This window comes from Candidatus Pelagibacter sp. IMCC9063 (assembly GCF_000195085.1).
In the GTDB taxonomy this organism is placed as follows: domain Bacteria; phylum Pseudomonadota; class Alphaproteobacteria; order Pelagibacterales; family Pelagibacteraceae; genus IMCC9063.
Map to the genome: position 1 here is coordinate 57,672 of NC_015380.1, position 47,329 is coordinate 105,000.

Annotated in this window: 56 protein-coding genes and 2 pseudogenes (3 of these 58 cut by a window edge); 8 read left to right on the forward strand and 50 right to left on the reverse strand. The window is 26.0% G+C overall.

The features are described from left to right. Positions 1 to 26 carry the start of a polysaccharide biosynthesis protein gene (locus SAR11G3_RS00325; protein ID WP_081456259.1) on the reverse strand. 844 nt of this gene lie to the left of the window's left edge, so 26 of the gene's 870 nt are visible here — the first part of the coding sequence; its start codon is at positions 24 to 26; the stop codon falls past the left edge of the window. Next, a protein-coding gene (locus SAR11G3_RS07630; protein ID WP_013694712.1) for a nucleoside-diphosphate sugar epimerase/dehydratase crosses the window boundary here: on the reverse strand, positions 1 to 583 show its 5' portion. It extends 11 nt beyond the left edge of the window; 583 of the gene's 594 nt are visible here — the first part of the coding sequence; the start codon lies at positions 581 to 583; the stop codon falls past the left edge of the window. The genes SAR11G3_RS00325 and SAR11G3_RS07630 overlap by 37 nt, the downstream gene beginning before the upstream one ends. A gap of 86 nt (positions 584 to 669) precedes the next feature. Further along, positions 670 to 1,707, reverse strand: a complete 1,038-nt coding sequence (locus tag SAR11G3_RS00335) for a glycosyltransferase family 4 protein (RefSeq protein WP_013694713.1) — start codon at positions 1,705 to 1,707, stop codon at positions 670 to 672. A 20-nt stretch (positions 1,708 to 1,727) separates the two neighbouring features. After that, positions 1,728 to 2,138, reverse strand: a complete 411-nt coding sequence (locus SAR11G3_RS07830; protein WP_081456261.1) for a GNAT family N-acetyltransferase — start codon at positions 2,136 to 2,138, stop codon at positions 1,728 to 1,730. Continuing rightward, entirely contained in the window at positions 2,087 to 2,236 is a 150-nt protein-coding gene (locus SAR11G3_RS07250; RefSeq protein WP_013694715.1) for a hypothetical protein, read from the reverse strand. The genes SAR11G3_RS07830 and SAR11G3_RS07250 overlap by 52 nt, the downstream gene beginning before the upstream one ends. Further along, on the reverse strand, positions 2,237 to 2,626 hold the full coding sequence (locus tag SAR11G3_RS00345; RefSeq protein ID WP_013694716.1) for a WxcM-like domain-containing protein: 390 nt from the start codon (positions 2,624 to 2,626) through the stop codon (positions 2,237 to 2,239). Positions 2,627 to 2,637: 11 nt separating this feature from the next. Continuing rightward, a complete protein-coding gene (locus SAR11G3_RS06900) occupies positions 2,638 to 3,480 on the reverse strand; it encodes a class I SAM-dependent methyltransferase (RefSeq protein WP_013694717.1) in 843 nt (280 codons plus the stop codon). 3 nt (positions 3,481 to 3,483) lie between these two features. Further along, positions 3,484 to 4,764 carry a DUF4910 domain-containing protein gene (locus SAR11G3_RS00355; protein ID WP_013694718.1) on the reverse strand — a complete coding sequence of 427 codons (1,281 nt, stop codon included), beginning with the start codon at positions 4,762 to 4,764 and terminating at the stop codon, positions 3,484 to 3,486. A gap of 6 nt (positions 4,765 to 4,770) precedes the next feature. Continuing rightward, positions 4,771 to 5,427: an NAD-dependent epimerase/dehydratase family protein gene (locus SAR11G3_RS07085; protein ID WP_081456262.1), complete on the reverse strand. Its 657-nt coding sequence runs from the start codon at positions 5,425 to 5,427 to the stop codon at positions 4,771 to 4,773. Positions 5,428 to 5,580: 153 nt separating this feature from the next. Beyond that, positions 5,581 to 6,636, reverse strand: a complete 1,056-nt coding sequence (gene rfbG / locus SAR11G3_RS00365) for a CDP-glucose 4,6-dehydratase (protein ID WP_013694721.1) — start codon at positions 6,634 to 6,636, stop codon at positions 5,581 to 5,583. Beyond that, positions 6,624 to 7,331, reverse strand: a complete 708-nt coding sequence (locus SAR11G3_RS00370; protein WP_013694722.1) for a sugar phosphate nucleotidyltransferase — start codon at positions 7,329 to 7,331, stop codon at positions 6,624 to 6,626. Before SAR11G3_RS00370 ends, rfbG begins: the two co-directional genes overlap by 13 nt. Positions 7,332 to 7,451: 120 nt before the next feature. After that, positions 7,452 to 8,063 (reverse strand): cytidylyltransferase domain-containing protein, encoded by a 612-nt coding sequence (locus tag SAR11G3_RS00375; protein ID WP_013694724.1) that lies wholly within the window; start codon positions 8,061 to 8,063, stop codon positions 7,452 to 7,454. A gap of 5 nt (positions 8,064 to 8,068) precedes the next feature. After that, entirely contained in the window at positions 8,069 to 9,226 is a 1,158-nt protein-coding gene (locus SAR11G3_RS00380) for a 4-hydroxy-2-oxovalerate aldolase (RefSeq protein ID WP_013694725.1), read from the reverse strand. A 5-nt stretch (positions 9,227 to 9,231) separates the two neighbouring features. Then, positions 9,232 to 9,660, reverse strand: a complete 429-nt coding sequence (locus SAR11G3_RS00385; RefSeq protein ID WP_013694726.1) for a 4-hydroxy-2-oxovalerate aldolase — start codon at positions 9,658 to 9,660, stop codon at positions 9,232 to 9,234. Positions 9,661 to 9,671: 11 nt separating this feature from the next. After that, positions 9,672 to 10,064 carry a hypothetical protein gene (locus SAR11G3_RS00390; RefSeq protein ID WP_013694727.1) on the reverse strand — a complete coding sequence of 131 codons (393 nt, stop codon included), beginning with the start codon at positions 10,062 to 10,064 and terminating at the stop codon, positions 9,672 to 9,674. A gap of 198 nt (positions 10,065 to 10,262) precedes the next feature. Continuing rightward, positions 10,263 to 10,943 (reverse strand): hypothetical protein, encoded by a 681-nt coding sequence (locus SAR11G3_RS00395; protein WP_013694728.1) that lies wholly within the window; start codon positions 10,941 to 10,943, stop codon positions 10,263 to 10,265. Between the two features lie 11 nt (positions 10,944 to 10,954). Further along, positions 10,955 to 11,488 carry a DegT/DnrJ/EryC1/StrS family aminotransferase gene (locus SAR11G3_RS06905; protein ID WP_013694729.1) on the reverse strand — a complete coding sequence of 178 codons (534 nt, stop codon included), beginning with the start codon at positions 11,486 to 11,488 and terminating at the stop codon, positions 10,955 to 10,957. 19 nt (positions 11,489 to 11,507) lie between these two features. Continuing rightward, positions 11,508 to 12,202: pseudogene (locus SAR11G3_RS06910) on the reverse strand (DegT/DnrJ/EryC1/StrS family aminotransferase). Continuing rightward, positions 12,203 to 13,156: a Gfo/Idh/MocA family protein gene (locus tag SAR11G3_RS00405; RefSeq protein ID WP_013694732.1), complete on the reverse strand. Its 954-nt coding sequence runs from the start codon at positions 13,154 to 13,156 to the stop codon at positions 12,203 to 12,205. It lies immediately after the preceding pseudogene. Between the two features lie 93 nt (positions 13,157 to 13,249). After that, positions 13,250 to 14,482 (reverse strand): hypothetical protein, encoded by a 1,233-nt coding sequence (locus tag SAR11G3_RS00410; RefSeq protein WP_013694733.1) that lies wholly within the window; start codon positions 14,480 to 14,482, stop codon positions 13,250 to 13,252. Positions 14,483 to 14,631: 149 nt separating this feature from the next. Continuing rightward, on the reverse strand, positions 14,632 to 15,081 hold the full coding sequence (locus SAR11G3_RS00415; RefSeq protein ID WP_013694734.1) for a hypothetical protein: 450 nt from the start codon (positions 15,079 to 15,081) through the stop codon (positions 14,632 to 14,634). Between the two features lie 83 nt (positions 15,082 to 15,164). Beyond that, positions 15,165 to 16,283 (reverse strand): hypothetical protein, encoded by a 1,119-nt coding sequence (locus SAR11G3_RS00420; RefSeq protein ID WP_013694735.1) that lies wholly within the window; start codon positions 16,281 to 16,283, stop codon positions 15,165 to 15,167. Between the two features lie 3 nt (positions 16,284 to 16,286). Continuing rightward, positions 16,287 to 17,606, reverse strand: a complete 1,320-nt coding sequence (locus SAR11G3_RS00425) for an amidase family protein (protein WP_013694736.1) — start codon at positions 17,604 to 17,606, stop codon at positions 16,287 to 16,289. Next, complete coding sequence (locus tag SAR11G3_RS00430) at positions 17,603 to 18,766, reverse strand: N-acetyl sugar amidotransferase (RefSeq protein ID WP_081456264.1); 1,164 nt, start codon at positions 18,764 to 18,766, stop codon at positions 17,603 to 17,605. Before SAR11G3_RS00430 ends, SAR11G3_RS00425 begins: the two co-directional genes overlap by 4 nt. A 67-nt stretch (positions 18,767 to 18,833) precedes the next feature. Continuing rightward, positions 18,834 to 19,652, reverse strand: coding sequence for a hypothetical protein (locus tag SAR11G3_RS00435; protein ID WP_013694738.1), 819 nt, complete (start codon positions 19,650 to 19,652; stop codon positions 18,834 to 18,836). After that, the gene (locus SAR11G3_RS06915; protein WP_013694739.1) at positions 19,639 to 20,292 is read right to left on the reverse strand and encodes a glycosyltransferase family 2 protein; all 654 of its coding nucleotides are present in this window, start codon (positions 20,290 to 20,292) and stop codon (positions 19,639 to 19,641) included. Before SAR11G3_RS06915 ends, SAR11G3_RS00435 begins: the two co-directional genes overlap by 14 nt. After that, positions 20,274 to 20,573: an SAF domain-containing protein gene (locus SAR11G3_RS07835; protein ID WP_445082400.1), complete on the reverse strand. Its 300-nt coding sequence runs from the start codon at positions 20,571 to 20,573 to the stop codon at positions 20,274 to 20,276. Before SAR11G3_RS07835 ends, SAR11G3_RS06915 begins: the two co-directional genes overlap by 19 nt. Further along, positions 20,559 to 21,349, reverse strand: a pseudogene (locus SAR11G3_RS07840) (N-acetylneuraminate synthase family protein); the annotation flags it as partial. The gene SAR11G3_RS07835 and the pseudogene SAR11G3_RS07840, both read right to left, overlap by 15 nt. Continuing rightward, positions 21,339 to 22,022: a pseudaminic acid cytidylyltransferase gene (pseF, locus tag SAR11G3_RS00450; protein WP_013694742.1), complete on the reverse strand. Its 684-nt coding sequence runs from the start codon at positions 22,020 to 22,022 to the stop codon at positions 21,339 to 21,341. The pseudogene SAR11G3_RS07840 and the gene pseF, both read right to left, overlap by 11 nt. After that, positions 22,022 to 23,026 carry a UDP-N-acetylglucosamine 4,6-dehydratase (inverting) gene (gene pseB, locus SAR11G3_RS00455; protein WP_041862433.1) on the reverse strand — a complete coding sequence of 335 codons (1,005 nt, stop codon included), beginning with the start codon at positions 23,024 to 23,026 and terminating at the stop codon, positions 22,022 to 22,024. Before pseB ends, pseF begins: the two co-directional genes overlap by 1 nt. Before the next feature lie 13 nt (positions 23,027 to 23,039). Further along, positions 23,040 to 24,188 (reverse strand): LA_1612 family putative O-antigen biosynthesis protein, encoded by a 1,149-nt coding sequence (locus tag SAR11G3_RS00460; RefSeq protein WP_013694744.1) that lies wholly within the window; start codon positions 24,186 to 24,188, stop codon positions 23,040 to 23,042. 1 nt (position 24,189) lies between these two features. Further along, positions 24,190 to 25,149, reverse strand: a complete 960-nt coding sequence (locus SAR11G3_RS00465; RefSeq protein WP_013694745.1) for a sulfotransferase domain-containing protein — start codon at positions 25,147 to 25,149, stop codon at positions 24,190 to 24,192. A 2-nt stretch (positions 25,150 to 25,151) separates the two neighbouring features. Next, a complete protein-coding gene (locus tag SAR11G3_RS00470; RefSeq protein WP_013694746.1) occupies positions 25,152 to 25,955 on the reverse strand; it encodes an SDR family oxidoreductase in 804 nt (267 codons plus the stop codon). Further along, positions 25,939 to 26,652, reverse strand: a complete 714-nt coding sequence (locus SAR11G3_RS00475) for an acylneuraminate cytidylyltransferase family protein (RefSeq protein ID WP_013694747.1) — start codon at positions 26,650 to 26,652, stop codon at positions 25,939 to 25,941. The genes SAR11G3_RS00470 and SAR11G3_RS00475 overlap by 17 nt, the downstream gene beginning before the upstream one ends. Then, positions 26,649 to 27,608, reverse strand: a complete 960-nt coding sequence (locus tag SAR11G3_RS00480; RefSeq protein ID WP_013694748.1) for a Gfo/Idh/MocA family oxidoreductase — start codon at positions 27,606 to 27,608, stop codon at positions 26,649 to 26,651. The genes SAR11G3_RS00475 and SAR11G3_RS00480 overlap by 4 nt, the downstream gene beginning before the upstream one ends. Continuing rightward, positions 27,605 to 28,399 carry a HisA/HisF-related TIM barrel protein gene (locus SAR11G3_RS00485; RefSeq protein WP_049775399.1) on the reverse strand — a complete coding sequence of 265 codons (795 nt, stop codon included), beginning with the start codon at positions 28,397 to 28,399 and terminating at the stop codon, positions 27,605 to 27,607. The genes SAR11G3_RS00480 and SAR11G3_RS00485 overlap by 4 nt, the downstream gene beginning before the upstream one ends. Then, a complete protein-coding gene (locus SAR11G3_RS06920) occupies positions 28,396 to 28,764 on the reverse strand; it encodes a glutamine amidotransferase-related protein (RefSeq protein WP_013694750.1) in 369 nt (122 codons plus the stop codon). Before SAR11G3_RS06920 ends, SAR11G3_RS00485 begins: the two co-directional genes overlap by 4 nt. A gap of 2 nt (positions 28,765 to 28,766) precedes the next feature. Then, complete coding sequence (locus SAR11G3_RS06925) at positions 28,767 to 29,009, reverse strand: hypothetical protein (protein WP_049775400.1); 243 nt, start codon at positions 29,007 to 29,009, stop codon at positions 28,767 to 28,769. Further along, a complete protein-coding gene (locus SAR11G3_RS00495) occupies positions 29,010 to 30,083 on the reverse strand; it encodes an N-acetyl sugar amidotransferase (RefSeq protein ID WP_202794997.1) in 1,074 nt (357 codons plus the stop codon). It lies immediately after the preceding gene. A 58-nt stretch (positions 30,084 to 30,141) separates the two neighbouring features. Beyond that, complete coding sequence (locus tag SAR11G3_RS00500; RefSeq protein ID WP_013694753.1) at positions 30,142 to 30,831, reverse strand: sugar phosphate nucleotidyltransferase; 690 nt, start codon at positions 30,829 to 30,831, stop codon at positions 30,142 to 30,144. After that, entirely contained in the window at positions 30,806 to 31,165 is a 360-nt protein-coding gene (locus tag SAR11G3_RS00505; protein WP_013694754.1) for a D-glycero-D-manno-heptose 1-phosphate guanosyltransferase, read from the reverse strand. The genes SAR11G3_RS00500 and SAR11G3_RS00505 overlap by 26 nt, the downstream gene beginning before the upstream one ends. After that, entirely contained in the window at positions 31,162 to 31,818 is a 657-nt protein-coding gene (locus SAR11G3_RS00510) for a PIG-L deacetylase family protein (protein ID WP_013694755.1), read from the reverse strand. Before SAR11G3_RS00510 ends, SAR11G3_RS00505 begins: the two co-directional genes overlap by 4 nt. Beyond that, positions 31,815 to 32,723: a formyltransferase family protein gene (locus SAR11G3_RS00515; protein ID WP_013694756.1), complete on the reverse strand. Its 909-nt coding sequence runs from the start codon at positions 32,721 to 32,723 to the stop codon at positions 31,815 to 31,817. The genes SAR11G3_RS00510 and SAR11G3_RS00515 overlap by 4 nt, the downstream gene beginning before the upstream one ends. Continuing rightward, on the reverse strand, positions 32,710 to 33,855 hold the full coding sequence (neuC, locus tag SAR11G3_RS00520) for a UDP-N-acetylglucosamine 2-epimerase (protein ID WP_041862286.1): 1,146 nt from the start codon (positions 33,853 to 33,855) through the stop codon (positions 32,710 to 32,712). Before neuC ends, SAR11G3_RS00515 begins: the two co-directional genes overlap by 14 nt. Before the next feature lie 12 nt (positions 33,856 to 33,867). Then, complete coding sequence (gene neuB / locus SAR11G3_RS00525) at positions 33,868 to 34,863, reverse strand: N-acetylneuraminate synthase (protein ID WP_013694758.1); 996 nt, start codon at positions 34,861 to 34,863, stop codon at positions 33,868 to 33,870. Further along, positions 34,860 to 35,447, reverse strand: coding sequence for a PglD-related sugar-binding protein (locus SAR11G3_RS00530; RefSeq protein ID WP_013694759.1), 588 nt, complete (start codon positions 35,445 to 35,447; stop codon positions 34,860 to 34,862). The genes neuB and SAR11G3_RS00530 overlap by 4 nt, the downstream gene beginning before the upstream one ends. A 1-nt stretch (position 35,448) precedes the next feature. Continuing rightward, on the reverse strand, positions 35,449 to 36,603 hold the full coding sequence (locus SAR11G3_RS00535) for an aminotransferase class I/II-fold pyridoxal phosphate-dependent enzyme (protein WP_013694760.1): 1,155 nt from the start codon (positions 36,601 to 36,603) through the stop codon (positions 35,449 to 35,451). After that, on the reverse strand, positions 36,600 to 37,592 hold the full coding sequence (locus SAR11G3_RS00540) for a GDP-mannose 4,6-dehydratase (RefSeq protein ID WP_013694761.1): 993 nt from the start codon (positions 37,590 to 37,592) through the stop codon (positions 36,600 to 36,602). Before SAR11G3_RS00540 ends, SAR11G3_RS00535 begins: the two co-directional genes overlap by 4 nt. A gap of 12 nt (positions 37,593 to 37,604) precedes the next feature. After that, positions 37,605 to 39,338: an ATP-binding cassette domain-containing protein gene (locus tag SAR11G3_RS00545; RefSeq protein WP_013694762.1), complete on the reverse strand. Its 1,734-nt coding sequence runs from the start codon at positions 39,336 to 39,338 to the stop codon at positions 37,605 to 37,607. A 371-nt stretch (positions 39,339 to 39,709) separates the two neighbouring features. On the opposite strand from SAR11G3_RS00545, the gene SAR11G3_RS00550 reads away from it, so the two are divergent. The 6 genes from SAR11G3_RS00550 to SAR11G3_RS00575 all read left to right on the forward strand — a co-directional run bounded on the left by SAR11G3_RS00550 (position 39,710) and on the right by SAR11G3_RS00575 (position 44,607). Further along, positions 39,710 to 40,882 (forward strand): phosphoenolpyruvate synthase/pyruvate phosphate dikinase, encoded by a 1,173-nt coding sequence (locus tag SAR11G3_RS00550; RefSeq protein WP_013694764.1) that lies wholly within the window; start codon positions 39,710 to 39,712, stop codon positions 40,880 to 40,882. A gap of 143 nt (positions 40,883 to 41,025) precedes the next feature. Then, positions 41,026 to 41,682: a PEP-utilizing enzyme gene (locus tag SAR11G3_RS00555; protein ID WP_041862287.1), complete on the forward strand. Its 657-nt coding sequence runs from the start codon at positions 41,026 to 41,028 to the stop codon at positions 41,680 to 41,682. Then, positions 41,682 to 42,257 (forward strand): gamma-glutamyl-gamma-aminobutyrate hydrolase family protein, encoded by a 576-nt coding sequence (locus SAR11G3_RS00560; protein ID WP_041862288.1) that lies wholly within the window; start codon positions 41,682 to 41,684, stop codon positions 42,255 to 42,257. The genes SAR11G3_RS00555 and SAR11G3_RS00560 overlap by 1 nt, the downstream gene beginning before the upstream one ends. Further along, positions 42,248 to 42,979, forward strand: a complete 732-nt coding sequence (locus SAR11G3_RS00565) for a phosphocholine cytidylyltransferase family protein (protein WP_013694767.1) — start codon at positions 42,248 to 42,250, stop codon at positions 42,977 to 42,979. The genes SAR11G3_RS00560 and SAR11G3_RS00565 overlap by 10 nt, the downstream gene beginning before the upstream one ends. After that, positions 42,973 to 43,461, forward strand: coding sequence for an adenylyl-sulfate kinase (locus SAR11G3_RS00570; RefSeq protein WP_013694768.1), 489 nt, complete (start codon positions 42,973 to 42,975; stop codon positions 43,459 to 43,461). The genes SAR11G3_RS00565 and SAR11G3_RS00570 overlap by 7 nt, the downstream gene beginning before the upstream one ends. Positions 43,462 to 44,247: 786 nt before the next feature. Continuing rightward, positions 44,248 to 44,607: a hypothetical protein gene (locus SAR11G3_RS00575; protein ID WP_041862289.1), complete on the forward strand. Its 360-nt coding sequence runs from the start codon at positions 44,248 to 44,250 to the stop codon at positions 44,605 to 44,607. 290 nt (positions 44,608 to 44,897) lie between these two features. Here the strand turns inward: SAR11G3_RS00575 and SAR11G3_RS06930 are convergent, their stop codons facing one another. Beyond that, a complete protein-coding gene (locus SAR11G3_RS06930; protein WP_013694774.1) occupies positions 44,898 to 45,860 on the reverse strand; it encodes a methyltransferase domain-containing protein in 963 nt (320 codons plus the stop codon). A 228-nt stretch (positions 45,861 to 46,088) separates the two neighbouring features. Here SAR11G3_RS06930 and SAR11G3_RS00585 point away from each other — a divergent pair, with 228 nt between their 5' ends. Together SAR11G3_RS00585 and SAR11G3_RS00595 are read left to right on the forward strand one after the other, a co-directional pair. Beyond that, positions 46,089 to 46,850: a hypothetical protein gene (locus tag SAR11G3_RS00585; RefSeq protein ID WP_013694775.1), complete on the forward strand. Its 762-nt coding sequence runs from the start codon at positions 46,089 to 46,091 to the stop codon at positions 46,848 to 46,850. Between the two features lie 294 nt (positions 46,851 to 47,144). Next, positions 47,145 to 47,329, forward strand: partial view of a hypothetical protein gene (locus SAR11G3_RS00595; RefSeq protein ID WP_041862290.1) — the 5' portion only. 274 nt of this gene lie beyond the right edge of the window; 185 of the gene's 459 nt are visible here — the first part of the coding sequence; it begins with the start codon at positions 47,145 to 47,147; the stop codon falls past the right edge of the window.

Here is a 47,329-nt window from a genome sequence, read left to right on the forward strand (position 1 = left end):
TTTTTATAAAGTTGTGCATATTTAATTCGGAATTATCTAAAATACAAATTTTATTGCATTCTGATTTTATGAGCTGCATTGCAATTTCTGAACCAATACTACCTGCACCACCTGTTATCAAAATGTTCTTATTTCTAAAACTTTTAAGAGTTTTTTTATTAATTGCAAAACTTGTTTTGTTCAAAATTTGATCAATTGATATATTTTCTATGTCTATTAATTTTATATCTTTCCTTTTAAAAAAAAATTTTCTAGGCAACGAGGATATTGTTAAAGCGTAGGGGTATAGTTTTTTTACAAGTTTACTATTTTCGCTTTCTGATAAAGATGGAATAGCTACAATTATATTTGAAATAATATATTTTTTGGAAATAATCTTTAGCTGCTCATATGATATAACCTTTATTCCATTTATTTTAGAACCAATTTTAGATAGGTTGTCATCAATAAAACAATCTACATTTGTTTTGTTTAATTTTAATTGTGATGCAATTTTTTTCCCTGAGTACCCAGATCCATATATTGCTGTTTGAATAGAATTTTCGAAGTTCATTTTTTTAATTTTATTAAAATCACTAATCATTAGCGACTTTGTTTGAATTACTACCATCAAGAATAGAATTTAAAATTTCTAAATATGATAAAATAACTTTTGTTGTTATATTTAAATTAATTAGAAACATAATTCCAAATTTTTCTACAACTACTGTTTAGGTTAAATTTTTTAACATTTTTAAATGCATTGTTTCTAAAAAAACTATAATTTTTTGTTATTTTTAAAATTGAATTGACAATTTCAGTCATGTTTCTATTTTTTAAAATAAATCCGTCATAACCATTTTTGATTATTAATTTAACATCACCTTTACTGCAGCAAATAACAGGTATTCCATAACTTTTAGCTTCTAAAGCGACGTAAGGAAAATTATTTATATACGAAGTTATTATAACTATATCAGAATTCCTATAAACAATACTCTCAGGTTGCCACCCATGAAAAGTGACGTATTTTTTAAATGTTAAGAGTTTTTTCTTCATTGGACCTTCTCCAAATAAGTGAAATCTTATATTGTGTTTCTTAAAAAAATATTCTGCAAAATTGCAGAAAAAAGTAGGGTCGTTTTCACTATTTAGTCTTCCTACAAAACTAACATTAATTTTTTTCTTATTAAATTTTTTAAAAGCTTTTTTAATGAGAATGCCATTAAATAAAACTTTATTTCTTTTTAAATACATCCAAGGAAATATACCAATCCACCATTTTCTCGCTGAATACGATCCGAATATGACTTTGTTTGAAAAAAAAAATAAAAATGAAAAAATAAAACCTGCAAAATAATGGAAATTATTGTAATTCAGAATACCGCTATGAATCGTAATACATGTTTTAATTCCTTTTTTTTTAAGAAAAATTAATAAAAAAAAATACTTTATAAATATTATATAATTTGTGAGAAAAATTACGGTTTGCTTGTTGTTAATTTTTTTTAAAATGTCTTCTAAGCATTTTTTTGTACTAGAATAATTATACAATACATCTTTTTTATAAAACTCTATTTTTTTTAGAGTTTTTCTTTCAAAGTTTTTTTGTGGATTCGTGTCTATTAAAAACACTTTTTTTTTTAAATTAAAGTTTATGTGTTGTTCAAAATATTTATTGGCTCCACCTTTATATCCATTTGAAATAAAAATAATACTATCTGTCATAAAATAATTTGCCTTTATTGTTATATTTTTAAACTAAAGATTATTTTGTCGTCAAATTTATGTTTTGAAATATGAGAAATGCTAAATAATTTTCTGATTACACATTCTTTTTTAAATTTATTTTTCAATAACACCTTACGACTTGCATTATTTAATGAGTATATACCAGCATATATTTTTTTTAGTTTTAGTTTATTTTTTATAAATTGGATTACCAATTCTATGGAATTTGATCCTAAACCCTTTCCCCAAAATTTTTTTTCTCCAATAAAATACATAATTTCACATGTATTATGATTATAATCAATTTTTCCTATTTCAATAACTCCTACAAAAATATTATCTAGAAAAATTTTGAAGCAAATTGAATTTTTGTCTTTTAGTTTTTTTTTATAAATTTTTTTTGAGAACTTTCCGTATGTTTTGTGAATCTTTGTTCGCTAAATTTAGTTACATCCTTATCATTTAGCCATGAAACCCATTTTTTTATATGTGAATAACTTTTTAACTTTATAATTTTAACTTTCATTTAGAGTGGATGCTTTTCAACTTCATTTTTACTATGCACTTGATTGATAAAGTTAACAATAATTGAAAAATTTGTCATAGATTCAAATTTAAACCAAAGTTTTGGAGGTATACATAAAATTGAAGGATTAGACCTTGAAATTTTAAATACTTTTTTTTCCTTTTTACTTCTGTTCATTATTGTAAATTTAACTGTACCATGTGATACGTAAATAAGTGATTTGCACTCTTTGTGTAAATTCCAACCTTTTGTATATCCTTTTTTAATTTCGTTAAAGTACACCTCACCAAATCCCTTAAAAAAAGGTTTTTTATTATCTATATATTTTACAATACTCCCTGCAGAGCTTTTTATTTCTTTAAGTTTATAAATTTTAACCCTATTAATCATAAATATTCAATTTACGTTTTTTGACAATCAACTACAAATGCAGATGCAAGGAAATATCCCTTCCAATCTTCAGGCTTTTCAATTTTATATGATTTTTTTTTAAATTCAAAATTGTCAAAATTTTCAAATATTGGTGGTAAAATGTGATAATGGTAAAAATATATCCCATTTAACTTCAATCCCAACTTGTTCAAAACTTGCTTTTCAATCGTTAATGGGTTGTGGGACAATGAGTAGACTTTATAGTCATCAATATTTTTTTTAAAATTTTTATTTTTGTTAAAGCTTTTAAATATATTTAAAAAATTCTTTTTAATAGAACTATTAAATTTATCAATATTATAAAGCTTAGAAAAAAAATTTACACTATAATCATTGAATGTTGAGGAATCAAAAAGAGAATTTCTTAGTGAAAATATCAGTCTTCCATTCTTTTTTAGCTTCTTTACCTGATTTCTTAAAGTATAATTAAATTTTTTAGAATAATAAAATGTACCCATTCCCAATATACAATCGACAGAATTATTTTTTATATGTTTTGGATTTTCAAAATCGCCTGCACATATAATATTTTCAGGAAACCTAAATATTTTTAAATTTTTTTTAGCTTCTTTAATCATATTATCTGATTTATCGTAGCCTGTAATATTAAAACCCATTTTTTTTATTTTAATCAATGGCATTCCAGTCCCACACCCTGCATCAATAATTTTTTTTGGTTTGTAAATTTTTAATAATTTTTTAATTATTTCTAATCTTTTTACATTTGGTTCGTATAATTTTTTTTTATACATTTTATTGTAGTGATTGGTATTCTTAGATTTGTTAAAAAATTTATAGGATAATTTATTCATTTATTAATTTTTTTTAATTAATTCTTTATAAATACTGTACCCTTTTTTATAACTAATTTTAGATAAAACAGATATTTTTTCTAAAGAATTTTTTCCATCTGAGTATTGTAAAAAATTCATATAATCAGAAAACTTATTTTTTTTATTTTTTATAGAAAGGGTTGGGTATAATTTTCTTTTACTCATCTGGGGCTCGCATAGCAAGACTGCTTTTGGAATTTTTTTTTTAATTAATATTTCGATCGCTTTTTTTGCTACTTCAAATCCTCCTTTAATTCCCTCATGACTAACTAGATCAAAATTATCCAATGAAGTATGATATTCTGGATACTCCCAATACTTAGTTCTGAAAATTGATGCAATAGACAAATCTACTCCAGGTGAATTAAATTGTCTTTCGTCAGATCCTCTTTCTAGAAATGAGTATTCCTTAAAAGAAATCTTTAGTTTTTTGTAAGATTCAATTAACGATTCGTCCGCAATAGTATTTTTGTATTTAGTAAACATGCAAGAATGATTTTTATTATCTCCTATACAAGTAAGATTATAACCACCTATAACATTTTTCTGAAGTTTTTTTAAATTTTTTTGGATATAGGCTATTGATCCAATCGTTTCAGGAATAAAAATAAATCTTAAACTTTTATTCAAATTAGTAATTTTTAAAAAATGGCTCATTAACGACATTGAAACAATTGGACCACTTAGCTCGTTATTTGCCATAGATGGATGGCAGACATAAGTAGAAATCAATATTTCTTTGCTTGATTTGCCTTTTATCAAAAATTCTCCATAGTCCATCTTCCCTTTGGGGCTAAACGTAGATTTAATAACTACATTAAAATAATCTTGGGCCTTATAAGTTTTCAATATTTTTAATTTATGATTATACGAAATACAAAAGCCCCATCTTTTTTTATAGTATGAGGTAACATAGGGAATTGCGTTCGGTTGTTTCTTTAATGAGTAAATGTGCCTTAGAAGACTGTCTCTACTTATTCGTAAATCTACCGGTGCTGAGTAGCCAACGACATGTAAATTATTTTTTTTAAAATTTACTATTTCTTCACCCTTGTCATCTAGTATGAAGCCTTCTGTAATATTCCACTCTTTGGGTACAATCCAATCAAATACTTTTTTTCCAGAACCAATACTTTTGATTTTAAATTCGGGAAATTCTTTTTTTATAATATATAAAGTTTCGCGCAATCCTTTTCCTGTAATACTTCTGCATATAGGAAACAGTTTATTTTTAGCTATATTGAAATATTTTTTTGTACTCATAGATACCTATTCAGCCATATAATTTATAACATTTTTAAATTTAATTCTCATATTGTATTTTTTGAAATATTCTATGCTTGCAATAGATTTTGAAACTTCTTGTATGGGTTTTTTTATATAAGTAACATTTTTATTATTTGATCTGCTTAAATTAATCAATTTTTTTACCGAAACCCCCTTTCCTGTTCCAACATCGTAAATACCAGTTAAAATTTTTTTATTTATAAATAATTTATATACCTTAGTTAAGTCATCAATATGAATAAAGTCACGTATTGATTTTCCATTATTTGCTATTCTTACTTTGATTTTTTTCTTATTTAACTTAGAAATTATAGAGAAATTTTCGTTTTTTCCGTAGACATTAAATATTCTTAAAATATAGAAATTAATTTTTTTTTTCTTACAAAAATTATTGAGCAAATTTTCTAATGTATTTTTAACACTTGAATAAAGCTTTCTATTAAAATCATCTTCAGCTAATTCTTTTAAGAAAGAAGAATATACTGAGGAACTACTAGAAAAAATAATTTTATTAATATTTTTATAGGATTTTATAAATTCTATTAAATCGACAATTTCTAGTAAACTTTTTGAAAAAAATTTTTTGTAGCTTTTTAAATTATTTAATTTTTTTAAGGGAAATGAAGAGTTAATAATAATATTGAATTTTGTTTTTTCTTTTTTTTTTTAAAAACTCTTGAATAGATAATATTTTTGAGTTTGTTAATTTTTTTTTTAACTGTTTTGAAATATAGCTTCTTTTTCCTAGGATGATTGTTTGGAATTGATCTTCGTTCATGTGAATTCTAATTCTTAAAGATTGAAAAACTTGCGAATTTGATATGTTGTAAATTTATAAGGATTTTTTTTTTCTATCAAAATAGACTTATACCATTCCGCAGTATACATAATGCTTTCTTTTATATTTAATTTAGGGTTGTATTTTAAAAGTTTTTTTGCTTTTGTTATATTTAATTGTAAATTTTTCTGTTCATAAAAATTAGATTTTTTGACATGGCAACTTCCTTTGCCCCAAAATTTAATTAAATGTTTAACAACCTCCAAAACAGAAGTTACTGTATTTGGTCTTGGTCCAAAGTTATATGCTCCTGAAAATTTTTTTGGTTTCTGATATAATTTAATACCCAACAACAAATATCCATAAAGAGGTTCCAAAACATGCTGCCATGGTCTATTAAAATTTGGATTTCTTATTGTAATTTTCTTGTTATTTACTAGTGACTTAACAATATCAGGTATAAGTCTATTAAGTGACCAATCACCGCCACCAATTACATTACCCGCTCTTGCGCTTGCCACTCCTATATTTAACTTATCAAAATAGGTTTTGCTGTAGCTATTAATAAAAATTTCAGCAGCTGCTTTGGATGCGCTGTAAGGATCTTCTCCACCTAACTTGTCATCTTCTACAAATCCTCTAGTTGAATTGTTGCTCTTGTAGCATTTGTCAGAAGTTACACAAATTAAAGATTTTAAGCTTTTTAAGTTTTTAGAGATATCTAATATATTTAGAGTCCCCAATGAATTAACATTAATTGTTTCGTAAGGAGACCTGTAAGACTCATAAATTAAAGGTTGAGCTGCTAAATGAAAAATAATTACGGGTTTAATTTTTTTGGAATAATTTAATAAACTGTCATAATTATTTATATCAATAATTTTAAGTTTAATTTTTTTTTGAAGGTTTAAATCATAAAAAAGCTTTTTATTTCTATTTGGATTGTGTCCAATCCCATAAACTTTTGCGCCAAATTGTAGTAAAATCAAAGCTAACCAAGATCCCTTAAAACCTGTAACACCGGTAATTAGCACTTTTTTGTTTTTATAAAATGTTTTTATTTGATCCATTTTGCTTTTCCTTTTCTAAGTAATGATACTAAATACTTCTTATCTCTTAAGGTGTCCATACATTGCCAAAATCCTTTATGCTTATATGCTGACAGCTGTTTTTGCTTGACAAGCTTATTAATCGGTTCTTTTTCAAAAACAGTTGTGTCGTTTTTTAAAAATTTAAATATTTTACGATTTACTACGAAAAAACCACCACTAATCCATCCACTTTTAGATTGAATCTTTTCATCAAATCTTACTACTTGGTTTTTATTTATTGTGAGTTCACCAAACCTTACGGGTGGCTTTACTGCAGTTACTGTTACGGTTTTTTTATTTTTAATATGAAAACTGATTAATTTTTTTATATTTATATCTGCGACTCCGTCTCCATATGTCATTAAAAAAAATTCTTCTTTGTCTAGTAAAAATTTGACTCTCAGCAGTCTTCCACCTGTCTGCGACAGTTTTCCAGTATAGTGAACTTTAACATTAATATTTGCATCTTTATATTCTTTCTTAAAATATGATTTTATAATATTGCTTTTATATCCCGATAAAAGAATGAAATCTTTTATTCCATATTTTTTATAAATATTAATAATATGACAAACAATTGGTCTTGATCCTACCCTAACCATCGGCTTCGGAATATTCTTAGTTTCTTCAGACAGTCTAGAACCAAGTCCTCCACATAAAATAACTACTTTCATTTTTTTTTAATCTATTTCTAAGAATTTTTTTAACTTTCTCTAAATCTTCTTTTGTATCGACTGATATTGATTTGTTGGACATTTTTATCATTTTTACATCCCAGCCTATTTCTAAAAATCTTAGTAATTCCAAGTCCTCAATGCTTTCCAATTGTGTTTTTTTTTTATTGATGAAAATGCTTTCAATGCCCTATAGGGAAGAGAATAGACACAAACTTGTCTCCATGATTTCACAAGCTTTGTTTTTTTATTACCGGGTATTGGAGCTCTGGATTGATACAGGAGTCTACCATCTTTTCTAAAAACAACCTTGGGAATATGCTCAGAGTAAAAAAGTTCTTTATCTTTAATTTCAGTATAGCCATTAATGATTGTGTTTGGATTTTTTTTTGCTTCAATAATTAGTTTTTTAATATCACTTGGATTGCATATTGGCTCATCTCCTTGTATATTTAAATAGAAATCTGCTTTAAAACTTTTTGCTACCTCCGATATCCTGTCGGTGCCTGTTAAACATTTTTTTGATGTCATAACTACTTTAATTTTATTAATTTCACATATTTTTTTTATTCGTATGTCATCTGTGGCAATTAAAATCTTTGATTCTTGTACCACTTTCTTGCATTGATTGTAGGTTCTTAATATCATTGGAATACCTAATATGTTTAAAAGTGGCTTCCCTTGAAGTCTTCTCGAATTATATCTTGCTGGTATAACTAAATAGTATTTCATATTTTTTATGTGCCAGATTTGGTAAGCATGCTTAATTTAATTTTATTTTTGAAATATTTTTTTTTAAAAGATAAAATAATTTTTCTGGTGGGATTGTTAAAGTTAGTTTTAGTATTTTTGTAACTATCAAATCCAGTTAAAAAAACTTTATTAGCATTTGCCGCGGCGCATACTGACAAGGAATAAGCCAGTACTAGAGGGGCAGATAGAATGCAACCATATGTGTTAATTTTAAATTTTTCAGGAATTATTTGAAGGCCATAATCAAAAGTATTAAATTTTTTGAAATTATTTTTAATTTCAGGAGACAGGGATGAAATTGGAACTATTAGTTTTGCTTTTTTGTTTTTATATATATTTAGTTCGCTAGTTATTCGTAAAGGATGGCAAGAAACTCTAAAGTCAATTAACTTTTCTGAAATACTTTTGTGAAAATTTAGAACTAAAACATTTAAATTTTCTTTATTTAAATTAATAAATTTTTCAATATTCTCTTTAATGATATTTCCTCCACCTATTATCAAAAAATTTTTTTTGTTAAAAAAATTTCTTGGAGACCATTTACCGATCCCATTGGAAGAATAAAAATTTTTGATTATATCCAAGTTGTTAGGATCAAACTTTCTTGCATTAATTTTTTTTAATTGTTCAATAATATTAAGAATGTATTTATTTGAATAATTTTTTGAATTTAAAATTTCTTGAATATAGGTTGGGTGAATAGAATATTTTCCTGACAAATAATAATATTTATTTGTACCCCACTTATATTTGTTTTTGAGAGTTGTGAATGAATTAAATGTTAATTTTTTAATCGGTAGTACATTATACTTGCAACCATGAGAAATATTCAAATACCTTAACAACTCTAAAGTTTTTACATTGCCCGGCCCTCTTCCCATTCCAAGAATTGTTGCATCCAACATATTCACGCCATATTTGATTGCTGTATATAAATTTTTATGGGCGAGACCCATATTGTCGTGCGCATGAAAACCAAGATCCCCCTTCCAGTAACTTTTAATTGTCTTTGTAATTTTTTTTGTTCTACTCGGGTTTAGTGATCCAGTGCTGTCCGCAAAATAAAAAAAATTTATATTGTAAGTGCATATTTTTTCTAATATTTGAATCAAGTTTTTTTCCTCAATCTCGGAAATTTGCATAATATTTACTCCGATTTTGTATTTTTTTTTTTTAAAAAATTAATAACTTTTGCTAATTTAAAGATTTCATTTTCATGACAAGCTATTCTTACGAAAGAAATTTTAGATTTCTCATCTTTATTAAATATTTTTTTTAAGTATTTTACCTGACCATTTTTAAATTTTAAAAAATCAGAAGCATTTATCATAACTCCAAGATTCAAATTTTTATTACTACAGATTTTGTCTACGTGCTTATCTTCGGAATAAGCAAGTTCCCCCAATTGACTTTTTTTTGCTTTTAATGACCTAAAGCCTATTTCGACATAATCTATTTTTGATTTTTCAATGCTCGAAACATATGTCTTTACCAAGCTGTTAGAAAACATCCAGTTATTGTGATAACCACCATCTCTAAAGGTACAATCCAAAACTTTTAAATTTTTACTATTCATTCAATTTCATTTTATCTCTTGTTTTCAAGAAGTTTTATTTTATATTTATACACTCCTAACGATATTTTCTTAACATACAAATTTTCCCAAATATATGGATTGTACACATCCAGGATATTATGATCGCAAATTTGAATAACTTTTTGTCCACTCTTTAAAGCTTCAATTAAAGCTCCTGTTGGGCCAAAAAAAAATGAATATTTGTTTTTTGTATTTCTGTTAAATCTATTTTTATAATTTTTTAAGATATCTTTTATTTTATTTTTTAATATAGTATTTTTTTTGCTATATTTGCTGCTTGGGTGAGGTCTGACAACTAAAGGATAAAATTTTTTATTTGTATTCTTTAAAAAATTACTAAAATTTTTTAGGAGATTGTCTGAATAAACTACATTTATTGACAAATATAGCGTAGGTCGTTTAAAAAAACTAGATTTAGCAATTTTTGCTGGTGTTCGAATGATTATTTTTTTTTTGGCCAGTTTAAATAATTTATAAAAATTTTTTTTTGAACTACGGAGTTTATTAAAAACTTATCTATAAAAATATCAGATTTCTTGTAAAAAAAATTTACTGGGTATGGTGAGGGTACCGTAGAAAGTCTAGCTAAAGTTTTTGTTTTTTTTTTTTAAATAACTTAATATTTTTTTTTGATGATTATGACCTTCATATACACAATATACATTTTTAATCTTAAAATTTTTAATATTAGGAAAAACTTTTTCTTCAACTTTTTCGCTATATAAAGTTTGCCAATTAAAATTAATGATTGTTTGGGTTAAGTTAAACAAATTTGAGAAAAATAAACCTAGAGCTTTAAAATAGTTTGAAATCAAAAAATGATGATTCTGGTAAAAGATTAAAATATTTTTATCAATTTTTTTTGGCAAAAATTTTCCGTTATAAAAAACGATAAATAGATTATTTTTTTCTTTTCTAGAGTTTTTGCTTAAAAAGTAATCAGAAAATTCACCATTTTTTTTGAAATTTTTGTCAGTACCCCAAGTTACATAAAGATTATTTATTTTCTTATGCTTAGTTTTATAAGGAATTATTTTCGAAGAAAAAATTTTTACAGTCATATTAAAATTTTTAATATTAAAAATAATGATGCGTATTGTTGAATAGCCTTTTTCAATAATTTTTAACCCAAGGCAATCCTGGGAAGTGTTAAAATAAATATCTTTAAGTTTTTTTTTACTTAATAAAAACTTAAGTTTCTTAATAATTAATTCAGAAGTTATTTTGTAGTTAATTGAATTTCTATAATTATAACTAAGCATGTAAAATATTTTTATATTTTTTTAACTTTTTGATTCCAGACTTCTTTAAATGTTCTGGTGAGTATTTTAATATCTTCATCTTTAAGCTCAAAAAGACACAGTAAAAATCCGAAAAAACTTTTATCATGAAGAAATTCTGCATTGGGACAGATACCTTTGCTATAGTCAAAATGAACTTTGCTTAAATTCCATGGATGCCCTTTATTTCCATGAGCAATTTTTTTTTGAAAAATTGGCAATGTGTGCACATTGGAGTAACCCTCTATCAATCCTGGTATTCCCTCTTCTCTTAAGTGCTTAATTATTGCTTTTCTACTGGATTTAATTTTCTTAAAATCTATTTGAAATGGTAATAAATAAAAAACGTTCGAATAATTTTTTATCTCACTTAGCTTCACAGTTGTTAAGCCGTACAAGTTACCAATTTCACTTATAATTTTTTTTGCAACTTTAATTCTTTTTTTTAAAATCTTATTCAATTTTTTTAGCTGCTCTATTCCAATGGCAGCCTCAATTTCATTCATTCTAAAATTATAGCCAACCATATTAACTAAGTTTTTTTTTTTATATTTTTTTAACTAATACTTCAGCATGATTTCTTATAAAAGCAGCTTTTAAATAGTGCTTCTTATAATTCGTTATTAAAATGCCGCCTTCTCCAGTATTAATATGTTTATGGTAGTTTAGGCTAAATCCTCCCATATGACATTTTGTACTTGAAAAATAACCGTTATGCTTGGATCCTGGCGCTTGTGCTGTATCCGAAATTAATATTATATTTTTTTTTTTGCCAATTTATATAATTCATCCTGTTGTGCAGACCTTCCAAAAATATCGACAGAAATAATAGCTTTTGTTCTTTTGTTAATTAGTTTTTTGACTGAAGCAATGTCTAAGTTATAGGTAAGGGGGTCGATATCTGCAAAAACAGGTATTGCAGACCAATGTAATATAGAAATTGCAGTTGCACTCATTGTCCATGGAGTGCAAATAACCTCATCTCCTGGATTAATATCTGTAGCACCTACAGCCGCTATTAAACCAGAAGTCCAAGAATTAAATGTAAGTGCATACTTAACTCCGAATTTTTTTTTTATAGCATTTTCAAATTCAATAACCTTTTTACCTCCAAACATATTTCCAGAGGGAGATGCTAAAAAATCTGACAAAACTCCAGACTTTAAAACTTTTAAAGCTGCTTTAATTTCAGCCCTGCCTATTGTATTAACTTTTTCAAAACTATAATTTTTTTTGGTCATTTAATTATTTGTAATTTTTTCCAATATTGTCAAATTTTTTATTTCTTCTTTAATATCTGTTAAAAAACTGTGTTTATTGTTTTTAATAAAAATTTTAAGATGTTTATAAACTAAGCCCATGTCAAATTGATCGTTATTTTTTTTGGTTTTCTCCATCTTTACGTTAGTAAAATTTTTATACGTTCTTGTTTTAATGGGAGTAAAATAGTTAATTTTTTTTTCATTTTCTGTAATTTCGATGATTTTTTTTTGAAAAACAAATTGTAAATTAAAAAAATAATAATCTCTAGCATTAGCAACGTTAACACTTATGCTGATAGCATTTTTTTTAAGAAAGAATGGGTAGGACAGATCATTAGATTTATAATCATTGATTGGTCTTGCAGCAATTTCAAATGATGGTCTGACTAATAAATAATTAAATATATCAAGTAAATGAGAGCCATTATTAAACAAACCCTTGTTGTAGGTGCTGCTAATAGATCTTAATTTTCCATATTTTTCTTTGCTAATAATTTTTTTTAATTCAATGTAGCTATTGGATAGTCTTCTTTGATAATTAATAAATAGCTTAGTTCTTTTTGGAATTTTTTTAGCAATTTCTAGCCCATGCTTTAAATTTAAACACATAGGTTTTTCACAAATTATAATTTTAGGATTTAATTTAAAGCTTTTTTTTAACAATTCATAATGAGTATGTGTTGGAGAGGTAATTATAACTATGTCAATATCTAATTTTTTTTTTAAAACATCATTGAAATTTGAATATCCATTTTTCACTCTCCATTTGCTTTTAAATTTTAGTAATTTTTTTTTATTTATATCGTAACAATATTTAAGATTAAAAAAACTATTTTTTGATATCGCTTTTGCGTGTGAAAAAGTAGAAGAGGATTTTTTGCTTTCATTTAGTCCAGCAATATTTCCACAACCTAAAATTAAAATATTTTGCATTTAATAGAATGAATAATTTATATAAATTATCATAATTTATATATAGTTATATTTTTTCAAAAAGATAGGCAATAAGTAACCACGTTATATGTTTTAAAATTTTTTATCGAGAGTTTTTATTTTTTGTAACTCATTAATATAGTTATCTAAGATATCTTTTTTTTTGTTTAATTGGAGAATAAACTTATCAGCCAGATCCTGGAACTCTTTGCTCTTCTTGGAGGTAAAATCATTTGTTATTATTTTATCTATACATTGCATGGAAGACTTCGTTACATTTGATAATTTGCAAAGAGTATAAATTGTTTTATTTTTTTGGAGATGATCTGCAATAATGAGTTTTTTATTTAAATATAAAGCATCTATCAAAACGCTTGTACCAAAACCAATGATTATTTCGTGTTTCAGGATAAGTTCCGGGGTTTTGACTTTATTTGCAATTTTTAAATTATATTTATTTTTAAATTTAGTTAACAGTTTATTTGCTTTTAAATCATACTTATTGAATTTTCCTCTAACATGAGGTTTTGCCGTCACCTGATTTGGGAATTTGTTTAAAACTTCTTTAACGAGCTTAAAAGTTTTATCTATGTCTACTTTAAAAGACCAATGTGGCAATAAAAATAAAACTTTTTTTTTATTTAACTGAGCTAGATTTTTTTTTAATATACTATAATTATATTTTATCCATTTTTTTGAATATCTTGCGCTACCCCAAACTTTAATAATTTTTTCATTTATGCCCAGATTTAATGCGCGAGCTTTAGTAATTTGATTTTCTACAATATAATAGTCATACAAATTGTGGTCAGAAAAAATCTCAAAAGTTTTGTTTTTATTTTTTAATGTATTAGAAAGTAAATAATTCGTATTTTCATTAAGATAAATGTTAAAACCGTGAGGTAAAGCTATTGAATGTATATCTAAAAATTTAGCTGGAATGATGTGATGAGAAAAATCCCCCCAACTATAAAAAATAAAATTTATTCCAATTTTTCTTAAATTAGACACTTTGCTGAATAAAGTTTTAAGAAAAGAAAATAAATAAAAATTTTTTTTAATATAAATAAAATTTTTTTTTATAATGAAATTTAAAACTTTTAAAAAATAATATAAAAAAAAGCTTTCCTTATGTTCACTCTGCTTAAGAACTTTAAAGTTATCAAAATTTTTAAATAATTTAAATCTATAATCTTCCTCATAGTTAAAATTTTGTGAAATTTGTAAAAAAACTTTGTATTTTTTTTTTAATAAAAACCAAATTAATGGAGAGGCTTGATCAAAGTTATTTTCACTATTAATATAAAATAAAGAAGATATTTTCATAAATATTATTTACAATACTTGGATTTAATTTGAAAAACATATTCTTAAAGAATTTACTTAAAATAAGATATCGTTTTTTCTATAATCTGTGAAGGATTTAGTTAAAACATATTTTTTTTTAAATTCTTCTAGACAGTCCTGGACATCAGTCAATCCGAACCAAGAATATGGATCTTTCCAATATTTATTAATGTGATTAGCTGCTTTAACTGCACTAAAGAAAATAATTTTATTTTTTTTAACTTAATAATAATTTTTTTGGTACTGGAATGTCTTTCATAAAACTTTTTATTGTATAGTAAAATAAAAGGCCTTTTAGACAAAATAGCTTCTATCAAAGTTGTTTCAGGATAGCTAAGAATCAATATTTTAGAATCTTGAATAAAATCGACTATCGAATTCTTTTTATAAATGATGTCATCTTTAAATTCTTTTCTATAATGCCACTTAAAATTAAATCCATTTAAAATAGTTTTGGTTTTTATTTTGCATTTAGTTTGAATATTTTTATCCAAATTTTTAATAAAGGAAACTAGTAATCTGTAGGTATATAAAGATTGAGAGGAAGTTGCGTAATACTGCACTCTATAATTCCACATTGGAGTTTCTCCACAAAAAATTGAGCAATTTTTTCCTAATGTTTTTTTAATATTTAAAATTTTATATTCATGTACATTAAGTTTTATTTTTTTTGTTTTTTTAGGATTGGTTTGTAAAAAGTAAATTTTTTATTAGCTATCATCTCTTCGAAATTGAAGATCTCCTTGAAGGCTGGCAAAGATCCACCGTGCTCTAAAATAAATAATTTAGTTTTATTGATTATGTGTTTGGCATATTGGAATTTATCACTTATGGATTGAAAATGCATAAAAGATGTAGTGATTGACTTGTATTGAGTTTTTTTACAAATTGGATTATTTAGGTAATTATAATTCTCTAAATAAACCGTTGGAAAATCATTTTTTAAAATTTTATTAAAAAAGGAGGAAAAACTTTTTTTTTCAGAAATTTTATAGTGAATTCCTTCGATAAACTTTTTTCTACTTTCTAAATCTGTAGAGACGCCTAAATAAAAATTATTAATTTTTTCAGCAAAAGAAAGACCATAAGTATAAATATTTTTATTTAAAAATTTTCTATAAAAAAAATAACCAAAATTTGTATCAATTATTAAATTTTTTCTACTGGCCTTTTTTACAAAAATATTCACAATAAAAAAAATTATTCGAAGAAGAAAATATGTATATTTTTTAAAAAAACTGACATTTAGATCAATTTTTTTATTTTTGGAGATTTTGTTATTATTAATAAATCTATAATCTAAATTTTTATATCTAACTATATCAAAATATAATTTTTCATTCCATTCGTCTGTTTGTGATATTTTTAATAAATGATTATAGTCTAAAATTTTTTGCGAAAATTCGTTGGATCTATTAAAAAAAACAAAACAACTTTTCTTTTTTTTTATTTTGCTTATTGTCTCCCATCTATCAAAAATTATACTTACGTAACTAAGAAGCCAAGGAAAAAGTAAAAAAATCCAATATTTTCTACTGTATTTTACACCATGAATTTTATTAAGAATGGGGGTTAATCTGTTCAAGATACTGAATGAAAATTTTTTTAAAAACAGATAGTCTTTATTCAGTTTCTTTCTATCGTCCCAATGATACTTTAAAACTTTTTTAGATATAGATCTACTGAATAGCTGATTGGAAGGTACGGCCCAGTGCCCTAAATATAATATATTTTTTTTATAAAAAAATTTTTTAGTTGCTATTATTAAGCTTGTCTTCATTTGCTACACACAACCATCTTTTCTGAGTGTATCTAAAATATTAATTAGATCAAAATCTCCCCATTTTTTTGTCAAAAAATGTAGGCCAAAAGGTAAATTACCAGGCCCTTTAAAAAGAGGAGCAAATACTAATGGTAAATGCAAAAAAGTCCATATTAATGAAGCATCATCTTTTTCTAACTCATTTTTTTTTGGCGCTATACCGCATGTTGCAGGTGATATTATTAAGTCAAAATTTTTAAGTACTTTTTCAATTTTTTCACATAAATATTTTTGCTTACCCAATGAGTTAAAGTAATCTGAATTTGATATTGCTTCTCCTTTTTTTATTAAATTTTTCATTGCTGCAGAAATTTTTCTCCCAGATTTTTTTTCTCTCATAAAATAGTAAGACAATGACTTCTGGTAGATTATTGAATGATGCTTGTGTATATCATTAAATTCACTATCAAGTTTAATCTCCTGAATATTTGAGTATTTTTTTTTTAATTCATCTATATAACGATTAATTTCAATTTTTGTATAATCTTCTAAATTATCCCAAACTGCAGTTTTTATGAAAGCAATATTTGGATTCTTAATAATAGCTTGTTTTTTTTGATCAATATTTTCGAAAACAAAAGGATAATTCTCTCCTTTCACTCTTAAAGATTCTAAAATTGTTTTCATATTCTCTAATTTGCTAGATACAAATCCAATGGTATCTAATGTATCGCATGTTTTTAAAACTCCCGTTCTTGGTATTAGGCCAAATGAGGGCTTCAACGCCCAGACACCATTATAGCTTGCTGGCCTACTCAAAGATCCTGCCGTTTGAGTGCCTAGGGCAAATGGAACTATTCCCAGTGAAACTGCTATTGCAGAACCAGTTGAAGATGTTCCTGGAATTCTATTTGAATCGTGGGGATTAATACCGCTTGTTTCGTGATGAACCGCAAACTCAGCCGTTGTTGACTTTCCCATTAAAACGGCACCATCTTCTAAAAGACTGTCTATAATTCTTGCATTATTACCCGCTCTAAACCCCTTCCAGATTCCCGATCCCATTTCAGTATTATACTGAATTGTGTTGATTATATCTTTGGCAAGAAAAGGAATGCCTCCCAATGAACACTTACTATTTGAGTTATTTGAAACTTTGAAATTTTTGCTTTCTAATAATTTTTGGCTTGATTTAGTTAAAAAATTATATTTGTGATACTTTTTTATTTTAAGTAAAAATAATTTTAAAATTTGATTTGCATTAATCTCTTCTTTTTCTAGTAATAATTTTATTTCGTCTATTGAGTAATTAAGAAACAGATTCTCATCAATTTTTTTCACTTAATATCTTTAGTTATAATTTGTTCAGAATGAGGTATTAATTTTTCTACATGTTTAGTCTTTTTAGCTTTTATTGGTAGGCTTTCTTTCTTCAATTTATCTACTTTTTTATCATTCATAATCTCAAGAAATTCTTTTTCGGAATAACCTGTAATTTTTAAATAGTAGTCTAAAGCCTCGGGTCTTTCGCTGTCATGCATTTCTACCAGCTTTTCACCTTCTGACTTGGTAAGCAGTCCTCTTCGAATATCCTGACAAGCTTGCCAAGTTGTTCTCCCAAATCCTCTTTTTAAATAGCAGGTAAAATCATGGACTCCTGCCATAATACATTCTACACTTTTGTAATTTTTATAAGTACCTTCCATTTTAGTTTCTTTCCAGCCATACTCTTTTTTTATAAATTCAACTTGCTTTTCATCATCCCAAAAAATAAAATCTCCTAGGTGAATACCTACACATCCAATCTTATCTACTTCATTTTGGCTTGGCAGCTCGAATGGAAAGAGGTCTTTTTTTGTAAGATTCTTTGTTACCATCTGATCTGGTGTTTTTTTGGCCGATATCTTTACAAAAAAATCTTTGTCGTATTTGAATTTGCTAGACCCGTATTTATCTCTTCCACTAGTTTCTGATACATTTTCCCCCCAAATTAATAATGGTATATTAAATTTAGTTGCTACCTGTATTGGAAAAGCGCCAACTCCTGAATGGCAGTGCCAACAAGAGTCTCCTATTTTTTTTAAGGATTCTTTTGCTGTTTTTGCCACAAGATTTCTTGCTGGTGTAAATTGTATGTGGTCTAGATTAAATTTTTCAAGACATAGTTGCAGATTATAAAATCCAGTTTCTGAATACCAGTTGTGATTAAAGGTTACTGCTAAAGGCTTTACATTATAGATTTTTGTTAAAATATGTGCTTGAAAAAAACTATCCTTCCCCCCAGAGATTGGTAAAATACAATCGTAATTATTTCCTGACTTTTTTTTTGCATCTGATAGAATTTTTTTTAGTGTTTTTTCTCTTTTTGACCAGTCAATATGCATTTTATCTTCGGAAGACTGGCATGCTGTACAAATACCAAGATCATCAAAAGAAACTCCCTCTTGAGTTTCGGGCATTAAGCATCTACTGCAGTATTTGATGTTATCTTTAAAGCTCATCTTTATTTAACATATTCCTTAATTAATTTAATAAATTCTATTATTTTACTTATAAATAAATTTTATCTTATTGATAGACTTTGTTCCCAACATATTTTGCCGCTATGGCTGCAGCCTTACTATAACTCAGCACATACTTGCATAACTGTAAATCATTTTCTAAAAGTAGATTTTTTGAAACACTTATTCTGCATTGGGTTTCAATAGCAAGTTTTTGAAAACTTAAAAATTTTTCCTTGGGATGGGGTCTTAAAACTATATATCTAATTTTTTTATTATACTTTAATATTTTTTTAATATCTTCAACAATCTTTTTTTTAGTGAGTATTAAATTGTTCTTATCAGATGATATTTTTTTTGAAAAACTTTTAAAAGCATTTCCAGCAACCAAAAGATATTCACTATTAAGATTAGAATTCCTAAATTTTAGATAATATTTTTTTCTTTCATTTTTCAAGCTTAAAAAGTTTATTGTGCAGTTGGTCTTATTTCGAAAAAATAATTTTATTTTGCTAAAATTTATTCCCCAGACTATATTGGGAACTAAAAGCTTTTCATGGAAAAAAAATCTTTCATTAAAATAATTATCTTGATCCACGATCGAAATTAATTGCTTATTATTTCTTAAGGCATAATTCATAATTTTAAAATTAAAATTAGACCATCCTGTTGAGCAAACAATCGACTGATAATTCTTTAAATAATTAATATTACTCTCACACTTTAATTCTGTAAATTTTTTTAAAAAAATTTTCTTAGCTGGACCTTTTAAAAAAAAAGTAAAATTTTTCATACTTGAAAAATTATTACTTAAATAGCATAGTAATAATTCTGCTGATCCTGCGTCATAGCAGCAAAAAATAGTTTTTTTTTTATTTAAAGGCATAATAATAAAAATGTTTTATAAAAGACTTAAAAATTTTTATATTGGCACTTATTGAATTTCCAAATCTTGAACTTCCAACTCTTTTTTTAACACTTAAATTAATATTCTTATATTTTGATTTTTTTTTTATAAACTCAAACATTAAATCGGTACCAATTGAATTGTATCTATCAAAATAACCAATATCTTTAAAGATCTTGAAATTATAACATTTTACTCCACACATTGGATCATTTATTTTGAAAAAAAATTTGCAATAATAAGAAAATATTTTTTCCGAAATTCTGCAGATTCTTGACCTCTCTCCAATAATCAAATCTACATTTTGATTAATTAATTTCTTTATTTTTAATAATTCATTTGAATAAAACTGATTGTCAGCATCAAAAGTTATAACAAAGTCAAAACTATAATTTTTTAAAAAATCGAAACCTACTGCTAAGCTTGCATCATATCCTTTATTAAATGGGTTTTTTAAGACAGTTGCACCACTTTTTTTTGCTAGCAAAAAAGTTTTGTCGACTGATGCATCATCTATAACAAATACCTGTCCAAATTTTTTGCAAGAATCTACCACTTTAGCAATGGTTTTTGACTCATTGTAAGCGGGTATGATTATGGCTATTTTAAATCTTTCCAAAGAATAGCCTCTCCAGGATTTTTATTTTTTTTGATCTTTTTTCCAATTATTTTATTTATATCATATGGGATGACCGATCCTTTTGGAGCTGGCCTAAGACAAATTAGATCCGATCTATTGATAATTTGACCTGAACCTATAAAACGATTAGTGCAAATAGACCTCCTCTGAATAATACTAGTTTTTTTTTCATTATCTTCTATTATTTTAATTCCGTTACCTAGAGAATTTTCAAGGTTTCTACTCTCTAAAACCATGATTTTCCATGATTTGGGGTTCATTGAAAAAAGATGGTCAGGTCCAGATAAATTATTATTATCAGTAAAATGTTTTTCAATAACTCTTGCGCCCATTGCAATAGCTCCCAACACTGTTGCATGACCCGGAGTATGATCGCTTAAACCCAAAACCAAATTTGGAAATTTTTTCTTAAAAGAATTAAGTACATTTAAATTGATGTATTTAAAATTCTCCAGACTTGCTGTATAGTTTGTATTACATTGCATTAAACAAATATTAGAAGTTTTTTTTTTAATAACATCAATTGCTTTCTTTACGTCGTTAAAAGTTGAAGCTCCAGTAGCAATAAAAATTGGCTTCTTGTAATTAGCTGTCTTTTTCAGCATTTCATGCCAAGTAATATCTCCAGATCCAATTTTAAATGCACTTACTTTTTTATTTAAATATTTTAGATATTCCAAATCATAGATAGCAGAAAAAAAATCAATTCCACATTCTTTGCATTTTTTTTTAATTTTTCTGTCCAGTCCAAAGGAATTGAGGCTTCCTTGTAAACTTCAAAGACAGACTTTTTCCATTTAGATTGGTGATCAAGTTTAGATCTAATTTTTTTAAACTCAAAGTCACTTACTATAGTTTCTGCTTTGAAATGCTGAAACTTAGCAGCATTAGCTCCGCTTTCAGCTGCCAATTCTATTAGTTTTAAAGCTTTAGATAGCTTGCCGTTATGATTGGCTGCAATATCTGCGATAAAATAAGTGGGATTATCCCAACCTATTTTTGTCCGATTAATTAAAAAATTTTTATTAAATTTCATTTAGTTTATATTTAAAATATTTTTCTGCTCTTTTCCAGTCACTATAATTATCAATATCTACAAACCTCCAATCTGGGACCTCGTAAGCAATTGCACCAGAATGTAATTTTTTATTTTTAGTCCATGCCTCAATACTACCCCAGTAGAACTGACCTGCATCATGATAGCTTGTGACCAGATCTTGTGTTCTGCTCATCTCTTTTGATTTGAAAATAAATTCTATAATATTTTTTTTTACTTTAAATGAACGTTCAATTGGATGAGAATTTTTAATTACTGGAAATACAAATCTCTTTCTGTTTTTTTTTAATAGGGCATAAGTCTTTATTAAATCATTTTTAGTCACAAAAGGAGTGCATGGATAGACACAACAGATATTTTTTATACTTTTATTTATAGAAATTTTTTTAAGTGCGTCTTTTATAACTGGTAAAGTAGGTGTAAAATCATCTGCTAAATCCTTTTCTCTGATAAACGGTATGGTCGCTCCATATTTTTTTGCAATATCAGCTATTTTCAAACTATCAGTAGTTACATAAATATTTTTAAATAGCTTAGATTTTTTTAATATTTCAATTGTCCAAGCAATCATTGGTTTGGAAAAAAATAATTTTATATTCTTATTTTTTATTCTTTTGCTTCCTCCCCTCGCAGGTATAATTGCAATATTCATTAAAAATTTTTTAAGAATTTGCTTATTTTAGAAATAGTATAGTGATATTTGGAATTTTCTGAAGAATACTCAAATATTTTTTTGTTGTGCGTTCCTGTTTCTCCTTTGCAATTTTTAATAAAGAGTTTTGCTTTGGTGTGTGGAAATTTTATTGTTGGAGTTATAGAGAAATAATTTTTAAATTCGACAGTACTTAATGAATCTTGCAATGAAATGAGTGACTCATGCAACTTCTCTCCAGGTCTGATTCCTATAATCTTTATTTTTATATTATTCTTAAAGGCTTTGGCAACATCTACTACTTTAATTGCAGGAATCTTGGGTACGTATATTTCTCCTCCTTTAGAATCTTCTAGGGAGAACATCACAAACTTGACCGCCTCATCTAAACTTATCCAAAATCTAGTCATCTTCGCGTCTGTTACTGGTAATTCTTTTTTTCCTAAACTAATCATTTCTTTATAAAGCTGGACAACAGAACCTCTAGAACCAACCACATTCCCATATCTAACTATTGAAAATGCAATTTTTTGTTTTCCAGATAAGTTATTAGCTGCCACAAAAAGTTTATCTGAAGTTAATTTTGTTGCTCCATATAGATTAATTGGATTGACGGCCTTGTCTGTCGATAGTGCAATTACTTTTTTAACCTTCATTTCCATGGATGCAAAAATAACATTTTCTGCTCCATTGATGTTAGTTTTTATACATTCCTGAGGATTGTATTCTGCTGCCACAACTTGTTTAAGTGCAGCAGCGTGAACTACAAAATCCACATCTCTCATAGCTACACACAGTCGTTTTTGATCTCTAACATCACCTAAGAAAAATCTCAGTCTTTCTCGAGAGGTATGTAGCTCTTTACTCATTATTTCTTGTTTATATTCATCTCTAGAGTAGATAATAATTTTTTTAACTTTGGTTTTATTTAACAAAAAATTAACAAAAGCTTTTCCAAACGAACCTGTTCCTCCGGTAATTAATATTGAGCGTTTATCTAAAATTGAAAGATTTTTTTTATTTTTCATATTTTTTTAAAAAATTTTTAAATAAAGTATTTTTGTAATCATATTTCATAAGTTTACTTGTATAACAACCTGCTTTTTCTTTCCACTCAATTTCTGTTGAATTGATTGCAAAATTAATTAAATTAAATATTTTTTCTTTATCCAGACTTTCCGTCCAAAAACAACCTTCTCTTACTTTGATTGCAGGATAACCAAAAGAGTCTTCAATATCTTGATAGATTTTGGATCTTGTATTGATATTCACGACTCTCTTTCCCAGTGCCATCAGCTCAAATGTGAGGGTAGAGTTAATTGACACAACAACTTTAGAATCTGCTGTAGCATTATATGACGAATATTTATTTACTCTTGGAATGTATTTAAAATCGTGATGAATATATTCTTTTATAAAATTATTTTCTTCTATTTGTTCATGCCCGTGTCTTGACCTTCCAATCACATTAAGCTCAATATTGTTTAAGTGACAATATTCACCTAAGTATTTTAAGATAATTGAAGTATTTAAAAAGAGATCATCCCAAAGATAATTTTTGTTATTCTTTTTTGGTTTACTTCTAAAAGGATAGTACTTTCTTGTCCTAAATTGAAGCAAGAAACTTATCTTTTTTTTTTTAATTACTGGATCAAATAACTTAAGTGTATTTGCAATCATTGAGCCAGAAACAATGGTCTTTGTATTAAAAAATTTACGGTATGTATCAGAAACATCTTCGTTAAAAACAAAGATATAATCACAATGCAGCGGATCATTTTTAAAATCATGAGATCCAAAAATATCGTTTGTTTTACCTCTCCACCCATTTTGAATTGCAACAAAAATTATATTAGGAAAAAGAGGTTTTAATTTATAAAAACTCACATCATTATCAACATTTGTAATGAAAAATTTTGGACGAACCCACTTAATCATAGTGCATTTGTAGCTCATGCTAGAGAAATTAAACTTTAAAAAAGTTAATAAGAGTATCCAAAAATTTATAAAATATAAATTTTGATCTACAACCTCATAAGTATTACGATCAAGCGTTTCGTGAAAAAAAGATTCCTTATTTTTTATACAATCGTGTGAATTTATATATAGTAAAATTTCTTTTTTTTTAGGAAAAGAAAAGATTAATTTTTTTTTAAAGAAATGCATCTCAAAAACTATAAAAATTTTTTTTATAGTTTTTCTCAAGATTGAGTAAACTTGAAAAAATTTTTTTATTCACATTTTCTTTTATAAAAAATTTTTTCCTTATCTGATCTTCTTCGTTAATAATTCTTGGGCAATTGGCATCTTTTATTTTTTTAGTCATGTTTTTAATATGTTTTTTTTTAAGAAAAATAGAAATTTCATTAATAATATTTTCAGGAGATGTAACGAAATCCTCGAATTTAAATGGGTAAATATTTTCTTTAAACCCCCTTTCTTTTTTAAGTGATAAAATTGAATCATTGGTAAGATCAATAATATTTTGAGAACATCTTTCGATATTGTTAAAATTATGCCATTTTTTTGGATTTTTATAACTATACCAAGGAACATTTTTATCTTGATGCTTAATAAAAATTGTAAAACATTGCGGGTCACCAACAAATCTATGGCCCCACCCTTTTCTATGCCACGAGTATACAGTATCAAATGGATTTCTAAAAATTTCAAGCAATTTGCACTTTAGTTTGAGTTTTTTAAAATATTGAAAATTAGCTAAAACATCATGCGTTTGAAATAAAAGAGAGGGCTTTTCCTTTAATATTTTTTTTATTGTCACCCCCCCCTCGCTAGACAACAGTCTTTTTTTATAAATACTAGGATCGCAATATTCGTAGACACTACTTTGATCTTTTTTTCTAAAATTAATATTTCTTCCCAAATATCCATCATAAATAGTTTCATTTAAGAAAGTTACAATTTGAGACTTTGCAAAACTAGAATCTATTTTTTTAAATCTCAATGCTATATTTATATTTTCTAATAAAGTAAAAAATCTAATTTGCTCAACTTTATAAAAACAGGGTATAATTCCAGATAAGACAGATTTTCCAGACCTTGAAATACCATCGATAAATATCAATTCACTCAATTGTTTTGAGTGATTAAAATTAAATTTTTTCATTTTTAAAATGAGCCGTATCCCCCATCTACTTTGATATTCTGTGCAGTGATATACGAAGAAAGCGGGCTACATAAAAAAACTATTACATTAGCAACGTCTCCCACGTTGCACATTCTCTTAATCAATACTTTTTTAATATATTTTTGATAAAAAATATCTGGTTGATTATTATATATACCCCCCGGAGAAACCATATTAACTCTTATCGGTGCTAAGGATGATGCTAACCATCTTGTCAACTGTAACAATCCTCCCTTTGAGGCTAGATATGCAGCTGGACTTCCCATTTTGGTATTTTTGTACATTTCTAAGTCAGGACCTTTTTCAGCATAAATAGAACCTACGTTAATGATTGACGATAGAGAGTTTTTTTTTATCAATGGGCTTAGACCTTTTAACAAATGGAATATAGAGCTTAAATTGACTTCAATTGCTTGCTCCCATACTGAAAAATCTTGCTTAGATAAAGAGCCAGTCCAACTAGCTGATTTAATTTGAGCACCAGTAACCGCGGCATTATTGATAAAAAAATCAATTATATTATTATCTAATTTAATATTTTTTATTAAATTTTCTCTTTCTAAAAAGTTAGACAAATCAGCACTAAAATAGCTTATATTAACTTCATATTTCCTAAGAAGGGATTTTTTAAACTTTTGTAAATCTCTCTCTTTTTTATCTGTAATAATCAAATTAGCTCCCAAAAATCCAAAAGAATTACTAATTTTTTTTCCAATTTTACCAGTTGCGCCAGTTATAAATACTGTTTTTCCTTTAAATATTTTTTTATTAAGAATATTTTTCATCAAAATTTTTTTTTGCTAATAAGTAATCAAAATTGTCATCTATGTCTAAAGAACTTAGCTTAGAAATTTCTACATAACCTACATTTTTAGAAGAAAACAAGTGGTCATTTTTTAAAACAAATTCTGGTTTAAGTACATAAATATTTGTAGTTATTGTAAAAATATCACTAGTCTGCTGCCTATTAAAAACTGGCTTATCTTTTAAAAAAAGTTGCACACTATTGCTGTCTTTGCTTAACTTAACCATATTAAAAGCTGGATGAAAATTTGTTTTACAAACAGAAATTATTGCATCTTTTTTTAATTTATGAAATTTTTTAATTGCAAGATCTATAATTTTTGGATCTCTTAAGGGTGCTGTGCAGGAGCAAACCACTAGAGCTTTTGGAAGATATCCAAAGATATCTTTAAATTTATTTAATGTATGTTGCCAGACAAGCCATTCTGGAGAAGATTTTTGTGATAATTTTTTTGGTCTAACCAACGGATAAGTAAATTTATATTGTTTTGAAAGATTGATTATCTTTAAACTGTCTGTGGATACCATAACTCTATCTACTAGCTTGCTTTGAGAAAAATCTAAACAAGTTATTTCGAACAAACTATGTTTGCCAATTTTTCTTAGGTTTTTATTTTTTAACTCGGATGAGTTCTTTTTAGCACAAATTAATCCTAAATTTTTAATTTTCCTAATCATTTTTTTATTTGCTCAATCAATTTTAAAACCTTTAGTGCACTGGAAAGATTGCTATAAGTATTAATTTTTTTTAAACTCAAATAATGATCCCATTGCTTTTTATAACTAGAATTTAGATCATCTTTAACAAATTCAAATTTTTTTATTTTTTTATCATTTTTTAAATAAATCAAGTTTTTAACTAGATCAATTTTTATAGTACCATATTCACAAATCACCTCACATTCTCTTTTAAAATCTCGCCTAATTATATCCATTGTTAAATTGATAGGAATTTTTTTATAATTTGGACTTAAAGACTCTAAATTAACAAAAACATTCTCATCTGAATCAAAGCCTAGTCTTTTTTTGGGATTAAAGTATCTATTAATAAATTTTAAATCTCCGAATATCCATAGCAAATAGTCAATTTCGTGGCTTAACTCCAGTAGGCACCCTCCGCCTAATTTTTTTTTAGATGCGGCAAAATTAATATTAGCATCCCTCCATAAGTAAAGCGACTTACCCACGGTACAGCTTACATAAAAAATTTCTCCAAAGAAATTTTTACTAATAAGATCTTTAAATTTATTTAAAGAATCTAAAAATTTTAAATTATACCCAATAAAAATATTTAACTTTTTTTCTTTCTTAATATTTTTAAAAAAATTATTAGCTAACTCAAAAGAATGAGCAAATGGCTTTTCAACAAATAAATATTCTGCTTTTTTATAAAGTTTTTTTAAATAGTCCAAATGATAAGAAGAGGGGGTGCAAATAACAATTAGATAAAAAGTCTCACTAGATAATTTTTTTACAATAGAATAGTTATTGTTATTGTTATTTTTTTTTAAAATTATTTTTTTTTTATCTAAAAAAAAAACTTCATTTGAATATTTTTTTTTTAGAATATCATAGTGCCTTAATGCTATCGGACTCTGGCCAATAATTAAAATCGGTTTATCTTTAAATTTCATTTAAAAAAATATTTAAAATTCTGAATTTTCATATTTGTTTTTTTAGGTAAGCCTATTTTTTTTTCTAAAACGTGTCTAATGTTTAAAAATTCATTACCAATAAAATTAAAAATATTAGCTGTAGATATAGCGTCTATATTTTTGTTTTTCAAAGCATTTACTATATGGTCATGATTCCCAACGCCACCCATTAAAATTAGTGGGTATTTTTTCTTATTAATTGATTTTAAAATTTGAAGATCAATTCCATTTCCAGTGCCATCATGATCTATAGATTGTAGTAAGACTTCTCCTGCCCCAAATTTTAATAGATGATCTATCCACTTGCCAATTCCCAACGATGAAAATTTACCAGTACTTGAATCAAAAACTTTTACTTTCTTCTTGGGTCTGGCATAATCAATAGACCCCATTAAAAATTGCTTACCATATCTTTTTGATATTGATTGGCACATTTTTGGATTTTTAAAAAATAAAGTGTTTATTAATACTTTGTCAGCACCAGAATCCAAAAGATTTTCCACGTCTTTTTCGCTTTCAATTTTACCCCCCACAGTTATAGGAATAAAAGTTTTTTTAGATAGCTTCTTTAAATTATTTAGGAAAAGTTTATTTGAGTTTTTTTCTCTTGAAAGGTTAATTAGCATCAATTCATCAATATAATTTGTTATATTTTCAATATCGTAGTTTTTAAATACCCAATCAATACTTCCAACTTTTTGAAGTCTAAAATTTCTACTTAACATAAAATTTCCATCACAATACAAAAGGCTAAAAATTAATCTCTTCATATTTTTTCTATAAAAAAATTTTTTAACATTAACATTCCAGTAGAATGAGAAAGTTCTGGGTGAAATTGAAAACCCGTAATATTCTCTTTCTCAAAAGCTGAGACAAACTCGAAAGAGTGCTGAGTTGTTGCTTTGTTAAAATTTTGTTTTTTTTCAGATTTTAAGGCGTAAGAGTTAGTAAAATACAAGTACGGCTCATCAGTAAAGTCTTTAAAAATTCCATTCTGTTTGAACTTTCTGATTTTTGAGAATCCAACATTTGGAACAAAATAACCTTTTTGGTTTTTTAGTTTAATAAACTTACCTTTAAGAAATGATAGTCCTTTCTTTTTACTCTCTTCGCTTTTTTCAAATAAAATTTGCATACCTACGCATATACCCAATAAAGGTTTTTTTTTATTTCTACAAATTTTTTTAAACTATCATTTAAATTATTTTTTTTTACAATTGACATTGCATAATCGAAAGACCCTGCTCCTGGAATAATTAAAATATTAGATTTATTTATTTCTTTACTATTATTTATAATTCTAAATTTTATACCGATATAGTCTAGACAGTACGACAATGATCTTAGATTTCCAATATTTAAATCTAGAATTGAAATCACTTATTTTATTTCAAACTTTGGTTGCCAATAATTTTTAACTTTGTAAAAAAGTTTTTTATTTGCCCATTTGTCAATTATTTTATCAAATGTTTTTTTATTAATCTGAAAATAATTAAGATAATCATTTAAATACATGTGAGGATATTGATTGTCGTATAACTTTATTAATTCAACTGCTTGTTGCCTTTTCATAGCCCCTCTTCTAATTTCTATAGCAGAATCTTGATTGCATCTCCCAAACCCAAACTTAAGATACATTAGATAAGTATGAAGGGCATAAAGTTTTTGGTCATTTTGAGCAAAATTAGAAAAGGTTCCCTCATTGCTTTCCGTATTTTCTTTCAAACCATAATGTTTTTTTGCAACTAAATAATTTCTATAGGGATCCCAATTTTCAAAATAGGAATAATGTGTGAGTTTTATTTTCTTAAGAGCATTGCTTTCTGGAAATGTAAAAAAAAATAGGTCAGAGTTATTAAAGGAATATTTACCTAAAATATCATTTGTTTTATTTTCTAAATATATTTTTTTAATATAATCAGCACTATAAAAAATTTTATCTTTTGTTAATGTGGTTCCGCCATACTCAAGCTCCCCATCCTCTCCATGAAAAATTAAATTTATATTGAACTGAGACGCAATTCTAATTACCCCAGTGTATATAGAAATCAACCAGCCATAATAAGGGAGGCCTGCATATTTAAATCCGTAAAAATTTAACCTTCTCATAGTTTCATAGGGTGGATTTATGGAGATCAAACCTGGACCGCTATCTGAAAAATTATTTAAATTTTCTATACCTAATTTTTGCGGCAATGCCGGATTTATAGTTACTGCAAGAGGGTTTAATTTTAATTTATTTTTTACCTGATGATAAACATAAGACCCGTCTTTTCCTCCGCTCACTGGAACTATGCAGTTATATATATTTTTTTTATTTTTGATCTCTTTTTTTATATAACTTTTAATTAAAGAAAGAGGTTTTTTCCAATTGTACTTAAATTTTTTTTTAGACCACTTACAAGCATTGCATATCCCATTTTTATCAAAAGAGATTCTTGGCCTTGTTGACATGGCTACGCAATTTTTGCAAAAAAAAACCTTGCTACTTTTCATAACTACTTGAACATCCTTATTTTTTTTTTATTCCTAAATCATTCCACTTTTCGTAAACGGGGAATGCCACCAATTTTTTGTTATTTTTTTTCATTTTCTTAAAAAAAAGAATCATATCTGTTTTTTGATTATTTTTAATAAATTTTAAACAATTTTTATTAAAAGCGTAAACTCCACAATTAATTTTTCTTATAATTTTAGGTTTTTCTTCAAATCCTTTAATTTTTATTCCTGAAACTTTTACTAAGCCATACTGTTCATTGCTGTTAAAAACTTTTATAGCCATAGCTGCAAAAGACTTATTAAAAATATGAAAATCTAAAAGATCTTTGTATTTAAAATCGGTAATTACATCTGCATTTGTAACAATAAAATTTTTAGAGATCTTTTTATTCAGAAGACTAAGTCCACCTGCCGTACCTAAAGGAGACGATTCATGAACATAAGAAATATTAACTCCTAATTTTTTTCCATCCTTAAAATATTTGATAATTTTTTCTTTCAAATGATGAACTATTATTACGAAATTTTCAAATCCCTCTTCTTTTGCTTTGATTACAATATGTTCTAAAATTGGCTTATTCCTAATCAATAACATCGGCTTGGGAATTTTTTTGGTGTATGGCATTAATCTTTTACCTTTACCGCCAGCAATTATAACAAATGTATTTTTAATTTTTTTAATTTTTTTGTTCTTTATTTTCAAATTTTAATAAATGCAAACCTACAACTTTTCTACTCACCACTACTGGTAAATGAAGAATTTGATTATCTTTCATAATTTGCGCTGCTCTTTGTTTGTTAATTGGATGCTGTGAAATTATAGAATTTTTTTTAATAATTTTATTAACCTTGTCCGATATTTTTAAACCTTTTAGAAATCCCCTTCTAATATCACCGTCTGTTATGGTACCTAAAAAAAAATTTTTTTTATTTACTATAATGCAAATTCTTAGAGCAGTTAAGTTTAAATTTTTTATGACGTCTTTTACCTTGCAGTTATCTTTTAATATTCCAAGTTTCCAATTTATAGCTGTCACTTTTCTATGCACCTCAACAACTCAAACGCTTCGGCGTACTTATTGTTAGATTCTGCACCTCTAATAACAGCAAGAGCATTGATGTTTTTTAAACTTCTAGGAAATGGATGTTTTTTAATTTCAGTTTTGTATATTTTTGCTATCTGTAATTTTTTTTTTATATAGCTGTCGATATTTACATAGTAATTTGGATCAAAGCCTTTTTTACTTATTTTTTTTAAACCATAGCCCGTTTCTGAAATAGTTTCATAACTTAAAATTTTATTTACAAAAGGGTACCTGAAAGATTTAGTTGTCGCAGAAACTGCTTTAAATATTTTTTGATGATCGGTATGTGCATCATTTACATGCGGAACAAACACTTCATTAGGTTTAAATTCATTAAAAGTTTTTGAAAACTTTTCAATTAAAAGCTTAAGTAAAACTTTATCTAATTCGCTTGATGAAAAATTTAATTCGAAAACTTTTGAAAATTTATATTTTTTCTTGACTAGGCTGATCTGCTTATTTCTTTTTTTTATTTCTTTAGTATTTGTTGAGCAAGTAACAATAAGCCAAGCCACTTTGTGACCTTGCTTAATTCTTTTTAAAATTGTACCACCAACACCCAGTGTTTCATCGTCAGGATGTGGGGAAATAATTATTGATCTCATTTTAAATACTCATTTAGCTTAAAAGATTTTTTTGGGTAAATATCAATAAGTTTTATTGCGTTTTCGCCTGTCCTTATAATTGGGTTTTTGCTTTTTAATAAAATAACTTTTCCAGGTTCTTCTTTTACTTTCGTTTTAATTATTTTAACAGACTTAACTTTAAAGTTTTTACCTCCGTAGGTAAACGATGCGTAACTATATGGTTTACTTAATGCATTTACCAATCTTTGTATACTTTTGGCAGACATTCTCCAGTCTATTTGGCCATCATTAAAGCTTCTTTTTCTTAAAAAAAATCCTTTGTTAAATTTTTTCTTCAATTCAGAATGGTTAAATTTTATTTTATTTTTATTCTTAATAATCTTTTTAATAACATCACTCACCTGTCCTTTTGCAACTAATTTTAATTTTTCATAGACGTAGCTTGAATTGTGACCACTCTTTAAAACAAAATTTTTTTGAGACAAAATTTTTCCTGTATCTGCAAACTTGGACATTACAAAAAAAGTGGGGCTAATTTTTTTTAAGCCTAAAATTATTGCCCATATAATAGGATGCCTTCCTTTGTACTTGTTAATATCTAAAGGGTGGTATCCGATAGAATAATATTTTGCTAAATTTAAAATTTTTTTACTTATAATATTGGACCAACCTATACAAAATATAAAATCAGGTTTTTTGCTTTTGATCCATGAGTACATTTCTTTATCACAATTATTTTTCCAAAAAATATAAGGAATATTTTTGGCTTTAGCCAAACCTGATAAATCAGAAAAATCTGCATTAAAAATATTTTTTTTTTTAGTACATATTCCGGTAATATTTACATTTTGATTTAGCAATTCAATTAATACTGTTTTTGAAAATTGAACACACCCTATAAATACAATATTAATTTTGTTCATAAAATTTTTCTTTATTTATATTGGTTAAATCTTTTTTTGATATTATCCTTAATATGTTATGAACTGTATTTTTTTTGTAGTATGGGTTTTTCAGATTCTTTAGCCTATCTTTAAATTTAGCACTTAATAATTTTTTTATTGATTTGGTAATCTCTTTGCTTACTGGAGCGCAATTGATGATAGATTTTGCTTGAATACGACCACCTTGCCTATTGCCTATATTTATAGTCCCAACTTTAAAAGAGGGTGCCTCAAGTATACCACTAGAAGAGTTTCCAACTACGCCCGCACAATGATTAAGTAAGCTATAATACATTTCCGTTCCTAAAGAGGCATAAAAATAAGCATTGTCATAATTTTTTACAAAACTTTTAATTAAATTAAAAATATTATTATGATTGACCTCAAGGTTTGGCGCTGTAAATACAAATTGCAAATTTTTAAATTTTTTAAGTGAATCTAGTAAATTTAAGAAATGAGATTTCGTATTAGAATTATTTAAAGTCAATGGGTGAAGTGTAATAAGTAAAGTTTTTTTTAATAGACTGATTCTTAGTTTTCTTTCCACCAAAGTTTTGCTCAGAAGATTCATTTCTTTTATATTTGAGGCTCCCAGACCACCAAAGCAAAAAATGTTTTTAGGCTGCTCGCCCATTTGCTCTAATTTTTTTTTGTACTGCTGATGTGATGTAAAGTGTAAAGATGCCAATTTAGTAATGGCATGCCTAATAGAATTATCTATTATTCCCTCTGTACTCTCTCCTCCGTGTATATGGATGATCGGAATATTGTATATCGTGGCTATACTTGCGATAGACAACATTTCAAATCTATCTCCAAGAATCACAACTGCATCAAAATGGTTTTCTTTAAATATTTTGTTAATTTCTTGACTAATTTTAACAAAAAAATTTGATATATCTTCTGGTTGATCATTTGTTAGATTGAGAGAAATTGACTTAAATATTTTTATTTTATCATTTTCAATTTCTTTATAGCTATCTCCAAATTTTTTTATGCCATGAGAACCACAAACTATCAATTTAGATGAAAATTTTTTAGATTCTTGTGATTGCCTTATTAGAGTTTTTAAAAGACCGTAATCGGCTCTAGTAGATGTTACAAAACAAATTTTTTTTTCTTTTTATATCTCTTCATCTTTACTGTAATTTTTTTTAGATTTTGTTCCTAAAACTTTATACCAATTTAATGGTGAAATTCCTTTTTTAGATCTCTTGGTCGTTAAATTTTTTTCTGAAAAAGAATCATTTTTTTTTATATTTTGAAACGCAACAATAGATTTTTTTACTACTGATTTGTTTTGCATTTCAATTTTAGAAATTTTCTTTTCATAGGGTCCTAGACTTTTTTCAATATTTCTTATGGAATCCACTAGTTGTTTCAATTCTTCAAAATTAAGACTTGATGAATGATCAGGACCAGTCATTTTTTTATCTAAGGTGAAGTGCTTTTCAATAACAGTAGCACCTAGGGCGACTGCTGCTACCGATGCCTCAATCCCAATTGTGTGATCGGAAAATCCAACGTTCAAATTAAAAAAATATTTTAAAAATACTATAGAGTTTAAATTAAGATCTAAAAAATTGGTAGGATATGCAGAGTGACAATAAAGCAAAGTGATATTTTTTTTATTCATTCCGGCTTTTAAAAGCTCTTTAATACTTAAATCAATTTCTTTGTTACTCGACATACCAGTAGAAAGTATAATCTTTTTTTTTATTTTACCCACCGCCTTTAGAAAAGGCAAATTACCTAGGTCAGTTGAGGAAATTTTAATAATTGGTAATTTTTTTTTTAAAAAATTCAGGCTTTTGAGATCAAAGGGTGTAGATAGATATTTAATTTTTTTTTTTTTACAATATTCAAAAAGTAAATTTTGTTTTTCGAAGCTTAGTTCTAGATTTTTTAATAGCTCATATTGAGTTTGTTGGTTTGCATTTTTTTTTTGATAATTTGCTAAATTTGTTTTTTTGGTTGTTATCTCACTAGCTATAAAAGATTGAAATTTTACATAATCAACTTTTGCTAACTTGGCTTTATCAATCAATTTTTTTGCAAGTATTATGTTACCGTTGTGGTTAACTCCTATTTCAGCGATAATAATGGTTTTTTTTTTCATTGTGATAGAGTTATTTTAGAAAACATTTTGATAAATGAACCCTCTTTAAGTTTAATGTTTTCTTTAATTACAGAACCTGATCCAATAAATGTATTTCTTTTAATATTGCAGTTTCCATTAATGATCACTCCCGTTGATACGTGTGTATTTTCTTCTAGTACAACATCATGTTCGACCAGAGACTGATTATTTACAATACAATAATCCTTAACAATTGAGTTTGTATTAATTACCACTTTATGAAAAATTTGAACTCCATCTCCAATTTTTATATTCTTTAATAAAACAGAATGCGGAGAAATTATTGAAGGTATTTTAAATTTTTTTTTTAACAATTTTGCAATAAACTTACCTCTATCTTGTAAATTTTTATAAAAAGTAATAGCTAGTGCAATGTTTTTGCAATGTTTAGACAATTTTTCTAAGTCATTGTCACTATATTTTATAGTGTATCCACAAATTTTTTTCCCTACCTCTTTTTTTAACCCAATTATACCAATTATTTTATATTTTTTAGTTGACTCTATTAAACCTATCAAAGACTTAGAATGACCACCAGCTCCATAAATTAAAATGTTTTTCATTTTATTTTAGTAAAAAAACACTGCCTGGTAAGCAAACAGTGCTTTTATATATCCTTACTGTGTTTCTTAATGACATTTTTTGACAATGTTTAAAAGGTAGCAAAAGATGCATTGGTTTCCAAAGAGATCTTAAAAAAAAATTTTGTGTGTGTGCGCTTTTAATAAGTCTTGTCAGGTTAATCTTTTTATTAGTTGCCGTGATTGTTGGTAGCCAATAATTGCTACTTAGTTTATTTATTGGCTCTAATAGTTTATATTGATTGTTTTTGAATATACTTTTGTAGTAAAGATAAATTAATTTTTTTTTACTTACAAAGTGTTGTAATTTTTTTAGTTGCGAAATTCCAAGTGCGGCATTTAAACTTGGCATTCTATAGTTGTACCCAACATCATCATGGGCAAATTCAAAAGGATGTTTTTTTTTGCAATTAGAAATATAGTGTAATGCCTTTTTATAATGTATTTGTTTTTTAAATATTATTGCCCCCCCACCTCCAGTTGATATTATTTTATTTCCATTAAAGCTTAAAATTCCAACTTCCCCGAAAGTTCCGAGTTTTTTATTTTTATAGGAAGATCCAATTGCTTCTGCGGCATCTTCAATTAAAACTATTTTATAGCGATTAAGTAACACCAAAAGCTTATCTATTTCACAGCAAAGACCATTTATATGAACTAAAACAAAAGCCTTTATATGTTTTTGAGTTTTTTTATTTATACATTTTTTATTTTTAATAATAGTTTTTTTCTTCAAATATGCTTCGAGCTTTTTCAAGTCTACGGAAAGCGTACTTTGCTCAATTTCATAAAAGTGAGGTTCACTATTGCAATATTTTATTGCATTGATTGTGGAGATGTAAGTCATTGATGGGGCTAAAACTTCATGATTATGGTTAATGCCCATTACTTTATATGCTATATGTAGCGCTGCTGTTCCATTAACCAATGATAAAGTTTTTTTCTCTCCCAGATATTTTCCCAGTTTTTTTTCAAATACAGAAGTATACTTTCCATAAGAAGATATTTCCTTAGATTTAAGTGCTGCCAAAACTGAAGTAATATCATCCTTCAATATATGAGGTTCATGTAAATAAATTTTTTTTTGTTTAAATTTTTTTTTAATATTTTTAATTAATTTTAAAAAATTTTTATTCATGTGTTGTATGTGTTGGAATTGTATTGTTTGAGATTATCCTCAACTTTAAACCAAGAAATTGTTTTTCTAATACCATCTTGAAAACCTCTCAAGCCAGCTTTGCTAGGTTTCCATTTCAAAAGTTTTTTGGCTTTCTTATTGCATCCTAACAATCTATTTACCTCACTGTTGCCTGGTCTAAATCTTTTTTTATCAAAAATTAATTTTAAATGTGGCTTACCAATTTCTCTTTTTACTATTTCTATTAACTCTTTAATTGAAGTTTCATAACCTGTTGAAATATTGATAGTTTCTCCTAAGATATTTTTTGCAGTTAAGGCACATATAAAGCCGTTGACTGTATCATCTACATAAGTGAAGTCTCTAAAAGATTTTATATTTCCAACTTTTATAAATTTTTTACTATTTAGAACCTGAGCTATAATAGAAGGAATGATTGCTCTTGCGGATTGTCTTGGACCATAGGCATTAAAGGGTCTCAAGACTGTTACTGGAAGATCGAAAGACTTAAAAAAAGATATGGCAATACTATCTGCCGAAACTTTTGTTGCCGCATATGGGGATTGTGGAGACAATGGGTGGGTCTCATCTATAGGTACGTACTGCGCACTTCCATAAACTTCACTAGTAGACGTTACAAATATTTTTTTTACTTTGTGTTTTCTTGATGCATTAAGAATATTTGTAGTTCCTTTTATATTTGTATCTAGAAATGAATTAAAAGAAACATAAGAATGAGGAATTGAAATTAGAGCAGCTAAATGGAACACGCAATCTATGTTTTTAAAATTTTCTAATAAAAAGTTTTCATCTCTAATATCGCCAAATATAATTTTTAGATTTTTATTATTTTTTAAATGATCAAGCCACCCTGCACTATTAAAAGAATTGTACAAAACCAAAGCTTTAACTTTGTGTCCTACATTAAGTAGTTTCTCAACAAGATGACTACCTATAAATCCTTCAGAACCAGTTACTAATATATTCATGTTTTAATAATTTTATTTAATTCTAAGCAGTTTACCATTTTCAACTTTAAATGCCTTATTAAAATATTTTAAATTAGAAAGTCTGTGAGTTACACAAATAATCATTTTCTTTTTATACCTATTAACCAAATTATTAAAAATAGTTTTTTCGGTTTTTTCATCCAGAGAGGATGTCGCTTCGTCTAGAACTAGAATATTAGACTTACCAATTATTGCCCTTGCAATTCCAATTCTTTGTTTTTGCCCAAAAGATATGTTTTTTCCATTCTCCAGAAGAGGAAAGTTTTCTTTTTGTTTTTTTGATTGAACAAGTGAATACAGGTCGCTATCTGAAAGGGCTGACATTAAGTCCGTGGGCTTAAAATCTTTAACGGATTTATCAAAATAAATATTATTTTTAATTGAACTTTCCAATATGAGAATGTCTTGAGGGACATAAGAAACCATATTATTAAAAAGATACAAAGGATAATTATCTCCATTAACCAATACCTTGCCTGATGATGGTGATACCAATCCTAAAATTAAATTAAGCAAAGTGCTTTTTCCAGATCCAGTTTCACCAACAATACAAATTTTGTCATTGCTTTCTATATCTATCGAAACATTACTTAACGTGAATTTTTTATTTTTATCAAATTTAAAATAAATATTTTTTATAGAGATTTTCTCTAATTTGGAACTTAAGTATTTTTCTTTAAATTTAAAATTTAATGGAATGGATTGAATTTCTTTAATTGATTTTAATGAGACAGATATAAATTTAATACTATTTATTGAGTTTACTATTCTAGTGAATGAAGGCATTAATCTTATAACACAAAGCAAAGTTATCCCAATCTGAAATTGAACATAATCTAAATCTTTTGAATCAAAATATAAGAACATGATAGCCGAAGATAAAAAGATTATAAGAATAAATTCTAATAAATTTTTACTTAACAAAACTATTAAGTTTCTTTTTAAATTTGCCTTCACTAGCGTATCTGAAATATTGGAAAAAATTTTATAAAAAAAGGTATTTAGTTTTTCAACTTTAATATAGTTGAGTAAACCAAAGGTTTCATTGATGACTCTAAGAAATCTCATTTGATATTCTTGTCTTACGGCTCCCGCAATTTTAATAATTTTTTTAAAATAACCGATATAAAAAAAACTGAATAATATTAAGATACAAATTATAGATAAATACAATTTGTAGTTTAGTGAAATTAAAACTATCGATATACTCAAAATAATTATCGAGTCTACGACAATATCTATAAAAAATTTTATTAGACTTATTAAGTTTGGTATCTCTCTGTCTAAATTTCTTACAATTGATGATGAATTGCCTTTTAAAAAAAATTTATAATTTACCTCTAGATATTTTTTAAAAACTCTCTGACTCAAACCCACATGAAGTTTTGCAAAAAAATTTTCTCTATATCTTACAATTAGTGCTAGTAACAAATTTTTTATTCCAAATGCAATAATGACAAAGGTACAGAGAGAAATTAAAATACTCTGAGTGTCTATAACTTTAAAATTTAAATAATTAAGTGTGTCTATGCTTATGTAGGTTTGGACTTTGGTCATTGTTAGCTCTGGAGAAATAATAAACCCGATTAGAGGCACTAAAGAGGTAATGCTAATTAATTCTAGTAATATTGTAAAAAAATAAAAAATAAAAATTTTTTTAATTCGTATTAATTCTTTTTCATTGAGTAAAAATAAAAAAGTTTTTAGGAATTTTTTAATTTTCATATATACTTGAATAGTACTTAATTGGTAATTTTATTATAGTAAAGGGATATGATATTTAAATCAAAAGCGAAAATACTACAACGTTTAAGAAATGATAAGATAAATGTACCTCATTTAGAAATTTATAATGTTTCAAAATATAAAAAAAATAAAAAAAAATACTTGATGATATAAGAAAAAAATTTAAAAAACTCCTTGCTGTTAGGTCTTCAAATGTATTTGAAGATAAAAACAAAACTAATGCAGGATTATTTTACTCATCTGTAAATATAAACCCAAAAAATAAAATCGAACTAGAAAAAGCGATTAACAAAACTATAGATTCATACAAAGGTTACGCCAATAAAAAAAATGAGTTTTTTATTCAAGAAATGGTTGATAATGTTTATGCCTCAGGGGTTTGCTTTACAAAAAATATTAACAATGGTCTTCCTCAATGGAAAATTAATTTTACTAAAAATAAAGACACAACATTAGTAACCTCTGGAAAGGGCATGGTGCAATCTATAAATTTTTTAGATTCCGAAAAAACGATTTTTAAAGAAAAAGTTTTTCATAAATTGTATTTGAAAATTAAAGAGATACAAAAAAAAATTCAGCACGAGGATATAGATGTAGAGTTTATAATTAATAAAAAATATAATATTTTTTTTGTACAAGTTAGAAAATTACCCTTAGTTAATTCAAAAAAACCCACTCCCAATGTAGTAAAGCTTTATGAAAAACTTGAAAAAAAAATAACAAAAAGAAAAGAAAAAAATTCTGATCTATATGGAAAAACTACATTTTTTGGTACAATGCCTGACTGGAATCCTGCGGAAATTCTAGGCACAAAGCCTAGACCTCTAGCTCTATCTTTATATCAAGAACTTATAACAAATCATATTTGGTCTTTGAGTAGAAATGAATATGGATACAAAGAACTTTTTGGACAACAATTGCTAACTACTTTTTATGGAATACCCTATGTTGATATTCGGGTTGACTTCAATTCATGGCTGCCCGAATCGCTTAACGAAAAACTGTCAAGGAAGTTAGTAAATTATTATCTAGATAAATTTAAAAGTGACATTAATAACCATGACAAAATAGAGTTTGAAATTATTTTTTCAAGCTTCAATTTTTTAAGCAAAAAAAAAATACCCCAATTACTTAAGGGAAAATTTCAAAAAAAAGAAATTGTACAGATTATTGAAGGATTAAAAGCTACTAATCAAAAAGCTTTTAATAATTTAAATAAGCAAGTTGTTCAAATTGAAAAATTAAAAAAAAAACAATCGATAGTTGAAAATCAAAACATATATTGGGTAGATAAAATTATTTCACAATTAAATAATTGCAAAAAATACGGGACTACATCTTTTGCTGGGCTAGCAAGATCTGCGTTTATTTCGGTTGATATGATAAACTCAATGGTAGTCGAAGGCATATTATCAGAAAAAGAAAAAAATAATTTTTTAAATAGTATAAAAACTATATCTTCTGAAATTAATCAGGCTCTTTATTTAGATAAAAAAAAATTTAAAAAAAATATGGACATTTAAGACCTGATACATACGAAATAACTTCTCCCAATTATAGAGATGGCTTTGATCTATATTTTAATAAAATAGAAAAAAACCACAAACAAAATAAAAAAAATTATTTTAAATTAAATTTCAAACAAGTTAGACAAGTAAATAGTTTTTTGAAAAAAAACAATTTTTCCATAAATTGTGGAGAATTGTTCTTGTTTTTTAAAAAGAGTATTGAGTTGAGAGAGTATTCAAAATTTGTTTTTACGAAAAGTATAGATCAGATATTTCAAAATCTAAAAAAATTTGGAAAAAGAAATAGAATCAAGGTTGATGATTTGTCCTATTTAACTATTCAAAATATTATAGATATTTATTACAATCTAGAATATAAAAGCATAAATAGAAATCTTAGTGACAAAATTAGCAACAACAAACAGAATTATATAGAGTTGTCTAATATAAATTTACCAGAAGTAATAATTGAAAAAAATGATATTTATTATTTTGAAGAAAAAAATACTAAAGTTAATTTTGTGGGAACGGATAAAGCTTCAGGTAAAGTTTTGCATCTAAGAAAAATGCATAAAACAACAAATTTATCAAAAAAAATTATATGCATTGAGAATGCCGATCCAGGTTATGATTTTCTTTTTTCAAAAAACATATCTGGTCTTATCACGAAATATGGAGGAGCAAATTCACACATGGCTATAAGATGTTACGAATTGGGAATACCAGCTGCAATCGGGGTTGGCAATTATTTATTTGAAGATATTATAAAGAAAAAATTTATTGATATAAATTGTGAAATAAAAAAAATTTTTTAATGATCATTAATATCATGCCCACCATCAGAAATTATTACAAAAATCAAATAGATTTATGTTTTGATAAAAAATTAATTTCTCTATTAAAGACAAATTACAAAGGGGCTACGATTAAATGCGTAAATTCATTAAATGAAGAAAAATTCGATCTTTTGGTGTTAACTGGAGGCAATACAGTTATAGGTTTAAGTAATAAGGAGAAAGATTTAGCCAGGAGTAAATTTGATAATTTTTACTACAAAAAAGCAATACAAAAACAAACTCCAATTATAGGCATTTGTCATGGCGCTCAATTTATAGCTAAAAAATTCAAAGGTGTGATCAAAAAAAATAAAAAAGTGGGAATGGAAAAAATAATTTTTTTTAATAATAAAGTAAAAAAAATAAAATTGTATCATGACTATTCTATAAAAAAAATTTCAAAAGACTTTGAAATTTTAGCCAAAACCTGTGATGGATACATTGAATCATTTAGCCATAAAAAAAAAAATATATGTGGAATAATGTGGCATCCGGAAAGAAATCAAACGCTTAATTTTATAGATAAAATTGTACTCAAATCATTATGCAGTTAGTTTTGTTAGCTGCTGGGAGAGGAGCAAGATTAAAATCCAAAACTAAAAAAATTCCAAAGTGTCTCGTCAAAGTTTCTGGAAAACCAATAATTAATTATAACAATCTTTTTTTTAAAAAATTCAAAAAAAAGATTGCAGTTATAGGATACAAGTCTCTTAAATTAAGAAAATATTTACAAGAGTATAATTTTTTACAAATATATAATAAAAAGTTTTTACAAACAAATATGGTTGAAAGTATGTTTCTTGCTAAAGAAAAAATTACTGAAAAAGAAATAGTTTTTGTATATTCAGATATTGTTTTTAAAAAAACTATTTTTGAAAACTTAAAAAGTAAGTATTCTTTTTTACTACTAAATACAAAATGGGAACAATTGTGGAAAAAAAGAATGGGAGATAAATTTACTGAAGATGCAGAAACAGTTGTGGTAAAGGGAAAGTTTATATCTTCAATTGGAGAGAAGATTAAAAAGGGAAGGGTGCCCCCATGTCAATATATGGGTATTTTTAAATTGATGAAGAAAGACTACCTAAAATTGTACAATTTTTACAAAACAATTAAAAATAAAAAAATCGATTTTACAAGTTTTATAAATCTTGCGATTAAAAAAGAAGTAATAAACATAAAATACAAACTTACATCTAAACTTTGGTTAGAGGTTGATAATTCAAAAGATATTAACATTGCAGAAAAATTTTTAACTGGTTTTTATAAATGGTAATTTGGATTGTTGGACTAGCAGGAAGTGGCAAAACTACCCTAGCAAAGGGAATAATAAAGAAATACAACAAGAATAAAATTGTTCATATTGATGGGGATAAATTCAGGGGACTCTTCGATAATGATCTGGGTCACTCTCTAAAGGATAGGGCCCGAAATGCAAGGCGAATAAGTAAATTTGTAGGCTTTCTTTCAAAGCAAAAAATAAATATTGTCGTTTCTGTGCTCAGTAATTTTCCTTTTTGGCTTAAATGGAATAGAAAAAATATAAAAAACTATTTTGAAATTTTTATAGATATTAATAAAGAATTACTATTTAAAAAAAATAAAAAAAAACTTTACAATAGTAAAAAAAGAAATGTTGTTGGAAAAGACATTAAATTTAACATACCAAAAAACTATGATATTAAATTTAAAAATACATTTAAAAAGAAAGATATAGTTAATTTTTTAAAATCACTTAATGTTAAATTCATAGATTAAAAAATAAAAAGATAAAATTGAAAAACTTAATTAAAAAGATAATTAAAAAAAATTATAAGCATTGTTTATTTTCAAATACGGAGTTTGAGAAGTATAAAAAAATAAAGATAAAATATAAAAAGGAAAAGCCAGCTGATAATTTAGTTGAAAAAAAAAAATTAGCTTGTTTGACGTAGAATCTTTTTTACTTAAAAAGAGAACAGGAAATGTTAACGGCACTGATAGAAAAAAAACATTTATACTGTATAAAAAATTTTCAGTAAATAATAAATTAAAAATTTTATATAATAAAAAATATAAAAAAAAACTGAAAAGGAAATAAATAAAAAAATTTATATATACCTAGGAATTCAAATAATTCTTATGAAAGAAATTAATAATTTGCAAAAACTTAATGCGATACTGAAGATTCTTGATATTTTATATATTCAAAAAGATCTATTTCTTAATGAATTTGAAATTAGTAACTTGAAGGTTTTGGAAAATTTTAAAAAAAAAACTATACAAAAATATATATAACATAATGAAATTTGGAATTATCACATCGGATTCAAAAAGATCGTTGAATTATTTAAGTTATCTAATCTTCAATCGAATGGAGCCAGAATTTATTTTGCACTGTGGTAGCAAAAACTTTCTTAAAAAAATTTTAAAAAAAAAGAAGCAAAAATTTTTTTTTCAAAAAAAATTAACTCCCCAATAACTGAGAAAATTCTAGCAAAATATAAGGATAATTATATAATTTTTGGGTGTGGGTTAGGTACAAAAATTACAAGTAAAGAGGTATTGAGAAGCAAAATTATACATGCTCATCCAGGATTACTTCCAGAGTTTAAGGGAAGTGCGGTTTTTTTTTATTCAATAATATTAAATAATTGCATAAAGATAAGTATTATACGCATGAATCACCTAATAGATGGTGGTAAATTATATGTAGTGAAGAAAATTAAATTTAAAGAAATTAATTTTAAAACTATAGATCTTGATATTGATCGACATAGAATTGAAATGATAACTAATTTTCTAAAATCTAAAAAAAAAATAATTGCAAAAAAGAAAGATAAATTTAATTCTTATTATATTCCCCACCCTGCTATCCGAAAACTATCCGAAAATATTTACTTAAAAAATAATTTAAAAAATTAAAAAGAAGTTTAATTACATTCGCTGTTTAAAGAATTTAAAAAAGTATTTTTTATATAAACAAATTTATTTCTTTTTTTTTATAAAAGTCCGTTGAAGAATTATAAGAAAATTTTAAGTTGTTAATAAAATTAGAATCTAAGTTTTCAAGATCTTTTTTACTTGAAAATGATTTTGAAAGGAGGGAGTAAGATTCCTCTGCAAATAAATTTAGTATTTCAAAATTGCATAAGGTATTGTGTTAAGGATTTTTAAATCTTTTATGTTATAGTTGAAATGCATAATTAATGAATTCAGGATATACTATTTTTTTTTAAAATATATGTGTATTCAATTTCTTTTTTATTATGATGGTCATTATTAGGCTTATAATTTGACAGATGTTTATAAAATAATCCATGTACTATTTGTATGAATTCATTTTTTATTTCGAGTCGATTTTTTTCGTTTAGAGTAGAAACCATTTTACTCAAAGGTTGAAAAAGTGGTCTCAACCCAAAATTCCAAATCTCAGGCATAATATCGCCGTAAATAGGCTCAATAGCAATTATTTCAACTTTCTTATTATTTTGAAAAATTTTGTAAATTTCATTAAATGATTTTAAAAATTTCCAACTATTGGATCTTCCAGCATCAATAATATTGGAAAAATTTTTACCAAAAATTTTTTGAATATACTTGCTTGACTTAAAGCTAAGAGCGGAATCATTTTTTATTTGCAAAACTATATGGCCGTTTTTTTTTGTGCAGTCTATAATTTGATTAATATGAAAGTCATAGTTTTTTACCCAATATGAGCTATTGCTATAAACATATCCAAACTTTTCATTATTAAATAAAAATTTATTGTTGTTATCTTGCTGATGAAGGTTTGTGTAAAAATTTAACTTAGATGCCTTTTTTAATAAGTTTTTTTTCCAGTCAATTCCATGCGTGTAATGAAGATGAGGTTTTTTTAAAATTTTAACAAAATAGTCTCTATTAAAGAAATCAAAATTATCAATTTTTCTGGCTGTTTCTTTTTGGTATTTTATACTTCTAAACATATCGGTTGTATTGCTAAGCAATCCACCAAATGTTAAAAATGAAAAAACACCATCCCCGCAAGAAATATCTAAGGTGCTATCCTTTTCATGGAAGTATTTTAAAGTTTTTCGGTATGATACTGATCTCAAATACAACATAAGAGCATTCTCGGGTCTTAACCAAAAAAAATTGAGTAGTTGATTAAATAATACTTTTTTTTCTTTATGCATTGCTTACCTTACAACTAAAGGTAATTTTTTTAAACTGATACTTGACAGCTCTAAAAATAGAAATATCAATATATTAAGTTTTGGCCTGCTAACATCGCTGGCAAGTAATTAAAAAATACCAATAAATTTATAATTTATGACCAAATAATAAAAAATTATCAGCTTGATGAAAATTTATTAACAAATTAGTATCTAATATGCAATATACAGTCTAAAAAATAAGGAAGCATGAATTTTTTTTTTGGTATAAATAATAATATCTTTAAATCAGAAATTCAGATTCCTTTGTTTCAAAATAAGTCCCCGAGACCAAGGAATTTAAAATTATTTAAGTCTTTTCCTCAAAATAAAAAATGGGTTATTGAAGAAATTAAAAATAAGAAAATTAATAAATATTTTTATATTTTGAAAGAGAGGGACATAAGCAGCAAGGATATTTACTTTTTAGCAGAAGATAGTGATGTGAATAATTTTGATAATAAGAAGTTAAAAAATTTTAATAATTTTACCAAAACTGTTCCTGCTTACAGAGCAAATTTAAAAATTTTCTTGAAAGACGGAGGTTTTTCTTCTTTTCAGTCAGAGTATCCTTTTTCAATGGTTGGCAAAAAAGGTACTATATTAAGTTCGATTAGCTCAATAGCAAATAAGAATGCTGATCAAAACTACATTTTAATTAGAAATATTTATGAAGATCCTATCGAAGAAAAATTTAACGGATATTTAGTTAATATTAAAACTAAAAAAATTGAAGAAAAATATGAGCTTAAAACGAATTTCACAAATATTGTTGAAATTAAAAATTATTCTATAAAACCCGAAATCTTCTTGGTGACAGATCTTTATTTGGGTATACCTATGTATGCTTCAATTCAAGGTGGATTTGTTTCTTTGGAGCACACCCACCCACCACACGAATATATCTTAAGCGAAAATAAATTTATTAAAGTAAGTGAATTAAAAAAAGAAATTAATGAAATTATTGCTTAAATTTTTAATAAATACAAATTTAGCCGTATTAATTAGGAATACGATTGGCTTAAGAGCTGTTAGTTTTAAATTAACTCCATCAAAAATACCCACCAGTGTTAGTGATGCTTTTTTATGGAGGACAGACAATGGATACAAAACAAAATTTAAGTATTCGAATATACTAGATTTGTTTTATAAAAAAAAAACACGTGGGTTGAGTTCCATATTTATTCTAAGAGCAACCAGTTATTAAAAATTGAGAAAATATCTAATTTAGATGTTTCGAATGAGTTTGAAATAACATCTAAATATTTGAGCAATATCGAAGATTATGGTGTATTTTATATTTATCATTTTTCAAAAAAAAAGCTGGAGGGTAAAGATGTAATAAGTAACAGATGTTATTTGGGCTATTCAAAAAATAAAAAATTACATTCATTTGTCCATGGAAATACATATGCAAGATCTACACAAATTTATGCATATAAAAAAAATTT

Coding starts and splice junctions, on each gene's coding strand:
- SAR11G3_RS00335 (WP_013694713.1), bottom strand. CDS start 1,707: ATGACAGATAGTATTATTTTTATTTCAAATGGATATAAAGGTGGAGCC.
- SAR11G3_RS07250 (WP_013694715.1), bottom strand. CDS start 2,236: ATGAAAGTTAAAATTATAAAGTTAAAAAGTTATTCACATATAAAAAAA.
- SAR11G3_RS00345 (WP_013694716.1), bottom strand. CDS start 2,626: ATGATTAATAGGGTTAAAATTTATAAACTTAAAGAAATAAAAAGCTCT.
- SAR11G3_RS06900 (WP_013694717.1), bottom strand. CDS start 3,480: ATGAATAAATTATCCTATAAATTTTTTAACAAATCTAAGAATACCAAT.
- SAR11G3_RS00355 (WP_013694718.1), bottom strand. CDS start 4,764: ATGAGTACAAAAAAATATTTCAATATAGCTAAAAATAAACTGTTTCCT.
- rfbG (WP_013694721.1), bottom strand. CDS start 6,636: ATGGATCAAATAAAAACATTTTATAAAAACAAAAAAGTGCTAATTACC.
- SAR11G3_RS00370 (WP_013694722.1), bottom strand. CDS start 7,331: ATGAAAGTAGTTATTTTATGTGGAGGACTTGGTTCTAGACTGTCTGAA.
- SAR11G3_RS00375 (WP_013694724.1), bottom strand. CDS start 8,063: ATGAAATACTATTTAGTTATACCAGCAAGATATAATTCGAGAAGACTT.
- SAR11G3_RS00380 (WP_013694725.1), bottom strand. CDS start 9,226: ATGCAAATTTCCGAGATTGAGGAAAAAAACTTGATTCAAATATTAGAA.
- SAR11G3_RS00385 (WP_013694726.1), bottom strand. CDS start 9,660: ATGAATAGTAAAAATTTAAAAGTTTTGGATTGTACCTTTAGAGATGGT.
- SAR11G3_RS00395 (WP_013694728.1), bottom strand. CDS start 10,943: ATGCTTAGTTATAATTATAGAAATTCAATTAACTACAAAATAACTTCT.
- SAR11G3_RS06905 (WP_013694729.1), bottom strand. CDS start 11,488: ATGGTTGGCTATAATTTTAGAATGAATGAAATTGAGGCTGCCATTGGA.
- SAR11G3_RS00405 (WP_013694732.1), bottom strand. CDS start 13,156: ATGCAAAATATTTTAATTTTAGGTTGTGGAAATATTGCTGGACTAAAT.
- SAR11G3_RS00410 (WP_013694733.1), bottom strand. CDS start 14,482: ATGAAAATATCTTCTTTATTTTATATTAATAGTGAAAATAACTTTGAT.
- SAR11G3_RS00415 (WP_013694734.1), bottom strand. CDS start 15,081: ATGTGGAATTATAGAGTGCAGTATTACGCAACTTCCTCTCAATCTTTA.
- SAR11G3_RS00420 (WP_013694735.1), bottom strand. CDS start 16,283: ATGAAGACAAGCTTAATAATAGCAACTAAAAAATTTTTTTATAAAAAA.
- SAR11G3_RS00430 (WP_081456264.1), bottom strand. CDS start 18,766: ATGAGCTTTAAAGATAACATCAAATACTGCAGTAGATGCTTAATGCCC.
- SAR11G3_RS00435 (WP_013694738.1), bottom strand. CDS start 19,652: ATGCCTTTAAATAAAAAAAAAACTATTTTTTGCTGCTATGACGCAGGA.
- SAR11G3_RS07835 (WP_445082400.1), bottom strand. CDS start 20,573: ATGAACCCCAAATCATGGAAAATCATGGTTTTAGAGAGTAGAAACCTT.
- pseF (WP_013694742.1), bottom strand. CDS start 22,022: ATGAATATTGCAATTATACCTGCGAGGGGAGGAAGCAAAAGAATAAAA.
- SAR11G3_RS00460 (WP_013694744.1), bottom strand. CDS start 24,188: ATGCATTTCTTTAAAAAAAAATTAATCTTTTCTTTTCCTAAAAAAAAA.
- SAR11G3_RS00465 (WP_013694745.1), bottom strand. CDS start 25,149: ATGAAAAAATTTAATTTTAATCACTCAAAACAATTGAGTGAATTGATA.
- SAR11G3_RS00470 (WP_013694746.1), bottom strand. CDS start 25,955: ATGAAAAATATTCTTAATAAAAAAATATTTAAAGGAAAAACAGTATTT.
- SAR11G3_RS00475 (WP_013694747.1), bottom strand. CDS start 26,652: ATGATTAGGAAAATTAAAAATTTAGGATTAATTTGTGCTAAAAAGAAC.
- SAR11G3_RS00480 (WP_013694748.1), bottom strand. CDS start 27,608: ATGAAATTTAAAGATAAACCGATTTTAATTATTGGCCAGAGTCCGATA.
- SAR11G3_RS00485 (WP_049775399.1), bottom strand. CDS start 28,399: ATGAAGAGATTAATTTTTAGCCTTTTGTATTGTGATGGAAATTTTATG.
- SAR11G3_RS06920 (WP_013694750.1), bottom strand. CDS start 28,764: ATGCAAATTTTATTTGAAAAAAGCGAAGAGAGTAAAAAGAAAGGACTA.
- SAR11G3_RS00495 (WP_202794997.1), bottom strand. CDS start 30,083: ATGTCAACAAGGCCAAGAATCTCTTTTGATAAAAATGGGATATGCAAT.
- SAR11G3_RS00510 (WP_013694755.1), bottom strand. CDS start 31,818: ATGAGATCAATAATTATTTCCCCACATCCTGACGATGAAACACTGGGT.
- SAR11G3_RS00515 (WP_013694756.1), bottom strand. CDS start 32,723: ATGAACAAAATTAATATTGTATTTATAGGGTGTGTTCAATTTTCAAAA.
- neuB (WP_013694758.1), bottom strand. CDS start 34,863: ATGAAAAAAAAAACCATTATTATCGCTGAAATAGGAGTTAACCACAAC.
- SAR11G3_RS00530 (WP_013694759.1), bottom strand. CDS start 35,447: ATGAAAAACATTTTAATTTATGGAGCTGGTGGTCATTCTAAGTCTTTG.
- SAR11G3_RS00535 (WP_013694760.1), bottom strand. CDS start 36,603: ATGAATAAAAATTTTTTAAAATTAATTAAAAATATTAAAAAAAAATTT.
- SAR11G3_RS00540 (WP_013694761.1), bottom strand. CDS start 37,592: ATGAATATATTAGTAACTGGTTCTGAAGGATTTATAGGTAGTCATCTT.
- SAR11G3_RS00545 (WP_013694762.1), bottom strand. CDS start 39,338: ATGAAAATTAAAAAATTCCTAAAAACTTTTTTATTTTTACTCAATGAA.
- SAR11G3_RS00550 (WP_013694764.1), top strand. CDS start 39,710: ATGGTTGATAATGTTTATGCCTCAGGGGTTTGCTTTACAAAAAATATT.
- SAR11G3_RS00560 (WP_041862288.1), top strand. CDS start 41,682: ATGATCATTAATATCATGCCCACCATCAGAAATTATTACAAAAATCAA.
- SAR11G3_RS00565 (WP_013694767.1), top strand. CDS start 42,248: ATGCAGTTAGTTTTGTTAGCTGCTGGGAGAGGAGCAAGATTAAAATCC.
- SAR11G3_RS00570 (WP_013694768.1), top strand. CDS start 42,973: ATGGTAATTTGGATTGTTGGACTAGCAGGAAGTGGCAAAACTACCCTA.
- SAR11G3_RS06930 (WP_013694774.1), bottom strand. CDS start 45,860: ATGCATAAAGAAAAAAAAGTATTATTTAATCAACTACTCAATTTTTTT.
- SAR11G3_RS00585 (WP_013694775.1), top strand. CDS start 46,089: ATGAATTTTTTTTTTGGTATAAATAATAATATCTTTAAATCAGAAATT.